Raw genomic sequence first — 57,671 nt, 5'->3', positions numbered from 1 at the left:
CTCACGGACATGAACGTGCGCATCTCGGTCGACGATTTCGGCACCGGCTATTCGTCGCTCGCGTACCTGAAGCGCTTTCCGCTGCACAACCTGAAGGTCGACCGCTCGTTCGTGTCGGGCGTGCCCGATCATCACGATTCGGTGGCGATCACGCAGGCCGTCGTCGCGATGGCGCATTCGCTCGGGATGAAGGTCACGGCCGAAGGGGTCGAGACGCAGGCGCAGTCGTGGTTCCTGCAGCAGATCGGCTGCGACATGCAGCAGGGCTACCTGTTCAGCCGCCCGCTGGACCCGAGCGACTACGCGCGCCGGCTCGGCGCCGCGTGAGCGAGGCGCCGAGCCGGCGTTCGGTGTTCAGTCGGTGCGTGGCGCACCGAAGCCGCCGGGGACGGGCGGTGTCGGCGTCGCGTCGATCTCGACGCGGTTCTTGCCCTCGTGCTTCGCGCGATAGAGCGCGCGGTCGGCCGCTTCGATCAGCACGGTCGTCGGCAGGCCCGGCGTCGGCACGATGGTCGCGCCGCCGATGCTGATCGTCACGGTGTCGCCCGTCGACGAATGCGCATGCTGGAGCCGCAGCGCCTCGACCGCGAGGCGGATCTTCTCGCCGAGCAGCCGCGCGGCACCCGGCGACGTGGCCGGCATCACGACCGCGAATTCCTCGCCGCCGAAACGCGCGGCGAGATCCCCCGACTGGCCGAGACAGCGCTCGATGGTCGACGCGATCTGCTTGAGCACGCTGTCGCCCGACACGTGGCCGTACGTGTCGTTGTACAGCTTGAAATTGTCGACGTCGATCATCAGCAGCGACAGCTCGCTGCGCTCGCGCGTGCCGCGCCGCCATTCGGCGGCGAGGTATTCGTCGAGATAGCGCCGGTTCGACAGCCCGGTGAGGCCGTCCGAATGCGTGAGGCGCCGCAGCTCGAGATTGGCTTCGAGCAACTGCTGCTGCGATTGCCGCAGCGCGCGATAGGCCTCGTCGCGCTGCAGCAGGTTCATGTACGAGCGCGAGTGGTAGCGCACGCGCGCGACGAGCTCGATGCGGTCGGGCAGCTTCACGAGGTAGTCGTTCGCGCCGGCCGCGAAGGCGGCGCTCTTGATCACGGGCTCTTCCTGCGTCGACAGCACGATGATCGGCACGTCGCGCGTCGCCGGATTCGTCCGGTACGCCTTCACGAGGCTCAGACCGTCGGTGCCGGGCATCACGAGATCCTGCAGGATCACGGTCGGCCGCGTCTCGATCGCGGTGGCCATCGCGTCGTCCGAACGCGGGCAATAGTGGAAATCGATGCCTTCCTCGTCGACGAGCGCGCGCCGTACAGCTTCCGCGACGATCGTCTGGTCGTCGACCAGCAGCACCATCGCCGGCACGTCGGCGGGCGGCACGTAGGGGCCGCCTGGCGGGTGAGTCGGGTCAATGGTCATGGTCGATGCGGGTTGTTGCGAAGGCAGGCATGGGTGTTGCGGTGTTCATCGGGCTCAGATCCGTGCGAGCGCCGCCAGCTCGCCCGCGATGCGTCCGAGCGGCAGGATCGCGCGCGCCGCGCCGAGCGTCGCGGCCGCCTTCGGCATGCCGTAGACGGCGCTCGTCGCCTCGTCCTGCGCGATCGTATGGTAGCCCTTCATCCGCAGCGCCTTCAGGCCGATCGCGCCGTCGCGGCCCATCCCCGTGAGCAGCACGCCGATCACGCGGCCGGGCCAGTGCTCGGTCAGGCTGTTGAAGAATACGTCGACCGACGGGCGATACGGCGTGGCGGCCGGCTCGCGCGTGTATTCGAGCGTGCCGGCGCGCGTGATGCGCAGGTGGTCGTCGGTTGCGGCGAGCAGCGCGACGCCCGGCTGCGGGCGGTCGCCTTCGCGCGCGACGCGCACGGCGAGCGACGTCTGGCCGTCGAGCCATTGCGCCATGCCTTCGGCGAACGCGCGGTCGACGTGCTGCACGATCACGATCGGTGCGTTGAAATCGGCCGGCAGGCCGCCGAGGACCGACGCGAGCGCGCCGGGGCCGCCGGCCGATGCGCCGATCGCGATCAGCGGTCCGCCGCCGGTGCGCGGGGGCGTGCCGGCGAGGCGCGAGCCGCCGGGCGCGTCGAGCAGGCGGCCGATCTGGTCGATCTTCGCGAGCAGCAGCCGGGTCGTGTCGCCGGCCGAGCCGTCGCCGAGCCGCGGCGTATCGACCGCGTCGAGCGCGCCGGCGCCCATCGCCTCGAACACGCGCCACGCATTCGCGCCGATGCAGCTCGTCACGATCAGGATCGCGCACGGTCGTTCGGATCGCATGATCCGCCGCGTCGCTTCGATCCCGTCGAATTTCGGCATGATCAGGTCCATCAGCACGACGTCGGGCGGCTGCGTGGCGCATAGTTCGACGGCTTGCGCGCCGTCGGTCGCGACCCACAGCACGCGGTGCTCGGGCCGTCGCGCGATCGCGCGGCGCATCGCCTCGACGGCAAGCGGGAGGTCGTTGACGATGCCGATGTTCACAAGCGGAATTCTCCGGTCGGTTCGTGATGCTGGAGGTGGGCCGGGTTCATGGAAGGAGGGGGCCTGTTCGGCGCCGCCGGACGGCATCGGCGGCCGGACGGCACGGCATTCTTTTCGGTTGGCGACGCCCCGAATGCTGTCATGCGGCGCGGGCGGCGGCAATCGAAAAATTTGCGCATTGCGCCGATTCAGTGCGTTTCCTCTATGACTGTGCGGTGTTTGCGGCGGGCGGCGGAGCCGGGCCGGCCCGCGCGTGCGTGCACGGCCGCGCGGTTTCGGCACGGCAGGCCGCGGAAGCCGGCATGTTACCGTGGCGGCTTCGAAGAAAAAGACGGGGAGAATTCAGGATGGCCGTGCCCGACACCGTACTCGTCAGCCGCGCCCCGTGGGCGCCGATCGTCACCGAGCATGACGGCCGGTTGCTGTACCGGATCTACATCGAGAGCGGACACGCGTCGTTCCACCGCGATTTCCCGGTCGATCCCGACGCGGTGCGCGTGCTGCGCGACGACGCCGAGCGCTACTACTTCCTGTTCGCGGCGCTTCACCATCCATACCAGCTGAGCGCGACGAACCTGTCCGACGCGGAACGCGAACGCTACTTCCGCACGATCCTGTTTGCCGGCCGCGACGAAGTCGAAGCCTTCATGACGGCGCTCGACCGCGCCAGCAACGGCGCGGCCGCGAACCTGCTGAGGATCTTCACGCAGGCCGACTACCGGCAACTGCGCGCGGGCCGGTGGTTCGACAGGGGCGCCGGCACGCCGGCCGCGTAGCGCCCGCGCAGGCTCGTTTTCCGCTTCGGCGGGCGCCGGAGGAAACCGGCCGCGCCGTCAATGGCTGCGCGCGTACCCCTGGATCAGCGCGCGCATCATGCCTTCGACCGTCGCGTCGAGCAGGTCGTCTTCCTGCTCGGCTTCCTCGACGAGCGCGGCATACGCGGTCGCGAGCGTCACGCGATCGACCTCATGGCGTTGCTCCATCAGCGTCACCATCCCGTCCTTCGCCAGATGAGCGGAGAACGCGCGGCTGCCGATGGTCTGGAATACGTCAATCATGGCGGCTCTCCCGTCCGTTGCCGATGCTTTCCAGTTTAGTCGGCGCACCGGTGCTCCGCCACGCGCGGCGGCCCGTCGCACGCCGCGCTCCGGGGCGGCAACGCGCGTGCCGCGACCGGTGCGTCCGCGCCGGCCGGCCAGCCACCGATTCCTCGGATGAAACGTCGCCGACACATGGTTCGGGCACGGTGTCCGCACACTTCAACGTTTACCCGAAGCAGCAAATTGTCGACTTTTTATCGATAAAGTCTCGTGCTAGATTGCGCCGTCAGAGCCCGGTCCAAACCGGGCAGGCGGCGCGTTGCCAAGGCGCCGCGCGTCCGATACAAGGAGGAGCAATGCTGGTGCTGATTGGGGTGCCGATCGTCGTGATCGGTTTTGCGCTGCGCTTCAATGCGCTGCTGGTGGTCACGATCGCGGGGCTCGCGACGGGGCTGGCGGGCGGGCTGAATCTCGTCGACATCGTCAGCGCGTTCGGCAAGGCGTTCACCGAAAACCGCTACATGGGGCTCATCTGGCTGACGCTGCCGGTGATCGCGCTGCTCGAGCGCAACGGGCTCAAGGAACAGGCGAAGCGGATGATCTCGCGTGTGCAGGCGGCCACCACCGGCCGCGTGCTGATGCTGTACTTCGTGCTGCGCCAGGCGACGGCCGCGCTCGGCCTCACGTCGCTCGGCGGCCATGCGCAGATGGTGCGTCCGCTGATCGCGCCGATGGCCGAGGCTGCCGCGGTCAACCGGCACGGCGAGCTGCCCGAAGCGGTGCGCCAGCAGATCCGCGCGCATGCGTCGGGCGTCGACAACGTCGCCGTGTTCTTCGGCGAGGACATCTTCATCGCGATCCAGTCGATCCTGCTGATCAAGGGCTTTCTCGAACAGAACGGGATTTCCATCGAACCGCTGCACCTGTCGGTGTGGGCGATCCCGACCGCGATCGCCGCGCTGCTGATCCACTGCACGCGCCTCGCGCTGCTCGACCGCCGGCTCACGCGCGGCTTCGGCCTGGTCGGGCGGGAGGGCGCGCGATGATCGGCCTCGAATCGCTGTACACGCTAGCGGGGCTGATGTTCGCCGCGTTCGCGTGCTTCAACCTGACGGACCGCACGAACCCGCGCCGCATCGTCAATTTCGCGTTCTGGGCGATCTATGCGGTCACGTTCCTGTTCGGCGCGCTGCTGCCGCATTTCGTGACGGGCTGCCTCGCGATCGCGCTCGCGGTGCTCGCCGGCTCGGGCAAGCTCGGGCGCGGCAAGTCCGACGAAGCCGGGGAAGCCGCGGCCGTGCGCCGCGAGACGCTCGCGCAGCGTTTCGGCAACCGGCTGTTCCTGCCCGCGCTGCTGATTCCGGTCGTCACGCTGATCGGGACGTTCGCGCTGAAGGGCGTGCCGTTCGTCGACCAGAAGAGCGTGACGCTGATCTCGCTCGTGCTCGGCACGCTCGTCGCGTTCGCCGTCGCGCTCGCGATGCTGCGCGATTCGCCGGTGCATGCGGTGAGGGAGGCACGCCATACGATGGATGCGGTCGGCTGGGCCGCGATCCTGCCGCAGATGCTCGCGGCGCTCGGCGCGCTGTTCGCGGTCGCGGGTGTCGGCGGCGTGGTGTCGGGGCTCGTGAAGGAGTGGGTGCCGATCGATTCGCCGTTCGCGGTGGTCGCGGCCTATACGGTCGGCATGGCGCTGTTCACGATGATCATGGGCAACGGCTTCGCCGCGTTCCCCGTGATGACGGCCGGCATCGGCCTGCCGCTGATCGTCCACCAGTTCCACGGCAACCCGGCGATCGTCGGCGCGATCGGGATGCTGAGCGGCTTCTGCGGTACGCTGATGACGCCGATGGCCGCGAACTTCAACATCGTGCCGGCGGCGCTGCTCGAACTGAAGGACAAGAACGGCGTGATCAAGGCGCAGTGGCCGACCGCCGTGCTGCTGCTCGCCGTGAACACGTTGCTGATGTATGCGTTCGTATTCCGCTTCTGACTCGATGGACGAGATCCTCATGACCGACCGACTCACCCCCGAACTCGCGTCGAAGTTCGCGTCGCTCGCGCTCGCGCACCTGACCCGCGAATATCCGAACAAGCTCACGCATTCGCTCGCCGGCCCGCAAGACGTGCAGGGGCCGCGCGCGCTGCACCCGATCTTCTACGGCAGCTACGACTGGCACTCGTGCGTGCACGGCTACTGGCTCGTGCTGCGCGTGCTCGAACGCTACCCGGCATTGCCGGAGGCCGAACGCATCGTCGCGATCGTCGATGCGCACTTCACCGATGCGAACGTCGCCGGCGAGCGGGCGTACCTCGCGCTGCCGCACAACAGCGGCTTCGAGCGGCCCTACGGCTGGGCGTGGCTGCTCGCGCTCGCCGCGCAGCTCGAGCGGCTCGCGCTGAGGGGCGCGCTGCCGCAGGCCGCGCGCTGGGCGAAGACGATGGCACCGCTCACCGACCTGTTCGTGTCGCGCTTCGAGACCTTCCTGCCGAAAGCGACCTATCCGCTGCGCGTCGGCACGCACTTCAACACCGCGTTCGCGCTGGCGCTCACGCTCGACTTCGCGCGCGACACGCAGCGCGACGGGCTCGCGGCGCTGATCGTCGATACCGCGAAGCGCTGGCACCTGAACGACGTCGCGTGCCAGGCGTGGGAGCCGTCGGGCGACGAATTCCTGTCGCCGGCGCTGATGGAGGCCGAACTGATGCGGCGCGTGCTGCCGGCCGCCGAATTCGACGGCTGGTTCGCGCGCTTCCTGCCCGATCTCGCGCGCGGCGAGCCGGCGACGCTGTTCGAGCCGGCGACGGTCAGCGATCGCAGCGACGGCAAGATCGCCCACCTCGACGGGCTGAACCTGAGCCGCGCGTGGTGCCAGCGCGCGCTCGCCGGCGCGCTGCCGGAAGGCGACGCGCGGCGCGCGAAGCTGCTCGATGCGGCCGGCCGGCACCTCGCGAGCGCGCTCGCGCACGTGGCCGGCGACTACATGGGCGAGCACTGGCTCGCGACGTTCGCGTTGCTCGCGCTGGAGGCGTAGCGCGCGAAACCCCACGGGCGGCAAGGTCATCGATGCGCGGCTATACTCGCCGCTCGGGCCGCCTCGTGCCATCCATGTTGCGCGAGGCGGCCATCCCTCCGTTCGCCGCCTCGCCATGGACAAGCTCATTTCCTACGTCGCCGCGATCCACGGGCTCGCGGGCCCGGTGTCGATCGTGTCGCATGTCACGTCGCACGACCGCTGGACCGACGACGACGTCGAGGTCACCCGCGACGAAACCGAATACCGCTTCGACAACGGCGCGATCGTGCGCCGCTCGGTCGAGCAGGATCGCGCGCCGTCGGACCTGCTGTGCGCCGAGTGCTGGATCGACTACGACGTGCTTCGCCATCCCGATGCGCAGCCGATCGGCCCGACGCGGATGACGTTCGACAACGCGTGCCGCGAAACCTTCTGGCTGCGTTATCACCTCGCTTGAACGCTTGAACGCTTGAACGCTTGAACGCTTGAACGCTTGAACGCTTGACCGCTTGACCGCTTGACCGCTTGACCGCTTGACCGCTTGACCGCGTGACCGAGTGACCGAGTGACCGAGTGACCGAGTGACCGAGTGACCGAGTGACCACGCACAGCCGCTTCAACCCGCCGGTGCGCCATCGGCCGCCTGCAGCAGCGGGGCGAGCCGCGTCGCCGCGTCGCGCATTTTCGGCACGTTCTCCAGCAGATCGTTGAGCGTCGCGCGCGCGGTCGGCGCATGCACGGCGAGCGCCGCGAGCACGCGGCCGCTCGCGGCATCCTTCACCGGCACCGCGACGGCCACCATCCCGCGCACGAATTCCTCGTTGTCGATGCCGACGCCGCGCGCGGCGAGCCGGTCGAGCTCGGCCGCGAGCAGTTGCGCATCGGTCAGCGTCCGGTAGGTCATCTTCTTCAGCGTGAGCCGCGCGAGCATCGCGTTGCGCTCCAGCGCATTCATCTGCGACAGGAACAGCTTGCCGCTCGCCGTGCAGTGCAGCGGCACGCGCATGCCGGGCCGCATCTCGAGCCGCAGCGGCTCGGTCGTCTCGACACGTTCGACGTACAGCACCGTGTCGCCGTCGAGCGCGGTGAGGTTGCAGGTTTCGCCGAGCACGTCGACGAGCGCGCGCAGCACCGAGCGGCAGCCGCGCGTGAAGGTGTTGTTCGACAGCGCCGCGAGCGCGAACTGCGCGGCGCGCGGGCCGAGCGCGATGCCGCGGTCGTGGCCGCGCGAGTCGGGCATGTGGATCACGTAGCCGCGCGCCTCCAGCGACTCGATCAGCCGCAGCAGCGTCGCCTTCGGGATATGCAGCCGCGCGGCGAGCTGCGACAGCGTGTACGGCTGGCCGGCCGACGCGAGCGCTTCGAGCACGGCGAGGGCGCGCAGCACGCGCGCGTCGTCGGCGGGCGCGCCATCGGGCAGCGCGGGGGCAGGTTCGCGCATGTGTCTCCTCCGTCGGGATCGGCGTGCGTCCCGGGATGGTGTGTGTGCGATGGAAATGAAACGAATTGAACGGTTTTTGTACCACATTCGCCGCGTGGACAATAAATCGGCTTGTACGTGCGCCGTGCGCTCAATAAATTTGGACGAAACATACCGGATTTTTTCAAAACCCCGGAACGGAGACACGGAATGACACGCAGCTTCGACTATGTCGTGGTCGGCGCGGGATCGGCCGGTTGCGTCCTCGCCAACCGGCTGTCCGACGGCGGCCGCCATACGGTGTGCCTGCTGGAAGCCGGCCCCGCCGACAGCTATATGTGGATCCACGTGCCGATCGGCTACGGCAAGACGATGTTCCACCCCGTGTACAACTGGGGCTTCCACACCGATCCCGATCCGAACATGCACAACCGCCGCCTGTACTGGCCGCGCGGCCGCACGCTCGGCGGCTGCAGCTCGATCAACGGGCTGATCTACGTGCGCGGGCAGCAGCAGGACTACGATCACTGGGCCGCGCTCGGCAATCGCGGCTGGAGCTGGCGCGAATGCCTGCCGTATTTCCGCAAGCTCGAACACAACACGCTCGGCGAAGGGCCGACGCGCGGCACCGGCGGCCCGCTGTGGGCTTCCGCGATCCGGCAGCGGCACGAACTCGTCGATGCGTTCGTCGCCGCGTCGAACCGGCTCGGCGTGCGCACCGTCGACGATTTCAACACGGGCGACCAGGAGGGCGTGGGCTACTACCAGCTCACCACGCGCAACGGGCTGCGCTGCTCGACGGCGGTGGCCTACCTGAAGCCCGCGCGCGGGCGGCCGAACCTGCATGTCGAAACCGATGCGCAGGCGCTGAAGGTGCTGTTCGACGGCACGCAGGCGTCCGGCGTGCGGTATGTGCAGCACGGCAAGGTTCACGACGTGCGTGCGCTGCGCGAGGTGATCCTCGCGGCCGGCGCGCTGCAGTCGCCGCAACTGCTGCAGGTGTCGGGCGTCGGGCCGGCCGCGCTGCTGGGGCGGCACGGGATTCCGGTCGTCGCCGATCGGGCGGGCGTCGGCGAGAACCTGCAGGATCATCTGCAGATTCGTCTGATCTATGAAGTGACGAAGCCGATCACGACCAACGACGAACTGCATTCGTGGGTCGGCCGCGCGAAGATGGGGCTGCAATGGGCGCTGTTCCGCGGCGGCCCGCTCGCGATCGGCATCAACCAGGGCGGGATGTTCTGCCGTGCGCTGCCGGACGAATCGGCGACGCCCGACATCCAGTTCCATTTCTCGACGCTGTCGGCGGATTCGGCGGGCGGCAGCGTGCATCCGTTTCCCGGCTGCACGTATTCGATCTGCCAGCTGCGGCCCGAATCGCGCGGCACCGTGCGAATCCGCACCGACGATGCGCGCGACGCGCCGTCGATCCAGCCGAACTATCTCGACACCGAGCGCGATCGCCGCACGACGGTGGCCGGCGTGCGCTTCGCGCGACGCGTCGCGGCCACCGAGCCGATGGCGCAGCTGATGAAGCGCGAGGTGCGACCGGGCGCGGACGCGCAGACGGACGACGAACTGCTCGAGTTCTGCCGGGAATACGGGCAGACGATCTTTCATCCGTCCGGTACGGCGAAAATGGGCGTCGCGAGCGATCCGCTCGCGGTCGTCGACGAGCGGCTGCGCGTGTACGGCACGCGCGGGCTGCGCGTGGTCGACTGCTCGATCATGCCGACCCTCGTATCGGGCAATACCAACGTGCCGATCGTGATGGTCGCCGAGAAGGCGTCCGACATGATCCTCGAGGACGCGCGCGCCGCCGATCGCGGCCGCAGCGTCGCGCCGGCCGCCGAGGCCGTCGCGTAGGGCCTCGCCACGCATCTCCCCGCGTGGCCCGTGCGCCTGCGCCCGGACGGCCGCCGCGCGTTCATCGATGCCCCCGCCGGTACGGCGTCGGGGCAGGTTGCGGCGCATCCTTACCTGGAGAAGCTCGCATGGCAATCGAATCCCGGGTCGTCCGACGCGTGGCCGCGGCCAGCGTGATCGGCGCGACCGTCGAGTGGTACGACTTTTTCCTGTACGGCGTGGTCGCCGGCATCGTGTTCGACAAGCAGTACTTTCCGGCCGGCGACCCGTTCGTGTCGACGATGCTCGCGTATGCGACGTTCGCGGTCGGCTTCGTCACGCGGCCGCTCGGCGGCTTGCTGTTCGGCCATCTCGGCGACCGCGTCGGGCGCAAGTCCGCGCTGATCCTGACGATGCTGATCATGGGCGTGTCGACGGCCGGCGTCGCGTTCCTGCCGACCTACGCGCAGATCGGCATGTGGGCGCCGGTGCTGCTGCTGACGCTGCGCGTGCTGCAGGGCATCGGCCTCGGCGGCGAGTGGGGCGGCGCGGTGCTGATGGCGTACGAATATGCGCCGCCGCACCGGCGCGGGCTGTACGCGAGCCTGCCGCAGATCGGGCTCGCGATCGGGCTGTGCCTCGCGGCCGGCGTGGTCGCGGCGCTGTCGCGCGTGCTGCCGGACGCCGCGTTCCTCGCATGGGGCTGGCGCGTGGCGTTCGCGGCGTCGCTGCTGCTCGTCGCGGTCGGCTTCTACATCCGCACGCGGGTGGCCGATACGCCCGAATTCGTCGCGCTCAAGCGCCAGCGGCGCGATACGAAGCTGCCGGTGGTCGAACTGCTCGCCAACTACCGGCAGGCGATCCTGCTCGGGATGGGCGCGCGCTATATCGACGGCGTGTTCTTCAACGTGTTCGCGGTGTTCTCGATCGGCTACATGACGCGCAACCTGTCGATCTCGCGCGGCGACGCGCTGCTCGGCGTGATGAGCGCGGCGGTCGTGATGTGCGGGTTCATCCCCGTGTTCGGCAGCCTGTCCGACCGGCTCGGCCGCGCGCGGGTGTACCGGTGGGGCGCGACGCTGTGCGGGCTGTCGGTGCTGCCCGCGTTCTGGCTGCTGCAGACGCAATCGTCGAACCTGCTCGCCGTATGGCTCGCGCTGGTGATCCCGTTCGGGATCTTCTACGCGATGGCGTACGGGCCCGAGGCCGCGCTGTTCGCGGAGCTGTTCGACGCGAACGTGCGGTACACGGGCATTTCGTTCGTCTACCAGGTGTCGGGCATCTTCGCGAGCGGCCTGACGCCGATCGTCGCGACCGCGTTGCTGCGCGTGAACGGCGGTGCGCCGTGGCTCGTCGGGGTGTACGTGATGTTGTCTGCACTCCTGTCGATCGTGTCCGCGCGGGCGATCGAGAAGCGCGGCAGCGTGGCCGAGGTCGCGGTGCGCGCGATGTGACGGCTGGCGGGGCGGAGGGAGCGGGCGGGGCGCGGGGCCGTTTCGACGGGGCGGTCGTCGGTCGTCGATCATCAGTCGGCGGCGCCCGCGCCGCTGATCGTTGTCGCCAACCGCTCGTCCGCTGCTGCCCGCCGTTCGGGCTCCCGATTGTCCGGGGGCGAGCCCGCGCCGCGACTGCCGCCGCCCGCCCGCGGTCGCCCGCCACTCCCCGCCGTTCGGCACCCTCGCACGCTGGTCCAAGCGAATCCGGCCCACTGGCCCTACCTGCCAAAAAACGGCCTGCCTACACTTTCCTCGACAGATCGCCGCATTGAAGCATCTGCACACGATCGACCCGAAGAGAACGATCAGGAGACAGGCATGACCAACAGGCAGTCGGCAGCATTCGCCCGCCCGGCGAGCGTACGCCCCGCATCAGTCAGTCGAATCGCCTCGCGCGCCCGTTGCGGCGCTGCAGGCAAGCCCGCATCGGAGGTCTGACCATGTCGACCCCTTCCATCGAACGCACCGCGAGCGGTTTTGCCGGCGGCCGGTCGAACGATACGCGTTACGACCCGACCTACGATCCGCTCGTGTCGCCGGGGCCAGGTTGCGGCAAGCAGTACGCGCCGACCTACTGGGTCGCGACGGCCGGCAACCCGCCGCCCGACGACGGCCCCGTCACGCGCGACCTCGACGTCGACGTCGCGATCATCGGCGCCGGCTACACGGGCCTCGCGACCGCGCTGTGCCTCGCGCGGGACCATGGCATCAAGGCCGTCGTGCTCGAGGCCAACCGCACCAGCTGGGGCTGCAGCAGCCGCAACGGCGGCCAGGGGCAGAACGCGTCGGGCCGGCTGTCGCGCTCGCAGTGGATCGAGCGCTGGGGCAAGGACGTCGCGCTGAAGATGCACGACGAGATCCTCGAAGGCTTCGAACACTTCAAGTCGCTGGTGTCGGAAATCGACTGCGATCCGCAGCCGGGCGGCCATTTCCTGATCGCGCACCGTCCGCGCATCATGGCGAAGCTCGCGGCCGAGGCGAAGGTGTGGAAGGACGTATTCGGCTACCCGTCCGAACTGCTGAGCGCGGAAACCTTCCGCCGTGAATTCATCAACGACCACGAGGCGGCCGGCGCGCTGCACGAGCCGGAAGGCATCGGCATCCATGCGCTGAAGCTCGCGTTCGGCTACCTGCGCCTCGCGCGCGCAGCCGGCGCGAAGGTGCATACGAGCAGCCCGGTGCTCGGCTTCGAGACGATCGACGGCGTGCACCATCTGCGCACGCCCGGCGGCGTCGTGCGTGCCCGGGCGGTCGGCATCGCGACCGGTGCGTACACGGCGCAGACGCTGCATCCGTCGCTGCGCAGCAAGGTGATGCCGATCCTGTCGAATTCGATGGTCACGCGCCCGCTCACCGACGCGGAAATCGACGCGTGCAATTTCCGCACGACGCAGGTGCTGACCGATACGCGTACGCTGCGCTTCTACTACCGTTTCCTGCCCGATCGCCGTCTGCAGATCGGCAGCCGCAGCGCGATCACCGGCGACGATGCGCCGAACCCGCGCCATGTCGAATTGCTGAAGGAAGGGATGGCGCGCAAGTTTCCCGCGCTGCGCGGCGTGCAGATCGATTATTCGTGGTGGGGCTGGGTCGACGTGAGCCACGACATGATGCCGCGCGTGTGCCAGCCCGACCCGCGCCAGTCGGTGTACTACGCGCTCGGCTACGGCGGCAACGGCGTGTCGTATTCGCAGCAGGCCGGCCGCCGGCTCGCCGAACAGATCGCGGGGAAGGGCGCACGCCAGACGCTGCCGATCTTCACGTCACCGCTGCCCGGCCACCCGTTCGCGCCGTTCCGGCGCATCGGGCAGCGGATGCTCTACCTGTCGTACTTCAGGAACGACGAAAAGCCCTGAAAAAGCCCTGAACGCAGTGCACATCGCCCGGCGTGATGCAACGCGCGCCGGGCCGTCCAACACAAGAAAAGCAGCGGAAATCCGTGCGGCCGGGGCTGCAGGCGCCCCTGCACGCGCCGTCGCCGGCGGCGCCCGCGTTCACCCGACGGTGGCGCGGGTGGCGTCCGGACAACTGGATATGGAGAAGACATGCAACCCTCGATGAACCAGAGTGACCTGAAGTGTGGGCTCAAGCAGCGCCACATGACGATGATCGCGCTTGGCGGCGTGATCGGTGCCGGGCTGTTCGTCGGCAGCGGCGTGGTGATTCAGCAGACCGGGCCGGCCGCGATTCTGTCGTTCCTGATCACGGGCGGGCTGGTCGTGCTCGTGATGCGGATGCTCGGCGAGATGGCCTGCGCGATGCCGGCCGTCGGCTCGTTCTACGAATACGCGCGCCTCGCGTTCGGCAACTGGCGCGGGCCCGGCAAGATGGCGGGCTTCCTCACCGGCTGGATGTACTGGTATTTCTGGGTGATCGTCGTCGCGCTCGAAGCGGTCGCCGGCGCCAAGCTGATCCAGTTCTGGCTGCCCGACACGCCGGCGTGGATCATCAGCCTCGCGCTGCTGGTCGTGCTGACGCTCACGAACCTGATCTCGGTCGGCAGCTACGGCGAGTTCGAGTTCTGGTTCTCGTCGATCAAGGTCGGCGCGATCATCGTGTTCCTGTTCCTCGGCGGCCTCTACGTGCTCGGCCTGTGGCCCGCATCGATGCACACGACTTCCGTGCTGCCGACGCTGCTCGGCCACGGCGGCTTCATGCCGCTCGGCATCGGGCCGGTGATGAGCGGGGCGGTCGCGGCCACCGGCTTCTACTTCGGCGCCGAGATCGTCACGATCGCGGCGGCCGAGGCCAAGGAGCCCGCGAAAGCCGTCGCGAAGGCCACCAATTCGGTGATCACCCGCGTGCTGGTGTTCTACGTCGGCTCGGTCGCGCTCGTCGTCGCGCTGGTGCCGTGGAATTCGCATCAGATGGCCACGCCGTACGTCAGCGCACTCGAAGTGATGGGCCTGCCGGCCGCCGCCAACGTGATGAACGCGATCGTGCTGACGGCCGTGCTGTCCGCGCTCAACTCGGGCCTCTATGCGGCGTCGCGGATGCTGTTTGCACTGACCCGCCACGGCGATGCGCCGGCCGCACTCGCGAAGGTCAACAAGCGCGGCGTGCCGGTGCGCGCGATCCTGCTCGGCACGGTGTTCGGCTACGTGTCGGTCGTGATGTCGTACGTGTCGCCCGATACCGTGTTCGCGTTCCTCGTCAATTCGTACGGCACCGTCGCGCTGTTCGTGTACGTGCTGATCGCGTTCTCGCAACTGCGCCTGCGCAAGCGTCTCGACCCGGTGGCCGCGAGCAAGCTGCGCGTCAGGATGTGGGCGTATCCGTACCTCACCTGGGTCGCGATCGTCGGCATGGTCGGCATCCTCGTCGCGATGGCGTTCATCCCGGACCAGCGCAAGCCGCTGTGGCTCGGCGTCGCAAGCCTCGCCGTGCTGGTCGTCGCTTACGGGCTCACGCGCCGCAGCCGCCGCGAGCATCTCGACGACAGCGAACTGCTCGCGTATCCGCCGCGGTAATGCCCGGTAACGCATGACGTCGAAGGCCCGGCACGCAAGCCGGGTCTTTGCGCATGCGGCGCCGGCGGCGGCCCGATGGATCGCGCGGCCAACTATCGGGCCGCGCGATAGAACCGATCGGAGGATGCGACTTTATGTCGGCGGCCGGCGCGACTAGCATGGACGAATCGATTCACGGGCGTGCCCCGCGGGGGGCGCCCTCATCCGCGAACGAGGACAGACGATGGAACATCGGGCACGCGAGCGCGACGAGCAGGCCGATATCAAGACGACGACGTGCTACATGTGCGCGTGCCGCTGCGGCATCCGCGTGCACCTGCGCGACGGCGAGGTGCGTTACATCGACGGCAATCCGGAGCATCCGCTGAACCAGGGCGTCATCTGCGCGAAAGGTTCGTCGGGGATCATGAAGCAGTATTCGCCCGCGCGGCTCACGCAGCCGCTGATGCGCAAGCCGGGCGCCGAGCGCGGCGACGCGCAGTTCGAGCCGGTGTCGTGGGACGTCGCGTTCGACGTGCTCGAAAAGCGCCTTACACACCTGCGCGCGACCGACCCGAAGCGGTTCGCGCTGTTCACCGGCCGCGACCAGATGCAGGCGCTCACCGGCCTGTTCGCGAAACAGTTCGGTACGCCGAACTATGCGGCGCACGGCGGCTTCTGTTCGGCGAACATGGCGGCCGGGATGATCTACACGATCGGCGGCTCGTTCTGGGAATTCGGCGGACCCGATCTCGACCACGCGAAGCTGTTCTTCATGATCGGCACCGCGGAAGACCACCATTCGAATCCGCTGAAGATCGCGCTCGGCAAGTTCAAGCGCGCGGGCGGCCGCTTCATCGCGATCAATCCGGTGCGCACCGGCTACGCGGCGATCGCCGACGAATGGATTCCGATTCGCCCCGGCACCGACGGCGCGCTGTTCATGGCGCTGATGCACGAGCTGATCGCGCGCGACGCGTTCGACCTCGAATTCGTGTCGCGCTTCACGAACGCGGCCGAGCTGGTCGACCAGCGCGAAGGCGCCGACACGTTCGGGCTGTTCGTGCGTGACGCCGGCGCGCCGGAAGTCAACGCGCTGTATCCGCAGAACCGGATGTGGTGGGACACGAAGACGAACCGCGCGGTGCTGCATCACACGGAAGGCGCCGAACCGGCGCTCGACGGCCGCTACACGCTCGGCGACGGCACGCCCGTCGCGCCGTCGTTCACGCTGCTGCGCGAACAGGTGGCCGGTTGCACGCCCGAGTGGGCGGCCGACATCACCGGCATCGCGGCCGACACGATCCGCCGCCACGCACGCGAGATGGAGACGGTCGCGCGCGAGCATGCGATCGAGCTGCCGGTGCGCTGGACCGACTCGTGGGGCAAGGAACATGCGACGGTGAAGGGCGTGCCGATCGCGTTCCATGCGATGCGCGGGCTCGCCGCCCATTCGAACGGCTTCCAGACGATCCGCGCGCTCGCGGTGCTGATGTCGCTGCTCGGCACGATCGACCGGCCGGGCGGCTTCCGGCACAAGGCGCCGTATCCGCGCGCGGTGCCGCCGTCGGCGAAGCCGCCGAACGATCCCGGCCAGATCAGGCCGAACACGCCGCTTGCGACCGGCCCGCTCGGCTGGCCCGCCGGCCCCGAGGACCTGTTCGTGCATCCGGACGGCACGCCCGCGCGGCTGGACAAGGCGTTCTCCTGGGAATACCCGCTCGCGGTGCACGGGCTCATGCATTCGGTGATCACCAATGCGTGGCGCGGCGATCCCTATCCGATCGATACGTTGCTGATCTTCATGGCCAACATGGCGTGGAATTCGTCGATGAACACGACGGAAGTGCGCAAGATGCTGGTCGACAAGCGCGACGACGGCGAATACCGGATCCCGTTCCTCGTCGTGTGCGATGCGTTCGCGTCGGAGATGACGGCGTTCGCCGACCTGATCCTGCCCGACACCACCTACCTCGAACGGCATGACGTGATGTCGGTGCTCGACCGGCCGATCTCCGAATTCGACGGCCCGGTCGACTCGGTGCGCGTGCCCGTCGTGCCGCCGACCGGCGAGTGCAAGCCGTTCCAGGAAGTGCTGATCGAGCTCGCGAGCCGGCTGAAGTTTCCGGCCTTCACGACGGCGGACGGGCAGCGCAAGTACCGCGACTATCCGGATTTCGTCATCAACTTCCAGACCGCGCCCGATTCGGGCACCGGCTTCCTGATCGGCTGGCGCGGCAAGGACGGCGACAAGGCTGTCGTCGGCGAGCCGAACCCCGACCAGTGGAAGCGTTACGCCGAGAACAACTGCGTGTACCACCACCGGTTGCCGGAGCCGCTGCAGTACATGCGCAACTGCAACGGGCCTTACATGCAGTGGGCGGTCGACAACGGGATGCGCAAGTTCGGCGTGCCGATCGTGATCCAGCTCTACTCGGACGTGATGCAGAAATTCCGGCTCGCCGCGCAGGGGCGCACGTCGGGCCGCCAGCCGCCCGACCATCTGCGCGAACGCATCGCGCGTTATTTCGATCCGCTGCCGTTCTGGCACCGGTCGCTCGAAAGCGGGTTGACCGACGCGGGCCGCTATCCGCTCGCGGCGATCACGCAGCGGCCGATGGCGATGTACCACTCGTGGGATTCGCAGAACGCATGGCTGCGGCAGATCCACGGCGAGAACCATCTGTTCGTGAACCCCGTGACGGCCGCCGCGCAGCAGATCGACGACGGCGCGTGGATCTACGTCGAATCGCCGTGGGGCAAGGTGCGTTGCCGCGCACGCTACAGCGAGGCCGTGGAGCCCGGCACCGTGTGGACGTGGAACGCGATCGGCAAGGCGGCCGGCGCGTGGAACCTCGGGCCGCAGGCGGGCGAGTCGCAGCGCGGTTTCCTGCTGAACCACGTCATTACCGACGAACTGCCGGATGCGGCGCGTGACGGCGCGCGGATGTCGAACTCCGATCCGATCACCGGGCAGGCCGGCTGGTACGACGTGCAGGTGCGGATCTATCCGGCCGAAGCGGATGCCGCGACCACGCTGCCGCAGTTCGCGCCGATGCCGGCGCTGCCCGGCACGCCGCGCGTGCTGCAGCGCGTGCAGGCATATTTCGCGGGAACCGGCGCATTCGCCGCGCGGCTGCGGCGCGCGACTTCCGCCGGCCCGAAACCTGACGACCGTTGATCGAAGGAGCACGACCATGACCCAGATGGCCCTCGTCATCGACCTGAACGTGTGCGTCGGCTGCCATGCCTGCGTGACGAGCTGCAAGGAATGGAACACATCGGGCGAAGCCGGCAGTCTCGCCGATCTGCGCCCGTACGACGACGATCCGTCCGGCACGTTCTTCAATCGCGTGCAGACGTACGAAGCGGGCGTGTTCCCGATGACCGACACGATCCACTTTCCGAAGTCGTGCCTGCATTGCGAGGATCCGCCGTGCGTGCCCGTCTGTCCGACCGGCGCGAGCTACAAGCGCAAGTCGGACGGGATCGTGCTGGTCGACTACGACAAGTGCATCGGCTGCAAGTACTGCGCGTGGGCGTGCCCGTACGGCGCGCGCGAACTCGACGAAGGCCGCAAGGAGATGACGAAGTGCACGCTGTGCGCGGACCGCATCGACAACGACGCACTGCCCGAACGCGACCGGAAACCCGCGTGCGTGCTCGCATGCCCGACGTCGGCGCGGCTGTTCGGCGACGTGCACGATCCGGAGTCGGACGTGTCGCGCGCGATCCGCGAACGCGGCGGTTATGCGTTGATGCCCGAATGGGGCACGCGGCCGTCGAACCATTACCTGCCGCGCGTGAAGACCGAAGCATCGTGCGCATGCGGCAGCGGCGGCACATGCGGCAGCGGGTCGACCGGCCGCGACGAGAGCGACTCGTTCGAAGCGCGCGCGGCGCGTGGCGACATCGATCTCGTGTCGCTCGCGACGCAGCGCTGAGCCCCGCGCTTTTTATCCAGAACCAGACGGAGTTGCCATGCGTCCAGCCTTTTCGGTCGTTTTCCTCACCACGCTGTGCGGCGCCGCACAGGGTTTGCTGTTGACGCTCGTGAGCGTCGAGGCGCTCGCGCGCGTGGCCGGCGTCGACGTGGCCGCCGCGTTCTACGTGACGGGCGCCGCGCTGTCGGTCGCGCTCGGCGTGCTCGGCCTGTTCGCGTCGTTCTTCCATCTCGGCCACCCCGAACGCGCGTGGCGCGCGATCGCGATGTGGCGCACGTCGTGGCTGTCGCGCGAATGCATCGCGCTGCCGGTGTTTCTCGCGTGCGCGTTCGCGTATGGCGTGGCCTACCTGTTCGGCTGGCCCGGCACGTTGCTGATCGGCGCGGCCGGCGCGCTCGCGAGTGTCGCGCTGTTCGTGTGTACCGCGATGATCTACGCGTGCCTGCGATTCCTGCAGGAATGGGCGAGCCCGTTGACGCTCGTGAACTTCGTGCTGCTCGGCTGCGCGTCGGGCTGCACGCTGGCGACGGCTTGCGCCGCCTGGCTCGCGCCGGCGCTGGTCGGCCGGCTCGCGGCGGCCGCGTGCGTGCTGACGCTCGCGGGCTGCGTCGCACGGCTCGCATCGCTCGCGCGCAATGCCCGGCTGCGACCGAAGTCGACCGTGCAGAGCGCGACCGGTATTCGCCACGAGAAGGTCGAACAGAAGTCGCGCGGTTTCACGGCCAGCGCGTTCAATACGCGGGAGTTCTTTCACGGGCAGGGCAACGGCACGTTGCGTGCGGTGAAGGCCGGCTTCCTGACCGGCGCATTCGCGGTGCCGTTCGTGCTGACCGGCGCGGGCGCGCTCGCGCCGACGTCGGTCGCGGCGGCCGTCGTGCTCGGCGCGGCGTTCGTGATCCAGTATGCGGGGCTGGTCGCGGAACGCTGGTTCTTCTTTGCGGATGCGCGGCATCCGCAGAACATCTACTACCAGCGCGCGTCATGACGTTGCGCGCGTGCCGCCGCGCGGCGCTAGAAGGTGGCCGCGAGCGCGCCGGCCGCTTCCTGCAGGCGCGGCACGCAGTCGAGCAGCCGCGACAGCGGCGCGCGCGACACGGGCGCATGCACGGCGACCGCGGCGATGCACGCGCCGTCGTCGCCGACGACCGGTGCCGCGATGCACGCGATGCCCGCGACGAATTCCTCGTTGTCGATCGCGACGCCCTTGTGCGCGGTGCGGTCGAGTTCGGCTTCGAGCAGTTCGGGATCGGAGATCGTATTCGGCGTGTAGCGCGGCAGCGCCAGCGCGCGCACCAGCGCGGCGCGCTCGTCGCGCGGCAGCAGCGCGAGCAGCAGCTTGCCGCTGGCGCTGCAATGCGCGGGCACGCGCGAGCCGGGCTTCAGGTCGAGGCGCAGCGGCCAGTCGGCTTCGACGCGATCGAGATAGACGACTTCCGTGTCGTGCAGCGCGGTGAGGTTGCAGGTTTCGCCGAGATCGGCGACGAGCCGTTCGAGGATCGCATGGCGAAGCCGGCGCGCGCCCGCATGCAGCATCACGCCGGTGCCGAGCCGGGCGAGGCGCGGGCCGATCGCGTACGCGTTCTTGCGGCCCGGCTCGCGGATCACGAGGCCGCCGGCTTCGAGCGACGCGAGCATCCGGTGCAGCGACGCCTTCGGGATATCGACCTCGCGCACGAGATCGGCGAGCGACACGGCATCGCCGGCCTGGACGAGATGTTCGAGCAGCGCGAAGGCGCGCAGCGTGGGCGTATCCGCGGGCAGCATGGCAGGCGTTCCGGAAACTGGACTGCGGCCATTGTACCGAACGGCCCGACGGGCCGGCCGCGCGGGGCGGCGGGTGCGGCAAGCCGGCACGGATTGCCGGCGGTGGAACGAATCGTTCCGTAAACAAGGATCGACGCCCGCGCATCGGGTAGCGACACGCAAACACCGACAAACACCGACAAAGACAGGCAACGACAGGAGCGCAACGCAATGGAAGGGGTGACGAACAAGCCGGACTGCATGGTGTCGGTCCGCGAACGGTTCGGGTTCGATTCGGACCTGATGGTGCCCGCGTTCAGCGCGCGCGACGATCACGTGCCCGATATCGACGACGCATACCGTTTCAACCCGGACGTCACGCTCGCGATCCTCGCCGGCTTCGCGTGCAACCGCCGCGTGCTCGTGCAGGGGATGCACGGCACCGGCAAGTCGACGCATATCGAACAGGTCGCGGCCCGGCTGAACTGGCCGTGCGTGCGCGTGAACCTCGACGGCCACATCAGCCGGCTCGACCTCGTCGGCAAGGATGCGATCGTCGTGCGCGACGACGTGCAGGTGACCGAGTTCCAGGAAGGCATCGTGCCGTGGGCGCTGCAGCGGCCCGTCGCGCTGATCTTCGACGAATACGATGCGGGGCGGCCCGACGTGATGTTCGTGATCCAGCGGATTCTCGAACGCGACGGCAAGTTCACGCTGCTCGACCAGAACCGCGTGATCCATCCGCATCCGTCGTTCCGGCTGTTCGCGACGGCGAACACGGTCGGGCTCGGCAACCTGAACGGGCTGTATCACGGCACGCAGATGCTCAACCATGCGCAGATGGATCGCTGGAACGTGGTCGCCACGCTCGACTATCTGCCGCGCGACGAGGAGATCGGCATCGTGCGTGCGCGCGTGCCCGAACTCGCCGACGAAGCCGGCCGCCCGCTGCTCGAATCGATGGTGAGCCTCGCGGAGCTGACGCGCAACGGCTTCGCGACCGGCGATTTGTCCACGCTGATGTCGCCGCGCACGGTGATCAACTGGGCCGAGAACTGCCGGATTTTCCGCGATCCGGCGCTTGCGTTCCGGCTCACGTTCCTGAACAAGTGCGACGACGCCGAGCGGCCCGTCGTCGCCGAGTATTACCAGCGCTGCTTCGGCGAGGAACTGGCGGTTGCGTCGCGCGCCGGCGGCGGCGCGCCGGGAGCCGGGCGGTGAGCGCCGATCGCGACGCCGCACGTCGCGCGTCGGCGCGCGAAGCGTTGGGCGCGTCGACCGTGCGTGCGCTGACTCGCGATGCGGCGCTGCATTACCGTGCGGGCCGCGTATGCCGTGACCTGCGGCCGCTGCCGATCCATGCGCCGCACCTGCGCGCGCAGGCCGCCGACGACGATCTCGCGTCGTGGCGCGGCGCGGCCGACGGCGCCGCGCTGCGCATCCTGCATTCGGATGCCGGCCTGCATCGCGCGTTGTCCGGCGACGATCCGGTCGAACGCGTGCTGTTCGAAATGCTCGAGCAACTGCGCTGCGAATCGCTCGCGCCACCCGCGATGCGCGGCGTCGTGCAGAACCTGCGCCATCGTTTCGAAACCTGGTCGCGCGCGTTTCACCGGTCGGGGCAGGCCGATACGCATGTCGGGATCCTCGTGTACACGGTCGCGCAGATCGCGTGGTCGCGGCTGACCGGCTGGCCGGTGCTCGAAGAAACGGAAGACCTGATCGAAGCGTCGCGCGCGGCGATCGTGCCGGAGATCGGCGTGCCGCTCGCGGGGCTCAGGCGCTGCCGGCACGATCAGCGCGCATTCGCGGAACATGCGCTGACGCTCGCGCGCCGCATTGCGGCGATGATCCGCGACGCGCGCGCGGCCGTCGTCGAAACGGCATCGGAAGACGCACGCGAGCAGGACGATGCGCTGACGAATTTCTCGCTATGGGTCGATTTCGACGACACGGGCATCGACCTGCCGGCACTCGTCGAAACGGGCGACAGCGTCGTGCTGCATGGCGGCGATGCGGTCTACCGCGCGTACACGACGCGTTACGACCGCGAACTCCGGCCGGCCGCGCAGATCCGCGCGGCACTGCTGCGCGAGTATCGCGACCGGCTCGACGGTCAGGTCGCCGCGCAGCGGATCAACGTCACGCGGCTCGCACGGGTGCTGCGCGCGGCGGTCGTCGTGCCGCGGGCCGACGGCTGGTCGTTCGGCGAGGAGCACGGCCGCCTCGACGGCCGCCGGCTCGCGCAGCTCGTCAGCTCGCCGGCCGAACGGCGGTTGTTCCGGCTCGAACGCATGCGGCCGCACGCGGACTGCGCGCTGGCGTTCCTGATCGACTGCTCGGGATCGATGAAGACGTGGATCGACGGCGTCGCGCTGATGGTCGACACGCTGGCCCGCGCCGGCGATGCCGCCGGCCTCGCCACCGAAGTGCTCGGCTTCACGACGCTCGCGTGGAACGGCGGCCGCGCGCGGCAGGACTGGCTCGCGCGCGGCAAGCCGCGCCATCCGGGCCGGCTCAACGAAACCGGCCATCTGGTGTTCAAGGACGCGGACACGCGCTGGCGGCATGCGCGCACGGGCATCGCCGCGCTGTTCAAGGCCGACCTGTTCCGCGAGGGCGTCGACGGCGAAGCGGTCGAATGGGCGTGTGCACGGCTCGCTGCGCGGCCGGAAGCGCGCAAGATCCTCGTCGTGATCTCGGACGGCAGCCCGATGGACGGCGCGACGGCGCTCGCGAACGATCCGTTCTACCTCGACAATCACCTGAAGCAGGTGGTCGCGCGCCAGGAAGCGGCCGGCCGCGTCGACGTCGTCGGGCTCGGCGTCGGGCTCGATCTCGGCCCGTACTACCGGCACCGGCTCGCGATCGATCTTGCGTCGGTGCCGGACATGAAGCGGCTCGTCGAAATCGCGCACTGGATCGGTGCGCGGCGGTGAAGCGGGCACTGTGCGTGCGTATCGCGGCGCGAATGCCGCGCGTCGGAGGGTTCGATGCGGCATGCGCCGCGCGGCACTACACGCCGCGCAGCAGCGGCGGCAGCGACGTCGCGATCAGCCCGATGCCGATCGCCATCAGCACGCCGAACGCGAGCCGGCGCAGCGCGACCGGCGACAGCGGCGGCGGATAGTGGCGCGCGGCGACCGTCGTCAGCATCACGACCGGTGTCGCGATCGCGGCCAGCAGCCAGATGTCGCGATCGATCTGGCCTTCGCATGCGCTGTACAGCACACGCGTGGCCGAGGTCGTCGTGAACAGCACGATCAGCGCGCAGCGGATCTGCACGAGCGTCAACGGCTGGCGGTAGAACTGGAAGATCAGCGGCGGCCCCGACACGCCGAACATGCCGCTCAGCAGCCCGCCGAACAGGCCGCTGACGAAGAAGCTGCGGTTGTCCGAGCGCGCCGTGAGCGGCGTCGGGCGCAGCGCCGCGCTCAGGCCGCCGTACAGCACGACCGCGCCGAGGATCAGTTGCAGCAGGTCGGCCGCCGAGCGGCTCAGGCATTCGAGCAGCAGCACGCCCGCGACCACCGACGGCAGGATGCCGAGCGTCGCCGCGCCGACCGCGCGCCAGTCGATGTGATGCAGCCGGCCGGGCAGCGCGGCCGCGCCGTTCGCGAGCGACACGACGCTCATCAGCGTGGCGACGGTGGCGAGCGGCGCCAGCCCGAAGCCGCTCGTCGCGCCCATCACGATCATCCCGAGCCCGAAGCCGGTGACGGTCTGGAAATAGCTGCCGGCGCCGATCACCGCGATCAGGATCGCCAGTTTGTCGGCCGTCATGCGGGCGCGGCCTCGCCGGTCGCGGCGCGTTGCGCGGCCGCCTGCGCCTGCACGGTGGTTGCCGCGATCACGCGATACACGTCGTCGGCGCTGCAGCCGCGCGACAGGTCGTTCGCGGGCCGGCGCAGCCCCTGCAGCAGCGGGCCGACGGCCTTCGCGCGGCCGATCCGTTCGGCGAGCTTGTAGCCGATGTTGCCGGCCTCGAGGCTCGGGAACACGAGCACGTTCGCATGGCCGCCCACCTGCGAATGCGCGATCTTGCGCTCGGCGATCTCCGCGACGATCGCCGCGTCGAGCTGCACGTCGCCGTCGATCGCGAGGGTGGGGCGCAGTTCGCGCACCTGCGCGGTCGCGGCCGTCACCTTGTCGACGGCCGCGTGATGCGCGCTGCCGCTCGTCGAGAACGACAGCATCGCGACGCGCGGTTCCTCGCCGAGCAGCGCTTGTGCGCTGTCGGCGGCGGCCATCGCGATTTCGGCGAGCTGGCCGGCATCCGGATCGACGACGAGCGCGCAGTCGGAGAAGATCAGCCCGCCCTTGATCGTGTGGAACGGTTCGCACAGCATCATCAGGAAGAAGCTCGACACGATCCGGAACGCCGGGTCCACGCCGATCAGCTGGATCGCCGCGCGCACGACGTCGGCCGTCGCATGCACGGCGCCCGCGACCGAGCCGTCCGCGTCGCCGAGCCGCACCATCAGGTTGGCGTACGTCAACGGATCGCGCACCGCGTCGCGTGCTGCGTCGGCGGTCATGCCTTTTTTGGCGCGCAGCGCATGCAGCGCGTCGGCATACGCATCGCGTTGCGGGGCGTCGGCCGGATCGACGAGCGTCATGCCGTCGAGATCGATCGCGTCGCGCGCGGCTGCCGCGTGAACGGCCGCGCGGTTGCCGACGAGCACGATGCGCGCGATGCCGTCGCGCGTCGCGCGTGCGGCGGCGTGCAGCACGCGCGGATCGTCCGCTTCGCACAGCGCGATGCGCATCGGCGCGCGGCGCGCGGATTCGAGGATGCGGTCGAGGGCTTTCATCGTTCGCTCGCTGAGGAATGGAACACGGGAAGGAAAAACGGCCGGATGCGGCGGCCCGCACGGGGCACGGCGTCCGGCCGGGTTCAGGCCGCGCGGCGATGCGCGCGGCCTGACGCGGGTGCGTCAGCGACGCGGGCTCACACGTAGTCCTTGTACTTGTCGAGCATGCGTACCGGCTTCGACAGCGCATCGCGGCGGAACGGATCGCCGAGTTCACGCGTGCACATGATCTCGATGATCGTGGTCTTGCCTTCGTTCATCTGCATGTCGATCGCGCGCTTGAGCGCGGGGCCGACGTCCTCGAGGCGGTCGACCGTGATCCCTTCGGCGCCCATCGCGCGCGCGATCGCCGCGAAGCTCTGGTTGTCGAGTTCGCCCGCGACGAAGCGGCGGTTGTAGAAGTCGACCTGGTTCTTCTTCTCCGCGCCCCACTGGCGGTTGTGGAACACGACGGCGGTGACAGGGATGTTGTGGCGCACGCAGGTCATCGTTTCCATCAGGCTCATGCCCCACGCGCCGTCGCCCGCATACGACACGGCCGGACGATGCGGTGCGGCGACCTTCGCGCCGATGATCGTCGGGAACGCATAACCGCAGTTGCCCCAGCTCATCGCCGCGAAGAAGCTGCGCGGCTTGTTGAAGCGCAGGTAGCTGTTCGCAACCGAGTTGATGTTGCCGATGTCGGTCGACACCATCACGTCCTCGGGCATCGCCTTCTCGAGCTCGCGCAGCACCTGGCGCGGATGCAGGTACTGGCCGCCGCTGAACGGCTTCTCGTGCTTCTGCTCCTCGATCATGTCGAGGCTGTACGCGTCGCGCTCGTGCGTCCAGTCGTCGAGTTCCTTTTCCCACGCGGCCTTTTCGGTCGCGATCTGGTCGGCGCGATCGCCGCGCGAGCCGTCGCACGCGAGCGTGCGGCCTTCGAGGCGTTGCGTGAGCGCGATGGCCGCCGCCTTCGCATCGCCGCAGATGCCCACCGAGATCTTCTTCACGAGGCCGAGCATCTTGTGGTCCGCGTCGATCTGGATGATCTTCGCGTCCTTCGGCCAGTAGTCCATCCCGTGCTGCGGCAGCGTGCCGAACGGCCCGAGACGCGAGCCGAGCGCGATCACGACGTCCGCGCGCGACAGCAGTTTCATCGCGGCCTTCGAGCCCTGGTAACCGAGCGGGCCGCACCACAGCGGATGGTTCGCCGGGAACGAGTCGTTGTGCAGGTAGCTGTTGACGACCGGTGCGCCGAGCCGTTCGGCGAGCGCCTTGCATTCCTCGATCGCATCGGCCATCACGACGCCGCCGCCCGAGATGATCACCGGGAACTTCGCCTGCGCGATCAGCGCGGCCGCATCGTCGAGGCTCTGTTCGCCGCCGGCACCGCGATCGAGCCGGCGCGGTTGCGGAATCTCGACCTTGACCTTGCCGTAGAAGTAGTCGCGCGGGATGTTCAGCTGGGTCGGGCCCATCTCGGCCTGCGCGCGGTCGAAGCAGCGCGCGGTGAATTCGGCCATCCGCGCCGGGTGCGTGACGTGGCCCTGGTACTTCGTGAATTCCTGGAACATCGGCAGCTGGTTCGCTTCCTGGAAACCGCCGAGGCCGATGCCCATCGTGCCGGCTTCCGGCGTGACGATCACGACCGGGCTGTGTGCCCAGTACGCGGCCGCGATCGCCGTCACGCAATTGCTGATGCCGGGGCCGTTCTGGCCGATCACGACGCCGTGGCGGCCCGACACGCGCGCATAACCGTCGGCCATGTGGCCCGCGCCCTGTTCGTGCACGACCGGGATCAGGCGGATGCCGGCGGGCGCGAAGATGTCCATCGCGTCCATGAACGCGGAGCCCATGATGCCGAACATGTCGGTCACGCCGTTGGCCGCGAGGGTCTCGACGAAGGCTTCGGACGGCGTCATGTCCTGCGGACCGCTGGCCGATGCACGCAGGGAAGTGGATTGTTCGCTCATGGGTTGTCTCCGATTGTTCAATTAACGGAACGTCTTGTTCCAGATGCTATTTACCGGGAAAAGCCGGTCAAGTCATTCCATCTGCTGCGGGGAAATGTGGAATGAAATGAATTGATTCGTTTCAAAATGCGCGCGGGTGCGGTGGCCCCGAGTGGTGCGCTCAGGCCGGCTGCTTCGGCCGTTCCTTGCGGAACGCACGCTTGACGGCGATCAGCCCGTCGCGGAATTCGAACAGGTCGCAGCCTTCGGCCTCGATGCGCCAGCCTTCGGCGTGCGTGCCGGTGAACACCCACTCGGACACGCCGCGCTCGCCGGTCACGTAGTGGCGGCCATGGCCCCAGTGCGCGTCGGGGAAGGTCTTGAACACGGCTTCGAACGCGGCGCGCACGGCATCGCGGCCGACGAAGCGCGTGCCGTGGATGTCGGGGCCGCCGGCTGCGTCGAATACGCAGTCCTCGGTCATGAAGCCCATCAGCGCATGCGCGTCATGCCGGTTGAATGCGTCGGAAAACGCCGCGAGCGTGGCGGCCGTGACGGGGGCGGTGAGCGTATCGGACATAACGTGTCTCCTGTCGAATGGTGGGCGGTGCGCAGGGCGCTGGCGCGCATGCGGCACGCGGTATCGACACGTTAGTGAGCGCTCGTTTCTGGCGGTAGCGCCAGTTCGGGGGATTCGGTTGGGCCAGCGGCGGATGCCGGGCACGTTCGAGCGTTCACGGGCCTCCCGACGTGGCGGGACGCACGGCTTGAACCGGTGTCGTGCCGTCTCGCATGACGCGACGGCGAACCAGGTCGGCGAACGTGGCGTGCACGGAAAATGGCGGACGAGGGATTCGGCCGCCGTTGGAGCGGGACCCGCGACGCGGGCAAGCGGGAGGAGGCGGGGGGCACATCGTCGCGCGCGATGTGCCGCCCCCGCCGGTCATGCGGGCATCACGATGCCGTCATGCCGATACCGAACACGTGCATCTTGCCGGCGCTGACCTGCCGCGGCAGCACGATACTCGTCACCACCTTGCCGGGCGGCACCGGAATCTTCTGCGCGAAGATGTAGGTCTTGACGTTGTCCTGCTGGCCGTTGCCGGCATTGCGATAGGCCATCGTGACGGCCACCGTCGAGCGTGGGCTCGCGCTGCCGCCGTTCAGGGTCCAGTCGTCGAAGGCCAGCGTGACGGCCTGACTCGACCCGTCCGCGAAGTTCAGCTGCGCGATCCCGCTGCTCGGGCCGTTGTTGGACGAACCGAGCACCACGACGCCGGTGCCGGCCGATCCCGGCGGCAGCATCACGGTCTGTCCGACGGTCACGGTGTTGTCGAGCGAGAGCGGCCCGCCCGCCACCGTCACGGTGGCGCCGGCCACCGCGAACGGCTTGCCGGGCTGCACGCCCGCCGCGCCGAGCGCATTGACCGAGTAGCTGAACAGGCTGCCGTCGAAGTCCGCGCCCTGGCCGTCGGTATTGGTCGCACCGTCCATGCTGAAGCCACGGTTGTTGTAGCTGTCGGCCGCGTTGAGCGCCACCGGTACGCCGAACGACGGCGGCTGCGCCTGTGCGCCCCATCGGGACGGTGCGCTGCCCATCGCGAAGTGCAGCGTCGCACCATCGGCGATGTCGTCATAGGCGACCCATGCGGCAGGGTGGGCACGACCGTTGATCGACAGTGACTGCACGTAGCTCGAGGCCGGTGCGCCTGCGGCACGGATCCGCCACGTGTGGCCGTTGCCGAGCCGCACGTCGATCTGCGGGAACTGCGGGCTGCCGATCGCCAGGCCCGCGACGCCGGGGATCTGCGGGTACAGGCCCAGCGCGCCCCACACATACCAGCCCGACACGGCGCCGAGGTCGTCGTTGCCCGGCAAGCCGTCGGGGCCGGTGCCGAACGCGCTGGCCATGATCTGCTGTACCACGCGCTGCGTGCCCGACGGTTGCGCGGCCCAGTTGTAAAGCCACGGCACCTCGAAGGTCGGCTCGTTGCCCATGTAGAAATTCGGCAGGCTCAGGCCGGCATTGAGCACCGTGAAGAACTGGTCGAGGCGCGACGTCACGGCCGTGTTGCCGCCGAGCTGCGCGAACAGGCCGGCCGCGTCGTACGGCACCATCCACGTGTACTGTTCGGCATTGCCTTCCACGTAGTTGTCGCCGCTGCCCGGCGTTTCGGGTATCCACGCACCGTTCGATTGCCGCGCCGCGATCAGCGGCGGCGTCAGCGCGGTGTTGAGCAGGTTCTGCCAGTAGGCCGAGCGGCTCAGCAGCATGCGCTGCGTGGCGGTATCGCCGAGTGCGCCGGCAAAGCGCGAGATCGCGAAGTCGCTGCTCGTGTATTCGAGCGTCGACGAAGCCTGCCCCCACTCGCCGCCGGTGATGTAGCCGCCCTGCAGGTAGCTCGCGCGGCCGCCGTTGGTGGTCACGTTGTTGCAGGCGGTGCCGGGGATGTTCGCCATCTTCACCATGTGCTGCAGCGCGGAGCGCGTATCGAAGCGCCGCGCGCCGAATGCGTAGGCGCTCGAAACGATCAGCGAACCGGCATCGCCCGGCATCACGCCGTCCTCGACGTTGTCGTTGACCCAGTGCGGAATCGCGCCGCACTGATCGGCGTCGTTGACCAGCGACTGGATCATGTCGCTGGTTTCGGACGGCGCGAGGATCGACTTGAGCTGGATCAGCGAACGGTAGATGTCCCAGCCCGAGAACGACGAATACTGCGCGTTCTGGCCTTTGGCGAGCTGGTGCACGGTATTGTCGAAGCCGATGTACTGGCCGTTCGCGTCGCTGAAGATGCTGGGCGCCCACAGCGCGTGATAGAGCGCCGTGTAGAACTTCTTCTTCGCGTCCAGCGTCCCGCCCGCCACGCGGATCGCGTTGAGGCGCTCGTTCCAGATTCTGTCTGCCTGCGTGCGCACGCCCTCGAAGTCCCAGCCGCGATTTTCCGCGTCGAGGTTGGCCTTTGCATTGGCGGCGCTGACGTACGAAATGCCGATCTTCATCCTGACCGCCTGGCCGGGACGGAAGCCGAGCTGCGCCACGCCGTGCGAGATCGACGCCGACGTGAACGCCTGGTCGAACGCGGCATAGAAGTAGACGGGTACCGGCACCGAGTTGCCGCAGAAGCCGCCGCCGATCGTGCTGCCCGAGATGGCGCTGTCGGAAACCTGCGTAATCGCGCCGGTGGTCGAGGTCTTCGTATTGGTGCGCGTCGCGTCGAGTACCAGCAGCGCGGGTTTGCCGGCCGGGTAGGTGAACCTGCCGAAGCCGGTGCGCAGGGTGGCGGTCAGTTCCACCTTGATCTGCGAATCGAGCACGACCGAGTAGTAGCCGGGCCGGGCCGTTTCATTCGCATGACTGAATGTTGGAACGAGCTGGGCCGCGTCGGTGGTCGGCATGACCGGGAATTCGCCGTTGTTGCCGCTGCAGCCGGCGCCCGGCATGTGCGTGACGCTGAAACCCTGGATCGAATGGAGGTCGTAGTAATAGCCGGCCGGCGAGTTCGGTTCCTTGCTGTCGTTCGGCGCCGGCGTGGTGTTGGTGTCGGGCGCCCATTGCACCATGCCCGACGGCAGCCCGGCGGCCGGCACGACGCTGCCGGCCTGTCCCGCCGGCACCGGGTTCGGCGAATTGCTCGCGAGCGTGCCGATCAGCGGGTCGACATACTGCGTCAACGACAGGCTGCGGTTGTCGTCGAGGTTGGTCGTGTCGGCCGCACCGGCCGACGATTCCGCCGGGTGTGCTGCCAGTATCGACGCCGCTGTTCCGTCGCTGCCGTCACCGCCTCCGCACCCGCTCAATGCGCACGCCGCGGCCAGCAACGCCGCGAGCGTCGTGAATCGACTCATGATCGTCCCCTCCAGTCGGAGATGCCTTTTTGCCTTGACGATCCCGACGATCGAATCCCGGGATCGCTGTGGGTTGTTGCTGTCGTGTTGCGTCGTAACACTAGGATTCGTATGAATTCGCTGTCAATCCGAATAACGGATTTGTAATGTTTTTATTAGATTTACTAAACGAGTGGAAACGATGCGCAGGCGGTGGCGCGGTATCGGCGGGTGCAACGGATTCAGTGAGTACGTGGCGAATGCAGGGTTCTACGACAAGGCGAGATACAACGTGCCGATCGGGGGCCGCGCACGTTGCGTGCGCACGTGAACGCGACCTCTACCCGAAAGGCAGCCTGCTGCCGGCAGCGCAACCCGATCGATCGTTACGATCGGCACCTGCGCGCGTCGCACGGGAGCGACGCGCGCGAAACCGGCGACATGCTTGCCGCGCAACGAAAGTCGGGATCGTTTCCGGATGCGTGATTGTGCACGATGGGCGAGGGCGGTCACGCAATCGGTGGCGCGACGCCCTTCCGCATCCGGTCAGGCGCCCGGCTTCTGCGCCCGCACGCACTGCGCCAGCGCCCGCACGCCCGGCTCGATCCGCTCGAGCGGAATCGCGGAGAACCCCATCCGGAAGCAGCGTCGCGCGTCGCCCGTATCGTCCATGAAGAACACGTTCCCCGGCTCGATGAGGATGCCGGCCGCCTGCGCGTCGGTCGCGAGGCGCGTGGCATCGAGCCACGGCGGCCCCTCGACCCAGCACGACGCACCGCCCGTCACACGCACATGACGCGCTTCCGGCAGATGCGCGTCGAGCGCGGCCATCAGTGCCTGCGAGCGCTCGCTGTACGCATGCGCGAGCCGGCGCAGCAGCGCGTCGTGATGACCGAGCGCGAGAAAGGTTGCGAACGCACGCTGGATATACGCGACCGGATGGCGCACCATCAGCCGCCGCAGCGCGCGCAACTCGCGGATCAGCTCGCGCGGCCCGACCACGTAGCCGAGCCGCAGCCCCGGCGCGAACGTCTTCGACAGGCTGCCGACGTAGATCACGCGGTCGGCCGTGTCGAGGCTCTTCAGTGCCGGATGCGGCGTGCCGGAGAACGTGTTCTCGCTCTCGTAGTCGTCCTCGATGATCACGAAATCGTGCTGCCGCGCGCAGTCGAGCAGCGCGCGGCGGCGTTCGACCGGCATCGTCGCGGTGGTCGGGCACTGGTGGCTCGGCGTCACGTACACGTAGTCGCAGCGCGCCAGCGTATCGGCGAGCGCATCGGGCGCGATCCCGTGGCCGTCGACGGGCAGCGGCAGCAGCCGCGCGTTGCGGTTCTCGAAGATGTTGCGCGCGTCGGGATAGCCGGGATTCTCGAAGCCGACCGTCGTGTGCTTGCCGCACAGCAGGTCCGCGATCAGGTACAGCGCCTGCTGGCAGCCGTTCGTGACGACGATCTCGTCGGGCATCGCGAACACGCCGCGCCGCGGCAGCACGCGCGTGCGGATCTGCTGGATCAGCGATTCGTCGTCGCGCTCGATCAGGTCGGGCGCCCAGTTGCGGATCTCCATCACCGACAGCGCCTTCAGGCAGCATTCGCGCCAGTCGTTGGTCGGAAACAGCGACTGGTCGAATTGCCCGTAGATGAACGGAAATTCGTAGTGCTGCCAGTTCGCGGGCTTCACGATGTTGCGCTGCCTCGACGGCGGATGCGCGATGCGCTTTTCCCACGCAGGGCGGCCCGGCGTGTCGTCGTCGCCGTCCGGTTTCTCGCCGGGCTTGGCCGCCGCGAAGCCGGGCACGCCCTCGAGCATCTTCGGGTTCACGAAGTGCCCGCTGCGTTCGCGCGAGATCAGGTAGCCCTCCTCGACGAGCATCTGGTACGCGAGCACGACGGTGTTGCGCGCGACGCCGAGCTGGTCGGCGAGCTCGCGGCTCGACGGCAGCGCGGCATCGGGGGCGAGCTGGCCGTCGAGGATCGCGGCCACGAGCATCCGCCGGATCTGGTCCTGCAGGCTCGACGCCGACGACCGCCGGAACTGCTGGGCCCATAGGGCGGTCGGGGTACGACTCGGCATGCTTCCTCCTGTGATCGGTACGGGAAACGCGAGGCGGTGCGCGCCGGGGTGCGCGCGGCCCGCGAGAGGCGCGGTTTCGCGAGAATACGCGCGTCGCGCCGCGGATGTGGACTCAATGAAAGGTGTCGTCTGGCACTACTGCGCGCCGACGTGGCAAGACGATACTCAACTCGTCGCCCCTGGACGATCCGGATAACTCCCCGGTACGCGGGCGCGGGAGGGCGTGCGCGCATCGCGTTCGCCCGCATCGTGATGCGAAGGGAGGAGGCCATGCACGTCGTCGTGTTCAGGGATCGCTGCGAGCGCGTGATCCGCATCGTGTTCGACGACACACGCGCGACGGCGGTCGCGTATCGCGACGACGAGGCGATCGGCGAACTCGGCATCGACGACGGCGGCGGCGGTGCCGCGCGATCGCCGTCGCTTGCGCGGCTGTACGTGGAACCCGCCTATCGACGCAGCGGCATCGCGCACACGCTGCTGGCGTGTGCATCGCGCGAATTCGGACGGCCGATCCGCATCGACACCGGCGCGCGCGAGTGGCCCGATTCGCCGGCATGGGCGACGTTGTGCCGCTGCCTCGAATACGAAGGGCTGGTCGTGGTGCAGTAGGGCGCGCCGCGACACCCGGTAGCGTGGCCACGATCACGCATCACGACAACGGAGACGACATGAGCACGGTCCTGAAGCCGATTCCCGCATCCGACGTGCGGCACGAAGCGTTGCGCATCGACGGGCAGCGCGTGTGGCGCGACGCGGTGATCGAAGTGCGCAACCCGTACGACGGCGCACTGGTCGGCACCGTGCCGAAGGCGACGCTCGACGACGTGCGGCGCGCGTTCGCGGCCGCGCGTGCATACCGGCCGGCGCTCACGCGCCACGATCGCGCGGCGATCCTGCGCCGCGCGGCCGACATCGTGCGTGCGCGCACGGCGGAGATCGCGGCGCTGATCACGGCCGAGGCCGGGTTGTGCATCAAGGATTCGACATACGAGGCGGGCCGCGTGGCCGACGTGCTGACGTTCGGTGCCGGCGAAGTGCTGAAGGACGACGGGCAGATCTTCTCGTGCGACCTGACCCCGCACGGCAAGAAGCGCCGCGTGTACACGCAGCGCGATCCGCTGCTCGGCGTGATTTCGGCGATCACGCCGTTCAACCACCCGATGAACCAGGTCGCGCACAAGATCGTGCCGTCGATCGCGACCAACAACCGGATCGTCGTGAAGCCGTCCGAGAAGGTGCCGCTGTCGTGCTACCTGTTCGCGGACATCCTGTACGAAGCGGGCCTGCCGCCGCAGATGCTGCAGGTGCTCACCGGCGACCCGAAGGAGATCGCCGACGAGCTGATCACGAACCCGGCGATCGACCTCATCACGTTCACGGGCGGCGTATCGATCGGCAAATCGATCGCGGCGCGGATGGGCTACCGGCGCGCGGTGCTCGAACTCGGCGGCAACGATCCGATCATCGTGATGGAAGACGCCGATCTCGACGAAGCGAGCACGCTCGCGGTGTCGGGTTCGTACAGGAACTCGGGGCAGCGCTGCACCGCGATCAAGCGGATGCTCGTGCACGAGTCGGTGGCCGATCGCTTCACCGGGCTGGTCGTCGAAAAAACGCGCGCGTGGTCGTACGGCAATCCGGCCGATCCGTCGGTGGACATGGGCACGGTGATCGACGAAGCGGCCGCGAAGTTCTGCGAGCGGCAGGTGAACGACGCGATCGCGCGCGGGGCGCGGCTGCTGGTCGGCAACGTGCGCGACGGCGCGCTGTATTCGCCGACGGTGATCGATCGCGTGACGCCCGACATGCCGCTCGTGAAATACGAAACCTTCGGGCCCGTGTCGCCGATCATGCGTTTCCGCGACATCGACGAAGCGATCCGGATGTCGAACAGCACCGACTATGCGCTGTCGTCGTCGGTGTGCACGAACCGCTTCGATCACATCACGCGCTTCATCACCGAGCTGGAAGTCGGCAGCGTGAACGTGCGCGAAGTGCCGGGCTACCGGCTCGAGCTGACGCCGTTCGGCGGCGTGAAGGATTCGGGGCTGGGATACAAGGAAGGCGTGCAGGAAGCGATGAAGAGCTTCACGAACGTGAAGACGTATTCGCTGCCGTGGTGAGCGCGGCGAGGAGCGGCGTACCACGCCCTCCCGCCGCCGACCGCGTTACTGATAGAAGTTGAGCGTGACCATCGCCGAACGGCCCGGCGCCCAGGTCGCGTAGATCGGGTACGCGCTCGCGTAATACTTCTTGTCGAACAGGTTCTGCACGTTCAGCTGGACGTCCATCGTCTTGTTCACGCGCCAGGTGGCGGCCGCGTCGAAGCGCGCGTAGCCGGGCGTCCATTTCTTCGTCGTCGCGGACACCGACGCATAGGTCTGGCTCATCACCGTCGCACCGGCGCCGAGCGTGAGCTTCGGCATCACGTCGTAGCTCGTCCACAGCGTGAAGTTGTGCTTCGGCACCATCACCATCGGCAGGCCCGATGCGCCCGGGCTGCCGGGACCCGCGTCGGTCGTGATCGCGTTCAGGTACGAGTAGCCGCCGAACACGTGCCACTTCGGCGTCATGTTGCCCGCGAAGCCGAATTCGAAACCGCGCACGCGCTGCCTGCCCGCGTTGACCGTGTGACCGAGGCCGTCGCTCACGCGCGCGTTGGTCTTCTCGGTCTGGAACAGCGCCGACGTCAGCGACAGTTGATCCCGCAGCACGTCCCATTTCGCGCCGATCTCGATGTTGCGCGAGCGCTCCGGCGCGAGGTCCTGGTTCGTCGCGGTGATCTGGTCGGTGCCGCCGCCGAGGCCGCCGTTCGACCCCGGCGGGTTCGACGACGTGCCGTACGACGCATACAGGCTCACGTTGTTCACCGGCTTGAACACGAGGCCGAACTGGTAGCTGAACAGGTTCGACGTGTTCGACAGGTCGACGACGCCGGCCTGCTTGCCGGTCGTGTCGTAGCGGTCGAAGCGCAGCCCCGTGTTGAACTGCCAGCGCTCGGACAGCTTCACGGTATCGAAGATGTACGCCGACACGGTGTCGGTGCGCGTGTTCGTCGTCGCGCCGGGGAAGCCCTTGTCGCCGTTCAGCACGATGCTGCCGGTCCACGGCATGTTCGGGTTCCAGCCGCCCGCGAGCGGCGTGCAGTTGCCGGCCACCGAGCACGGGCCGCCCGAGCGGATGTTGTGGCCGGCCGAATCCGACACGAGGTAGCCCTCGTAGCGCGCCTGTTCGTGGCTGAACTCGACGCCGGCCGTCATCGTGTGCTTCATGCCGAACAGGCTCGCGCTGCCGGTCACCTCGGTCTGGTTCGAGAAGCCGTTGAGCGCGTACTTGCCGCTCTTCGCCTGCAGGCTCAGCATGTTCGGGTTCGACGCGAGGATCTGCGGGTTCGTCGCGACGTAATCGAGCGTCGAGCGGCCGAACATCGTCGTGTTCTTCAGCTTCCAGTCGTCGTTGAGCTTGTGCTCGACGCGCACTTCGGCGGTGTCGGTCTGCCCGTAGCGGTAGTCGCGCGTGTTCAACCCGAAGAACTGTCCGCGATCGGTCGGCACCGGCGTGCCGCCCGACGCGCGGAACGGCACGCTGAAGTCCGGCATGTCGTACGAGTTCATGTGGTAGTAGCTGACCGTGACCGTGGTCGGCGTATTCAGCCCGAACACGATCGACGGCGCGACACCCCAGCGCTTGTTGTACACGTCGTTGCGGCCGGCCTGGTTCGCGTCGTGACCCATCACGTTCAGGCGCACGGCCGTCGTGTCGTTGATCTTGCGGTTCGCGTCGACCGTCGCGCGCTTGTAGCCGTCGGTGCCGAAGCCGATGCTGCTGTTGATGAAATCGTCGTTCTTCGGCGTCTTCGTGACGATGTCGATGCTGCCGCCCACCGAGCCGCGGCCCGCATAGACCGAATCGGGGCCCTTGATCACGCTGATCTGCTCGACCGCGAACGTTTCGCGGTTCTGCAGCCCCGAGTCGCGCATCCCGTCGACGAAGATCGAGTTGCGCGATTCGAAGCCGCGGATCACCGGGCGGTCGGCCGACGGGTTCGCGGCCGCATCGCCGCCGAGGAACGTGATGCCCGGTACCGAGCGCAGCGCGTCCGCGAACGACGTGACGTTCTTTTCCTTGATCAGTTGCTCGGGGATCACCGTGACCGAGCGCGGCGTATCGAGCAGCGGCGCGGTGAACTTGTACGACGGCGATTGCTTCACCTGCATGTCCGACGGCGCGGACGACTGGATCGTGATCGTCGGCAGCGTCGCCTGCACGTCGGCGGACGGGGCCGGCCGGTCGGCGGCGGGGGGCGGTGCCGTTTCGGCGGAGGCGAGCAGCGGGGTCAGGAAAACGGAGCAGGTCAGCGCCGACACGAGGGCGCGAGGCCTCGTCTTGAACTGGGCGGGCATATCGAGAGGCAGCAGAAGATTCGGTGAGCAGGCGCGTCTTCTCGATGCAGGCCGGGCAGGGCGGAACATCGGAAAACGTCAATGTAAATGCGTATGATTCGCGTTTGCGGTCGCAATTCTACGGATTGGTACTAATTCTGTAAACGATTGAATGGTTTTTGTACTAATTCGGTCGGGTCTTCGTGGGGGCGCGATCGCCTTTGCGTCATATGCAACACCGCTTTCCATGGCCGGGCCGGCGCGTGGCGCGGCGACTCGCTACACTGCCGTACCGGTTGGAAGGGCCCCGGCAAGCAGGCCCCGAGCATGGAGACAACATAAGATGGACACCCAACGCGCAGCAGTCGTCACGTACCGCGGCAAGGCGATCGAGAACACGCACGTCGCCGATGTGGCGGTGGTCGATGCACGCGGCAGGCTGCTGGCCCGGTTCGGCAATCCGTTCCGGATGACGCTCGCGCGATCGGCGGCGAAGCCGGCCCAGGCGCTGTCGGTGATCGAGACGGGCGCGCCCGAGCGCTTCGGCTTCGACGATGCGGACATCGCGCTGATGTGCGCGTCGCACAGCAGCGAGGACCGGCATATCGAACGCACGCGCGCGATGCTCGCAAAAGTCGCCGCGCACGAATCGGACCTGCGTTGCGGCGGTCATCCGCCGTTGTCCGACGCGGTGTACCGCGCGTGGATCAAGCGCGACTACACGCCGACCGGCGTATGCAGCAACTGTTCGGGCAAGCATGTCGGGATGCTGGCCGGCGCGCAGGCGATCGGCGCCGCGATCGCCGATTACCATCTGCCCGAGCATCCGATGCAGGTGCGCGTGAAACAGGTGATGGCCGATGCGTGCGGGCTGCGCGAGGACGAAGTGGGCTGGGCGATCGACGGGTGCAACCTGCCGACGCCGGCGTTTCCGCTGGACCGGCTGGCGCGCCTGTACGCATCGCTGGCCGACGGGGCGGATACGGTGGAGGCGGGCGGTGACGCAATCAGCGATCGCGTGCGCGCGCTGGCGCGCATTCATCGTGCGATGACCGCGTATCCGGAACTGGTGGCCGGCGACGGGCGCTATTGCACGGTGCTGATGAAAGCGTTCGACGGGCAGGTGGTCGGCAAGCTCGGCGCCGATGCGTGCTACGGGATCGGCGTGCGTGCGTCGGCGCGCACGCGGCAGCTGGGCGCCGATGGCGCGCTCGGCATCTCGGTGAAGATCGAGGACGGCAATCTCGACGTGCTCTACATGGTCGTCAGCGAACTCCTCGAGCGGCTGCAGATCGGCACGGCCGGGCAGCGCGCGCAACTGGCCGCTTTCCATCGGCCGCCGATGCGCAACACGCAGGGCGTCGAGATCGGGCACGCCACGTTCCCGTTCGAATTGCAGCCGGCCTGACCGGCGCGGATGCGCCGCTGCCGACGCCCGCGCTGCGGGCCGAGCGCGGCGGCGGGCACATGCCTGCCGGCCGGCGCGGGCGTGAACGCAGGCGCGGGCGCTACGTGCGTGCGCCGCGAATCTTCCCCAGCTCCAGCGCCGACAGCTCGCCGATGTGCGCGAGGTGTTCCGCGAGAAAGTCCTTCAGGACGCGCAGCTTCGCCGAGCTGCGCCGGTTCGCCAGATACGCGATGTAGATGTATTCGCCCGTCAGCCGGTTCAGCAGCCGGTAGCGCGGCAGCACGGCTTCGAGCCGCCCGCTCGCGAGCAGGTCGCGCACCAGCCAGATCTCGAACTCTGCGATGCCGAGCCCCGCGCAGGTCGCTTCGAGCAGCAGCTCCGAATGGTCGGTGACGAGGTTGCCGGCCGGCAGCAGGCTGTGATGCGCGTCGCCGTTCACGAGCTCCCAGCGCGGATCGCCTTCGGGGTGCACGTAGCGCAGGCAGTTGTGTTGCTTGAGGTCGTCCGGCGTGGACGGGCGCCCGCAGCGGTCGAGATAGCCGGGCGTTGCGCACAGGATGCTGTCGTTGCGCGACAGGCGGTGGACGACGAGGTTGTCCAGGTAGTTCTCGCCTTCGTGAATGTCGAGGTCGAAGCCGCCGGCCACGAGGTCGTTGTGGTTGTCGGTGAGCCGCACGTCGAGCTGGATCGTCGGGTAGCGCGCGAGAAACGGCGCGACCAGCGGGGCGAGATGGCGGCGGCCGAACGCAACCGGCGCGGTGAGCTTCAGCGGGCCGCTCGGCTGCGCATTCAGCTCGGCGACGACACGCAGCGTGTCGTCGAGATCGGCGATCAGCGTGACGGCGCGTTCCAGGTAGATGTGGCCGGCCTCGGTCAGCGTGACGCTGTGCGTTGAGCGGTGCAGCAGCGCGACGCCGAGTGCCTCCTCGATCGCCGTGACCTTGCGTGCGACCGTCGACGTCGACACGTGCATCTCCTTCGCGACCGCCGAAAAACTCCCTGTTTCGACCACTCTCACGAACGCGCGCATCGCGCCCATGTGATCGATGCCGGTTTCTCTCGCGCCTTTTTTCATTCGATTCTCGCTGTTGCGTCCCACGCAATACCGCTTTCGATAATACATAAGCGAGCTTGTTTTTGCAAAGGCATAGAATGCGAACCCGTCGCGTCGGGAAGCGGCGAACGGCGAGCGGTACGAGACATCCAGGAGGGCACGATGACAGAAAACGGCTTCCGCGTCGAAGCGGATCTTTTAGGCAAACGAAGTATTCCGGACGACGCGTATTACGGCGTCCATACGCTGCGCGCGAAAGAGAACTTCGACATTTCGGGCCGCACCATCGCGTCGCTGCCGTACCTCGTGATGGCGCTCGCCGCCGTGAAGGAGGCCGCGGCCGACGCGAACTGCGAGCTCGGGCTGCTGCCGCGACCGTACCGCGATGCGATCGCCGCCGCGTGCGTCGAGATTCGCGAAGGGCGCCTGCACGACCAGTTCGTCGTCGACGTGATCCAGGGCGGGGCCGGCACGTCGACCAACATGAACGCGAACGAGGTGATCTGCAACCGCGCGCTCGAACTCATGGGGCACGCGCGCGGGCAGTACGAATACCTGCATCCGAACGAACACGTCAATCTCGCGCAGAGCACCAACGACGTCTATCCGACCGCGATCCGCGTCGCGACCTGCTTCGCGCTCGAGCACCTGCTCGAAGCGATGGCGCGCCTGCGCGATGCGTTCGCGGAGCGGGCCGACGCGTTCGCCGGCCTGCTGAAGCTCGGCCGCACGCAATTGCAGGACGCGGTGCCGATGACGCTCGGCCAGGAATTCTCGACCTACGCGGTGATGCTGACGGAAGACATTGCACGCCTGCAGGAAGCCGGTTGGCTGATTCGCGAGATCAACCTCGGCGCGACCGCGATCGGCACGGGCATCACCGCGCATCCGCAATACGCGGAGAAGGCGCTGGCGGCGCTGCGGCGCATTACCGGGCTCGACCTGAGCACCGCGCCGAACCTGATCGAGGCGACCCAGGATTGCGGCGCGTTCGTGCAGGTCTCGGGCGTGCTCAAGCGGATCGCCGTGAAGCTGTCGAAGATCTGCAACGACCTGCGGCTGCTGTCGAGCGGCCCGCGCGCGGGGTTCGGCGAGATCAACCTGCCGCCGGTACAGGCCGGCTCGTCGATCATGCCCGGCAAGGTGAATCCGGTGATCCCGGAAGTCGTCAACCAGGTCGCGTTCGAGGTGTTCGGCAACGACTTGACCGTGACCTTCGCCGCCGAGGCCGGGCAGCTTCAGCTCAACGCGTTCGAGCCGGTGATCGCCAGCGCGCTGTTCCGCAGCTTCAGCCACCTGACGGCCGCCTGCACGACGCTGGCGCAGCGTTGCGTGAGCGGGATCACCGCGAACCCCGAGCGGCTGCGCGAAACGATGGAGCGCTCGGTCGCGCTCGCGACCGCGCTGAATCCGTACATCGGCTACAAGCGTGCGACCGCCGTGGCGGCCGAAGCGCACGCGACCGGCAAGTCGATTCGCGAGGTCGTTCTCGAACGCCAGTGGATGACCGATGCGCAGGTCGACGAAGCGCTTCAGCCCGAAGCGCTGATCCGGCCGCGCGTGCTTTGACGCCGGCTGAAGGCCGCCGGCGCGCGCGTTGAGCGCCCGGCGGGCCGTCATTTCATCAGCGCCCCCGCGCGGGGCGCGACACATCAAGAAACTACGGAGACTCACGATGAACCACAGCAGCGAGCGCCCGGCCGGTCCGGCCGGCGGCGCGGATTCCCGTCATGCCGACCCCGACGCGATGTTTGCATCGCACGAAGCGGGTTACGCGAAGCAGTTGAAGCCGCGGCACGTGCAGATGATCGCGATGGGCGGTGCGATCGGCACCGGCCTCTTTCTCGGTGCGGGTGGACGCCTGCAGAGCGCGGGGCCCGCGCTCGCGCTCGTGTATCTCGTCTGCGGCGTGTTCGCCTTCCTGATCATGCGCGCGCTCGGCGAGCTGGTGATGCACCGGCCGACCAGCGGCAGCTTCGTGTCGTACGCGCGGGAGTTCATGGGCGAGCGCGCATCGTTCGTCGCGGGCTGGATGTACTACCTGAACTGGGCGACGACCGGCATCGTCGACATCACGGCGGTCGCGATCTACATGAAGTACTGGGCCGTGTTCACGGACGTGCCGCAGTGGGTGTTCGCGCTCGGTGCGCTCGGGATCGTGTCGGTGATGAACATGATCGGCGTGAAGGTGTTCGGCGAGATGGAGTTCTGGTTCTCGCTCGTCAAGGTGGGGACGCTCGCGGTGTTCCTCGCGGTCGGCGCGGTGTTTCTCGCGAGCGGCCATCCGGTCGCCGGGCAGATGCCGGGGCTTCACCTGGTCGCGGATCACGGCGGGATCTTTCCGCACGGCCTCCTGCCGGCCGTGCTGATCGTGCAGGGCGTGGTGTTCGCGTACGCGAGCATCGAGCTCGTCGGCGTCGCGGCGGGCGAGACGGCCGATGCGCGCAAGGTCCTGCCGAAAGCCATCAACAGCGTGATGTGGCGTATTGCGCTGTTCTATGTCGGCTCCGTCGTGCTGTTGACGATGCTGCTGCCGTGGACGGCATACAGCTCGCACGAAAGCCCGTTCGTGACGTTCTTCAGCAAGCTCGGCGTGCCGTACGTCGGCACCGTGATGAACGTCGTGGTGCTGACCGCCGCGCTGTCGAGCCTGAATTCCGGCCTCTATTCGACCGGGCGCGTGCTGCGCTCGCTGGCGATGGGCGGATCGGCGCCGCGCTTCGTGTCGCGGATGAACGCGCGCGGCGTGCCGTACGGCGGGATCCTGATCACGGTCGCGATCAACGCGATCGGCGTGCCGTTGAACTACATCGTGCCGGCGCAGGCGTTCGAGGTCGTGCTGAACATGGCGTCGCTCGGGATCATCACGACGTGGGGCTTCATCGTCATGTGCCAGATCCTGTTCCGCCGCGCGGTCGATCGCGGCGAGCTGAAGGCGGTGTCGTTCCGGATGCCCGGCGCGCCGTTCACGTCGTGGCTCACGCTGGCCTTCCTCGTCGGCGTGCTGGTGCTGATGGCGTTCGACTATCCGGGCGGCACGTGGACCATCGCGATGATTCCGGTCGTCGTGCTCGCACTCGTGGTGGGCTGGAAGCTGGCGAAGCGCGGTGCCGCGCGAGAACAGGCGGCGAATGTGCGTACGTCCGTCGCCGCGGGTGCCGTCGCCGATCCGGCGCGGGGCGCCTGACGGTACACGCCGGGCGCGCCGGCGCGGTCGCGCCCGGCGCGCCGGTACGGTCAGTTCAAGCCGGCGCGTTCGCCGACCCATCGGCCGAAATCGCCGGCCATCTCCGCGGTCAGTTCGTGGCCGGCATCATACAGCCGCGTGTCGTGCGCGACACTGAGCGCCGTGAGTTTCGCGTCGGCGGTGTCGGCCCACGCGACGGGCAGCTTGTCGTCGAAGCGGCCGTGCACGATCAGCGCATGGAGCGGGCGAAGCGCATCGCGCGGCGCGATCAGCGGATCGATTTCGGGCAGGATGCGCCCGCACAGCACCGCGAAGGCGGCGACATCGTCCGGCGACGTGAGGCCGACGCCCGCGCTCATGATGCCGCCCTGGCTGAAGCCGGCGATCACGGTCGGCAATGCGGCGCCCGCGCCGTCGCGGGCGCGGAATGCACGCAGCAGCGTGATCAGTTGAATGCGGCTTTCGTCCGCGCGGGCCGCGTCGATTTCGGGGCCGTTCGGGCCGAAGCGCACCGGAAACCATGCATGCTGGCCGGGCCCGAACGTGAGCGGGCCGCGCAGGAACGCGATCTCGATCCGGGGATCGATGATGCCGGCCAGGTTCAGCAGGTTGGTTTCGTTGCCGCCGACGCCATGCAGCAGCAACAGGCGGGCAACGGGGCGGCCGGCGGCCGGGCGCAGCCGGTATGGGAGGCCCGACTCGGGATCGGTGGTCAGCGGCAGGACGTCGGTCATTGCGTGAATCCGGAAAGGGAACGATGCGACAGTCTAGAGCGTACGGGCGGGCGGGTGAATCGTCGGCGAGCGATTGATTGTTTCCTGGGAGGAATGAATTCGACGCATCGAGCCTGCCGCTCATGCGCAGGCGATGCCGCCGCCACGCCCGAACCCGCTAGGGAAAACCATAGTGCCCGGAATGCCGCGCGCGCAAGAGCGAGTAAGCGCGCAGTCAGCTTCGCTATTCAGAATCGCCGAACTCATTCAAAAAGCAAACCAGGAGACAGGCGATGCATGATGGGTTGGTGAAAAAAATCGAAGCGCATCCGAAGTACGCGCTGCTCAAGCGACGGCGCAATACGCTCGGTGTCTTTCTGACCGCGCTGATGTTGATCGTCTACTACGGCTACATCGCGCTGATCGCATTCGACAAGTCGTTTCTCGCGAAGCCCGTGAGCACCGGCGTGACGAGTGTCGGCGTGCCGATCGGCATGGCGGTGATCGTGTTCACCGTCGTCATCACCGGCATCTACGTGCGCCGCGCGAACAACGAATACGACCAACTGACGCAGGACATCCTGCAGGACGTCGCCCGATGAAGAAGACACTTTCGACGATGCTGGTCGCGCTGCTGGCCGCGAGCGCGTGCGGCGTGGCCGTCGCGGGCGGCGGCGATGTCGGGCAGACCGCCAAGCAGGCGACCAACACCACGGCCATCGTCCTGTTCGCGCTGTTCGTGGCCGGGACGCTGTGGATCACCAAGTGGGCGGCTTCCCGCACGCGTTCCGCGGCGGATTTCTATACGGCCGGCGGCGGCATTACCGGGTTTCAGAACGGGCTGGCGATCTCGGGCGACTACATGTCGGCCGCCTCCTTCCTCGGCATTTCCGCCGCGGTGATGACCTCGGGTTACGACGGCCTGATCTATTCGATCGGCTTTCTGGTCGGCTGGCCGGTCATCACGTTCCTGATGGCCGAGCGGCTGCGCAACCTCGGCAAGTTCACCTTCGCCGACGTCGCGGGCTACCGCTTCGAGCAGGGGCCGATCCGCAGTTTCGCTGCAATCGGCACGCTGGTGGTGGTGGCGTTCTACCTGATCGCGCAGATGGTGGGCGCGGGGCAGCTCATCAAGCTGCTGTTCGGTCTCGACTACTGGGTGGCTGTCGTGATCGTGGGCGCGCTGATGATGGTCTACGTGCTGTTCGGCGGCATGACCGCGACCACCTGGGTGCAGATCATCAAGGCGTGCCTGCTGCTCGCGGGCGTGACGTTCATGGCGATCATGGTGCTCGCGCAGTACGGCTTCAGCCCGGAGGCGTTGTTCGCCCACGCCGTGGAGGTCAAGACCGCGATTGCCGCGAATGCCGGCAAATCGACGGACGACGCGACCCGTATCGGGCTGTCCGTCATGTCGCCGGGCGGGTTCATCAAGGATCCGGTCTCGGCCATCTCGTTCGGCATGGCGCTGATGTTCGGCACCGCCGGCCTGCCGCACATCCTGATGCGCTTCTTCACGGTGCCGGATGCGAAGGAAGCGCGCAAGTCGGTGTTCTGGGCCACCACCTGGATCGGCTATTTCTATGTGCTGATCTTCATCATCGGCTTCGGCGCGATCACGCTGGTGCTGACCAATCCGGAACTGTCCGACGTGGCCAAGGGCGTGATCAAGGGCGGCGCGGGCACGGCCAACATGGCCGCGGTGCTGGTGGCCAAGACGGTGGGCGGCGACGTGTTCTACGGCTTCATCTCGGCCGTGGCCTTCGCGACGATCCTGGCGGTGGTCGCCGGGCTCACGCTGTCCGGCGCCTCCGCGGTGTCGCATGATCTTTATGCGACCGTCTTCAAGAACGGCAAGGCCGACAGTGCCGACGAGCTGAAGGTGTCGCGCATCACGACGCTGGTGCTCGGCGTGATCGCCGTGCTGCTGGGCATCGCGTTCGAGAAGCAGAACGTCGCGTTCATGGTGTCGCTGGCCTTTGCCGTGGCGGCGTCGGCCAACTTCCCGGTGCTGTTCCTGTCGATGATGTGGAAGGGATGCACCACGCGCGGCGCGGTCATCGGCGGGTTCCTGGGGCTGGTCTCGTCGGTGGGGCTGACCATCGTGTCGCCGTCGGTGTGGGAGGCAACGCTCGGTTATCCGAAGGGTTCGGCCTGGTTCCCGTACACGTCGCCCGCGCTGTTCTCGATGACCATCGGCTTCGTGGGCGTGTGGCTGTTCTCGGTGCTTGACTCGAGCGCGCGCGCACGGTTGGAGAAGGGCGCGTTCGCCGCGCAGCAGGTGCGCTCGGAAACGGGCCTGGGGGCGACCCGCGCCAGCAGCCACTGACCGGCCGCCGGTCACGCCCGCTCCGGGGCCGACGATGCCGTTCATCGCATCGTCGGCCCCGGGGCGGGCGGTATCGTTTTCAGCCGTCCGTCCAATGATTCACCGGCAATAAAAAATCGCGAATTCAACCGGATTCGCCGATAATTCGCAAACGTTTTGCGAAAGTCATATAACGGTTAATTCGCGGATCGAATAAATAAAAATATATCCGTATCCCGGATTTCCGGTCACGCACAGGCACCGACAGAAGCCCAGAGGCAGAGGGTTAACGGCAGATCCCGGCAATACTTTAGGGTTCTTTCGCCACAATTATTCATTGCATTTTTATCAATGAACGATTGATTTCCGGTCATCGGAGCGTCATACACCATCCCCGATAATTCGGCGCTCACATTCTTTCAATAGACCAAACGGCGATCGAAGCCGGATCGCTGCGGGGAGCTGTACTCATGACCATCCGTCATCGCATTACGCTGCTAGTCGTCCTGACGTTCTTCGCGCTGTCCGCGATCGGCATCTATGCCGTGTACCAGACGCGCAAGAGCGCGTCGGAGGTGCGTCAGGTCACCCAGGGCATCGTGCCGAGCGCGCTCGCGTCGGCCGATCTCGTCGCCGATGTGAAGAACATCCAGATCGCGACGATGACGCTCGTCTACGCGCCCGACGCGAATACCGCCGCCCAGGCGCGCGACGAGCTGAAGGCGAAGCAGGCCGCGCTGCGCGCCGCGCTCGACGTGCAGGCGAAGTCGGCGGTCGGCCAGGCGCAGGTCGGGCTCGTGTCGCAGGCGAAGGACAGCGCCGCGAACTATTTCGCGGCGATCGACGACACCGTGAAGATGAAGGCCGACGGCAAGCCCGAGATGGCGCAGGCGTACCTGTTCGCGAACGTCGCGCAGTATCGCGACGAACTCGAAAGCATCGTCGACACGCTGCGCGTCGAGAAGAACCGCCAGAAGGACGTCGCGATCAGCGCGCTGAACGGGATGCTCTCGACGACGGCGACCGCGATCGCGGGCGTCGCCGGCACGGTGATCGTGCTGCTGACCGCGCTCGGCTTGCTGCTGTATCGCCAGATCACGCGCCCGCTGATCGGGATGCAGACGGCGATGAGCGAGATCGCGGCGAGCCAGGATTTCACGCGCCGCGTACCGGTGGGCCGGATGGACGAAATCGGCCATTCGATCGTCGCGTTCAACGGGATGATCGAGAAGATCCAGGAGAACGCCGCGCAGCTCAAGCAGAAGACGGCGGACATCCAGGCGATGCTGCAGAACATGCAGCAGGGGATCCTGACCGTCGTCGAAGGCGGCGTCGTGCATGCCGAGTATTCGGCGTACCTCGAGACCATCTTCGAGACGAGCGACATCGCCGGCCGCGACCTGATGGCGCTCGTGTTCGACGATTCGGCGATCGGCGCCGACGCGCGTTCGCAGGTCGACGCGGCCGTGCATGCGTGCCTCGGCGAAGACAGCATGAACTTCGAGTTCAACGAGCACCTGCTGGTGAATGAAGTCGCGAAGCGGATGCCGGACGGCCGCGAGAAGTGGCTCGACCTGAGCTGGTCGGCGATCACCGACGAGACCGACACGGTGGTGCGCTTGATGCTGTGCGTGCGCGACGTGACCGAGATCCGCGAGCTGACCGCGCAGGCCGGCGAGCAGCAGCGCCGCCTCGAGATGATCGGCGAGATCCTGTCGATCAGCCAGGACAAGTTCCACGACTTCGTGCACAGCGCGAAGGGTTTCCTCAGCGAGAACGAGCGGATGATCCGCCAGCACGAGCGCGCCGATCACTCGATCGTCGCGGCGCTGTTCCGCAACATGCACACGATCAAGGGCAATGCACGCACGTACAGCCTCCAGCACCTGACGAACATCGTCCACGAAGCGGAGCAGGCGTACGACTCGCTGCGCCGCGCGGACGGCGGCCCCGAGTGGAACCGCGACGCGCTGATGGACGACCTGGCGCGCGTGCGCGAGGCCGTCGAGCACTACGCGACGATCAATGCGGTCACGTTGGGCCGCAGCGGTGACGCGGTGCAGGGCGGCGCCGACTTCCTGATGGTCGAGCGCGCGCACATCAGCGAGAGCCTGCGCGTGCTCGACGGCGCCGATCCGGCGAACGCGGCCGACTGGCACGCGGCACGCGATGCCGTACGCCGCATGCTGAGCCAGCTCGGCACGCAGGGGATCGGCGATGCGCTCGGCGGCGTGATCGAGTCGCTGCCGTCGCTCGCGGCCGAACTCGGCAAGCCGGCGCCCGTCGTGCATATCGACAGCCATGGCCAGCGCGTGCGCAGCGAAATCGTCGCGACGCTGAAGAACGTGTTCATGCACCTGCTGCGCAACGCGATCGACCACGGGATCGAATCGTCCGACGAACGGCGCGCGGCCGGCAAGGCGGCATCCGGCACGATCGACATCGCGGTCGGCGTGGGCGGCGGCGAGCTGTGGTTCGTGCTGAGCGACGACGGCCGCGGCCTCGCGCTCGACCGGATTCGCGGCATCGCGCGCGAGCGTGGCTGGATCGATGCCGACCACGACGCGGCGCTGTCCGACGACGCGGTGGCCGAGCTGATCTTCCGCCCCGGCTTCTCGACCGCGAGTGCCGTGACCGAAGTGTCGGGGCGCGGCGTCGGCATGGACGCGGTGCGCAACTTCCTGAAGCGCGACGGTGGCGATATCGCGCTGCGCTTCACCGACGATCGTGTCGGCGCGCCGTACCGTGCATTCGAAACGATCGTGTCGTTGCCGGCCCGCTTCGCGGCGGACGGTGCCGCGCACGAGCGCGCGCGCAGCGCGGACGTCGGCGTTGTGGAGTGACGAAGTGATCGTGCAGGCGTGGATGATCCAGATGGCCGCCGCGCTGGCGGGCGGCGCAGTCGTCGCAATCGTGGCGGCGATCGCATTTCGCGTGATGCGCAAGCGGCTCGTCGCGGCGCTGGAGCGCGATGCGCATGCGTTGCGCGGTGCGCTCGACGCGGCCGGCGAGCGTGCCGAACAGGCGGCGTCCGCGCACGCGGAGGCGGCCGACGCATGGGCGCACCGCGAGGCGCAGCTCGAGGATGCGCTGGCACGCGAGACTTCCGCGGCCGGCACGCAGCGCGACGCGCTGCAGGCCATGTCGGCCGATCGCACCGCGCTGGCGCAGCACGCGCAGAAGATCGCCGACGAAGCCGCGCGCCTGCGCGGGCTCGCCGGCACCTTCGAGCGCTGGCACGAGCAGATGATCTCGCTGACCACGCAGAACCAGGACATGCGCACGAAGAACCAGGAGCTGTCGGCGATCGTCGCGCACGTGTCGATCGTGTCGCTGAACGCGTCGATCGAGGCGGCGCGCGCCGGCACGGCCGGGCGCGGCTTCTCGATCGTCGCGAGCGAGGTGCGCGGGCTGGCCGCGCGCTCGCAGCAACTGTCGAACAGCTATCGCGACAGCCTGAACCGTAACGATCTCGTGACGGCCGCGACGTTCCAGGACATCCAGGCCGGCGGCAAGATGATCACGGCCGCGCTGGCGACCGTCGAGGCGCTGGCCGGGCAACTGCACGCGCGGATCGACGGAGGCGCGGCGTGATCAGCGCGCAGGCAAAAGCCGGTTTCGAGCGGATTTTCTTCGATGCGGCGCGCACGCGGCTCGCATCCGGCGGTGCGTGCGACATCCGGCCGTCCGCCGGCGCGGCGCATGACGGGCACGATCGCGCGCACGCGAAGTCGCGCGCGAAGCCGACGGTGCCCGAGCACGTCGCGGCGCTGACGATCTCGGCGCTGCATTTCCGCCTGCTGCTCGCGCTGCGCTTCAGCGACGACGACGCGACGCGCCGCCGTTTCGCCGGCGCGACAGCGGGCACCGGCAGCCAGCGGCCGCTGCCCGAAGCGTTCATGGAAGTCGCGAACCTGTGCTGCGGCGCGATCAACCAGGCGCTGACCGCACCGTTTCCCGACCTGGGGATGTCGACGCCTTATCTGCTGAGCGGATCGAGCATCGATTACCTGGGCGCGCTATCGCCCGATCACGTGGCCGCTTACGACCTGACGCTCGACGGCGGCGTGCGGGTCGGCGCGACGCTGTGCGTATGCGCGAACGCGCCGGTCGATTTCCATGTGCCTGACACGGCCGTGATGGAAAGCGGCGGCGAGCTCGAACTGTTCTGACCGACCCCGACCGACCATTAGGAAACCTTGAGATGACCGTAGACCAACCCGTCAGCAAGGTGCTCGTGCTGGACGACAGTCGCGCGCACGCCGACGCGATCAAGCGTTTCTGCGACGAGCACAACCTGGTCGGCCTGACCGTGCGGCGCAACCGGCTGCTGAAGGTGCTGCGCTCGAACATCGACCTCGGCGCGATCCTGCTGGCCGAGGATTACGGCGGCTCGCCGGCCGAGAGCGCGATCATCGCGACGCAGATCGATGCGCTGCGCCCCGAGCTGCCGATCATCCTGCGCCGCGACGCGCACGCGTCGCGCGACGGGTTGCCGGAGGCGCTCGCGCGCGTTGCGTGCGCGGCCTACGTCGCAGACGACATGACGCCGCTCAAGCGCGCGATCGACGAATACCTGTTCGGCCGCGATTACCCGAACGCGCTCGTGCGCGGCATCTCGGAGATCACCGAGGCGCGCCTCGACGGCCTGTTCCCGGGCATGACGATCGAGCACGAAACGCCGTGCATCGTGCGCGACCAGATCATCTTCGGCGAAGTGTTCAGCCTGATCGCACTCGAAAGTGCGTGGTGCCGCGGCTACATGCTGCTGCAGACGAGCGAGCAGCCGCTGCTCGACATGCTCGGCGGCACGCGCGACGCCGGCCGCGCGCCGGATTTCCGCGACGTGAACAGCATGCTCGGCGAGCTCACCAATCTCGTGTGGGGCGCGTTCAAGAACCGCTATCTCGGCGACGCCGAGGCGCTGGCGCGCCATCCGGTGCAGGTGCCGCTCGTCGTCAATCACAAGCAGAAGTTCATCTCGTTCGGCGGCGACTGCCCGCAGCTCTGCTTCAAGTACCGGATGACCGATCCGGCATCGGGGCGCGCCGTCTGCATCGACCAGCGCTTCGTGTTCAGCCTGAGCTGGTCGCCGGAGGATTTCCGCGAATCGGTGCAGGACGTCGGACCGATGGTCGAATCGGGTGAACTCGAACTGTTTTGAATGTTGAAGTCGCAACAAGGAAAGGGGAATACAGCATGGCAAAGATTCTGGTGGTCGACGATTCGGGCACGGTGCGCGACGAGGTCGCGGGCTTCCTGCGCAATCACGGGCTCGACGTCGCGACGGCCGTCGACGGCAAGGACGGGCTCGCGAAGCTCAAGGCGACGCCCGGCGTGCGCCTCGTGATCAGCGACGTGAACATGCCGAACATGGACGGTCTGACAATGGTCGAGAAGATCCGCGGCGAACTGGCGAATTCGACGGTCAACGTCGTGATGCTGACGACCGAAAGCAGCCCGGCGATGAAGGAGCGCGGCAAGGCCGCCGGCGTGAAGGGATGGATCGTGAAGCCGTTCAAGGGCGACGCGGTGCTCGAGGCGTTGAAGAAGCTCGCGGGCTGACGCGCGTCGGCGACGTCAGCTTGCAGGACGGTGCGACGGTCGAGGTCCGCTCCGCACCGCAGACGCCCGCGATGACTGCGCGGATGAATACGTTCGGCGCGATCCGGGGCGGTGTGCTGGCCATTGGTGCCATGGGTGCCGTCTTTTCCTCGGTGGCGTCGGGCATCTGTGGCCGGGCGGGCGCGGGTGGCGCAGCGGGCGGCTCCCGGTCGCGCGCTGAAGCGGTCCCCCGTTCGTTACCGGGCGTCCGGCGCGGCGCTCGCGAATTCGTCGACGACGGCTTCGATCACCGCCTGCACGCGTGCGGTCTTGTAGAGATCGGCATGCGCGACGAGCCACACGTCGAAATGATTGCATCGTCGGGGCATGAGGCGCACCAGTTCCGGCTCGGCTTCGGCGCGGAAGCACGGCAGCTCCGCAATGCCGAGCCCCGCAAGCGCGGCCTCGACCAGCATCATCGTCGACGATGTCTGGAACATCACGCGGCCGCGCGACGTCGGTTCGCCGCACAGGGCGTCCCACATCGTCGGCACCACCGGCTGCTGGTACATCACCAGGTCGTGTCCTTCGAACGCACTGCCTGCGACCGGTTCGCCACGCTCGGCCAGGTAGCGGCGCGATGCGTAGATGCCCGTTTCGAGATGCCCGAGCCGCCTGACGATCAGGTCCGGTGATTCCGGCCGCAACGTGCGAATTGCGAGATCCGCTTCGCGGCGCGTGAGATTGGCGATTTCGGCCGACGTCACGCACACGACGTCGATGCCGGCATGCCTGCGCCGCAAGCTGGCGATGGCGGGAATCACGAAACGCTTGCCGAGCGAGTCGGTCGTGGCGATGCGCACCGACCCGGCAAGCTGCTCGTCGAGCCCCATCACGCGTCGCTCGATGGTGAGCGATGCCCGTTCCATCGTTTCGGCGGGTTCGAGCAGCGCTTCGCCCGCGGTCGTCAGCACATAGAGGGTCGGGGTTCGGAGAAACAGGCGGGCCGAGAGTTCGTCTTCGAGCGCGGCGATCCGACGCCCCACCGTCGCCTGATCGACGTTCAGTTGCGCCGCGGCGCCGCGAAGCGTGCCGGTGCGCGCAAGGGCCAGGAAGAAGCGGGCGTTGTCCCAGTTCATACGGGTCGGCAGTGTCATCGGGCAGGGCGGCGGCGGGGAGTGGAGATGCATATCTGCATCAGGCAAATGCGAAATTATCACTTTTCTGCATCGTGCGCCGTTTCTAGACTCCCGGGATCTGCCTGGAGGTTTCATGCCCGATTGCCATCCCGTTTCCCTTCCCGTATCCATCACGACAGCGTGCCGCCCGACGGCCCGCGAACGCCGCTTCACGCTTGCGCTCGTCGCGATCGGCATGTTCATGGCGGTACTCGATACGACGATCGTCAACGTTGCGCTGCCCGCGATGCGCGCGAATCTCGGTGCGACGGTCGCGGCGCTCGCGTGGATCGTCGACGCGTATACGCTCAGTTTCGCCGCGCTGATTCTCGCGGGCGGCGCGCTGTCCGACCGGTTCGGTGCCAAGCACGTCTATCTCGCGGGGCTGGCGCTGTTCGTCGCGGCATCGGCCGGATGCGGCTTCGCGCCGTCCGTGGCCGTCCTCGTGGCCGCGCGATTCGTGCAGGGCATGGGCGCCGCGCTCTTTTTACCCGCGTCGCTCGCGGTCGTGCGCAGCACCTTCGACGTGCCTGCCGAGCGGGCGCGGGCGATTGCGGTATGGGCGGGCATCGCGTCGGTCGCGGTGGCTGTGGGCCCGGTGCTGGGCGGCGTCCTCGTGGACGATTTCGGCTGGCGCAGCGCATTCCTGATCAATGTGCCGACCGGCGCGGTCGCTCTTGCCGGGGCGGCCGTGCTCGTTCGGGCGTCGGTCGCGCGGCATGCGCGCCAATTCGATTGGGCCGGCCAGTGTGTCGGTGCGATCGCGCTCGGTGCGCTGTGTTTTGCCGTGATCGAGCTGCCGACGCGCGGCCCGGGTGCGGCGGAAGTCCGGGGCGCGCTGCTGGTCGCCGGTCTTGCCGCCGGCGCGCTGGTCATCATCGAACGGCGTGCTCGCGATCCGATGGTTCCGCTGGCGTGGTTTCGCAATCGCACCTTCGTCGCGATGAACCTGATGGGCAGCCTCGTTTATGTCGGGTACTTCGGCCTGCTGTTCGTCCTGAGCCTGTACCTGCACGGGCGCTTCGGCATGAGCGCGCGGCAGACGGGGCTGACGCTGTTGCCGTTCGCGCTGAGCCTGTCGCTCGGCAATCTGCTGTCTGGAAAATTGCAAGGCCGTGTCCATCCGGTCCGGCTGATGGCGAACGGTCTCGGGATGGCGGCGCTGGCCATGCCGGCACTCGCGGCCGCGTTGACGCTGCGTGCGCCGTGGCCGGTGGCCTGGGCGGCGATGGCCGCGTTCGGCACCGGGACCGCGCTGTCCGTGGCGCCGATGATCGCGACCGTACTCGAACAGGTGCCCGCGGACGCGGCGGGCGTGGCGTCGGGATTCCTCAATGCGGCGAGACAGGCAGGCAGCCTGTTCGGTGTGGCCATCGCCAGCGCCGCGACGATACTGCTGCCGAATCCGACCGCCGCCCTATGGGCGATCGCGGCGGTCGGTTGTATCGCCTATGCGACGGCCGCTCTTGCCGCGCGGACGGCAGGCACGGCGAGGGCCGCGCAACGGCGCGGTTGATGCGCGAGTCGCCTGGTTGTTGCACGACGGCACGCCGGCTACTGCGCATGCATGCGCGTCCGCGCGACTGGACGCCGCACGGAATGTGGAGGACGATTTCAACACCGTGCCGTGAACGGGCGTGCATCACCGCCGCCCGTTCGCGCCGCGCCGAATCCTGCCGAACCCCGTCGAGCGAATCATCATGGAATCCCATCAAGAGACTGCCGAGCCGATCCTGTTGCACGACGCGCACGACGGCGTCGTCACGCTGCGACTGAATCGCCCGCAGCAATTCAACGCGTTATCCGAGGCGATGCTCGCGAGCCTGCACGATGCGTTCGATACGCTGGCGGCCGATCCGCACGTGCGCTGCGTTGTGCTGGCCGCCGAAGGCCGGGCGTTCTGCGCGGGCCACGACCTGCGGCAGATGCGCGGCACACCCGAGCTCGATTACTACCGCACGCTGTTCGCGCAGTGCAGCCGCGTGATGCTCGCGATGCGCGCGTTGCCGGTGCCGGTGATCGCACGCGTGCACGGCATCGCGACGGCGGCCGGTTGCCAGCTCGTCGCCGCGTGCGATCTGGCCGTCGCGGCCGATACCGCGCGCTTCGCGGTATCGGGCATCAACGTCGGGCTGTTCTGTTCGACGCCGGCCGTTGCGTTGAGCCGCAACGTCACGGCGAAGCGCGCGTTCGACATGCTCGTGACCGGGCGTTTCGTCGATGCGGCGACGGCCGCCGCGTGGGGGCTCGTCAACGAGGCCGTGCCCGAGGACGCGCTCGACGCGGCCGTCACACGCAAGGTCGCCGAGATCGTCGCGAAGAGCCCGGCCGCGGTGCGGTACGGCAAGCAGATGTTCTATCGCCAGCGCGAGTTGCCGCTCGACGAAGCCTATGCGTATGCGGGCGACGTGATGGCGCGCAACATGATGGAAGAGGATGCGGGCGAAGGGATCGACGCGTTCCTCGAGAAGCGCAAGCCGACGTGGCGTTCGTAGTGCGACGTCGAAGGCCGGCGAACGGCGCGGAAGGGCCGTAACCCGGGCCTGTCCCGTACACCGGAAAACGAACGGGCTGCCCGAGGCAGCCCGCAACCGAAGCGGCACTTGCAGCGCGCCGCCGCAGCGACTCGGGTCAGCGCCCGTAGCTTCCGGTCCGCAGCGCCGGCTGTTCGCCCGACGCACCGGGCGGCACGATCACGACCGGCACGCGGCGCGCGAGCGCACACATCAGCTCGTAGCCGATCGTGCCGCTGGCTTCCGCCACGTCGTCCACCTTCACCTGGTCGCCCCACAGCTCGACGCTCGACCCGATGCCCGCGTCCGGGCACGGCGTCAGGTCGACGGTCAGCATGTCCATCGACACGCGGCCGACGACGCGCGTCATCACGCCGTCCACCGCGATCGGCGTGCCGGTCGGCGCGTGGCGCGGATAGCCGTCCGCATAACCGCATGCGACGACGCCGATCCGCATCGGCCGGTCGGCCGTGAAGCGGCGGCCGTAGCCGACGGTTTCTTCCGGCGCGAGCGTCTGCACGCCGATGATCTTGCTCGTCAGCGTCATCGCGGGCATCAGCGGCGTGTCGGCGATATCCCGCGACGCACCCGTCGGCGATGCACCGTACAGGATCGTGCCGGGCCGCACCCAGTCGCGGTGCGCGTGCGGATGCCACAGCACGGCCGCCGAGTTCGACGTCGAGCGCTCGCCGGGAATCCCCGCCGTGGCCGCATCGAACTGTTCGAGCTGCCAGTCGGCCTGGCCTTCGTCGGCGTTCGCGAAATGCATCATCAGCGTGATCTTGCCGATCGACGGCGCGCCGGCCGCGCGCTCCCACGCCGCGCGGAAAACGTCGGGCCGGTAGCCGAGGCGGTTCATCCCGGAGTTCATCTTGAGCTGGATGTCGATCGGCTGCCGCGGCTTTGCCGCGATTAGAAGGTCGAGCTGTTCGTCGCAGTGCACCGACACCGTCAGCCGATGACGGTCGGCCAGCTCGACGTCGGCCGGCTCGAAGATCCCTTCGAGCAGCAGCACGGGCTTGTCCCAGCCGAGCTCGCGCACGCGCACGGCTTCGTCGAGGTCGAGCAGCGCGATGCCGTCGGCGGCGGCGAGGCCCGGATAGATCCGCTCGATGCCGTGGCCGTATGCGTCGGCCTTGACGACGGCCCACACGCGCGATTGCGCGGCGGTGCGGCGGATGAAGTCGAGGTTGTGGCGGATGGCGTCAGGGCGGATATGGGCGACGATGGGACGGGGCATGGCGATGTCTCGGATCGGATGTCGTTGGGCGCGCGCGGCGGCGTGGGTTCGGCAGTCCGGCGCGAAAACACGCCGGGCCAGTGTTGAACGCTATCTTATTGGTGTTCGACCAGTTTTAATTAACGTATTTGTCGACGATTTGGTGGAAATTTTTGTGTTCGTCCCGGCTGGGCGCGGCTGTCGACAGGCCGCGCAGCCGAGTCTCCCGTCTAGAAAACCGGTGCGCGAACGGCATGACGCAATGCTAAGCTCTCGGCGATCTTGTCATTGATCAATGTAACGATAAAGGAGGAGACTTTTGATGACGACGTCCCAGCTGTGCCTGTTCATCGTCGCGCTGCTGCCGTTCACGATGACGTTTCTCGCGAAGGCCCGCAAGGGTTACGACAACCGCGCGCCGCGCGACTACCTGGCGAAGCTCGAAGGCTGGCGCGCGCGGGCGCAGGCCGCGCACCAGAACGCATGGGAGGCGCTCGCGCTGTTCACGGCCGCGCTGGTGGTGGCATGGCACAACGGCGCGAACGTGCATCGCGTCGACCAGCTCGCGATGGCGTTCGTCGCGATCCGGATCGTCTACTTGCTGATGTACCTGCTGAACTGGGCGTCGCTGCGTTCGCTCGTGTGGTTCGGCGGGATGGCGTGCGTGGTCGCGTTGTTCTTCGCTGCGCCGTAGGCGCCGGCAGGCAAGGCGAGGCCGGCTTCGTGCGCCGGCCCGTCAGGCGCCGCCCGCGCCGCGCGCGTGGCTGTCGTTGGATGCGGGCGCAACGATCTTCGCGCGCGTGGCGGGTGGCGCGGCTTCGGCTTCGGCTTCGCGACGCAGGAACGCGATCAACGGATCGAGCAGCCGGTGCCGCGCGGACGGGTTGCGACGCAGCACGAAGCGCCATGACGCATCGCGTGCGAGGCCCGGCACCAGCGGCACCAGGCGCCCGCTGCGCAGTTCGGGCTCGATCAGCGGCACGCGGCCGAGCGCGATGCCCGCGCCGCCGACCGCCGCGCCGATCACCTGGCTGAAACTGCTGTAACGGACGATCTTCGTCTCGAAGTCGTCCGGCAA

47 protein-coding genes (2 of these 47 cut by a window edge) are annotated in these 57,671 nt (G+C 68.1%); 30 read left to right on the top strand and 17 right to left on the bottom strand.

What is annotated here, in order from left to right:
• Positions 1 to 327 carry the end of a putative bifunctional diguanylate cyclase/phosphodiesterase gene (locus APZ15_RS18930; protein WP_027791237.1) on the top strand. The gene continues 1,923 nt to the left of window position 1, outside the view, so only the last 327 of its 2,250 coding nucleotides appear in the window; its start codon lies off the left edge, out of view; the stop codon is at positions 325 to 327.
• A 27-nt stretch (positions 328 to 354) separates the two neighbouring features.
• Here APZ15_RS18930 and APZ15_RS18925 read toward each other — a convergent pair whose 3' ends face one another.
• Positions 355 to 1,422: a response regulator gene (locus tag APZ15_RS18925; protein ID WP_027791238.1), complete on the bottom strand. Its 1,068-nt coding sequence runs from the start codon at positions 1,420 to 1,422 to the stop codon at positions 355 to 357.
• A gap of 54 nt (positions 1,423 to 1,476) precedes the next feature.
• A complete protein-coding gene (cheB, locus tag APZ15_RS18920) occupies positions 1,477 to 2,481 on the bottom strand; it encodes a chemotaxis response regulator protein-glutamate methylesterase (RefSeq protein ID WP_027791239.1) in 1,005 nt (334 codons plus the stop codon).
• Between the two features lie 347 nt (positions 2,482 to 2,828).
• Here cheB and APZ15_RS18915 point away from each other — a divergent pair, with 347 nt between their 5' ends.
• The gene (locus tag APZ15_RS18915; protein WP_027791240.1) at positions 2,829 to 3,257 is read left to right on the top strand and encodes a hypothetical protein; all 429 of its coding nucleotides are present in this window, start codon (positions 2,829 to 2,831) and stop codon (positions 3,255 to 3,257) included.
• A 57-nt stretch (positions 3,258 to 3,314) separates the two neighbouring features.
• Here the strand turns inward: APZ15_RS18915 and APZ15_RS18910 are convergent, their stop codons facing one another.
• Positions 3,315 to 3,539 carry a hypothetical protein gene (locus tag APZ15_RS18910; RefSeq protein ID WP_027791241.1) on the bottom strand — a complete coding sequence of 75 codons (225 nt, stop codon included), beginning with the start codon at positions 3,537 to 3,539 and terminating at the stop codon, positions 3,315 to 3,317.
• Positions 3,540 to 3,877: 338 nt separating this feature from the next.
• Between APZ15_RS18910 and APZ15_RS18905 the strand changes: the two genes are divergently transcribed.
• The 4 genes from APZ15_RS18905 (at position 3,878) to APZ15_RS18890 (ending at position 6,995) form a co-directional block, all read left to right on the top strand.
• Positions 3,878 to 4,567, top strand: a complete 690-nt coding sequence (locus tag APZ15_RS18905; protein ID WP_027791242.1) for a DUF969 domain-containing protein — start codon at positions 3,878 to 3,880, stop codon at positions 4,565 to 4,567.
• Entirely contained in the window at positions 4,564 to 5,514 is a 951-nt protein-coding gene (locus tag APZ15_RS18900; protein WP_027791243.1) for a DUF979 domain-containing protein, read from the top strand. The genes APZ15_RS18905 and APZ15_RS18900 overlap by 4 nt, the downstream gene beginning before the upstream one ends.
• A 19-nt stretch (positions 5,515 to 5,533) precedes the next feature.
• Positions 5,534 to 6,556: a DUF2891 domain-containing protein gene (locus tag APZ15_RS18895; protein ID WP_027791244.1), complete on the top strand. Its 1,023-nt coding sequence runs from the start codon at positions 5,534 to 5,536 to the stop codon at positions 6,554 to 6,556.
• 115 nt (positions 6,557 to 6,671) lie between these two features.
• Positions 6,672 to 6,995, top strand: a complete 324-nt coding sequence (locus APZ15_RS18890; protein WP_027791245.1) for a hypothetical protein — start codon at positions 6,672 to 6,674, stop codon at positions 6,993 to 6,995.
• A 159-nt stretch (positions 6,996 to 7,154) separates the two neighbouring features.
• Here the strand turns inward: APZ15_RS18890 and APZ15_RS18885 are convergent, their stop codons facing one another.
• Positions 7,155 to 7,979, bottom strand: coding sequence for an IclR family transcriptional regulator (locus APZ15_RS18885; protein ID WP_027791246.1), 825 nt, complete (start codon positions 7,977 to 7,979; stop codon positions 7,155 to 7,157).
• A 189-nt stretch (positions 7,980 to 8,168) separates the two neighbouring features.
• On the opposite strand from APZ15_RS18885, the gene APZ15_RS18880 reads away from it, so the two are divergent.
• The 7 genes from APZ15_RS18880 (at position 8,169) to APZ15_RS18850 (ending at position 19,677) form a co-directional block, all read left to right on the top strand.
• Positions 8,169 to 9,824 (top strand): GMC family oxidoreductase, encoded by a 1,656-nt coding sequence (locus APZ15_RS18880; protein ID WP_027791247.1) that lies wholly within the window; start codon positions 8,169 to 8,171, stop codon positions 9,822 to 9,824.
• A 128-nt stretch (positions 9,825 to 9,952) separates the two neighbouring features.
• Positions 9,953 to 11,257 carry an MFS transporter gene (locus APZ15_RS18875; protein ID WP_027791248.1) on the top strand — a complete coding sequence of 435 codons (1,305 nt, stop codon included), beginning with the start codon at positions 9,953 to 9,955 and terminating at the stop codon, positions 11,255 to 11,257.
• 482 nt (positions 11,258 to 11,739) lie between these two features.
• Positions 11,740 to 13,155 (top strand): NAD(P)/FAD-dependent oxidoreductase, encoded by a 1,416-nt coding sequence (locus APZ15_RS18870; RefSeq protein ID WP_021157628.1) that lies wholly within the window; start codon positions 11,740 to 11,742, stop codon positions 13,153 to 13,155.
• Positions 13,156 to 13,344: 189 nt separating this feature from the next.
• Complete coding sequence (locus APZ15_RS18865) at positions 13,345 to 14,769, top strand: amino acid permease (protein WP_027791249.1); 1,425 nt, start codon at positions 13,345 to 13,347, stop codon at positions 14,767 to 14,769.
• 223 nt (positions 14,770 to 14,992) lie between these two features.
• Positions 14,993 to 17,929 (top strand): molybdopterin oxidoreductase family protein, encoded by a 2,937-nt coding sequence (locus APZ15_RS18860; RefSeq protein ID WP_027791250.1) that lies wholly within the window; start codon positions 14,993 to 14,995, stop codon positions 17,927 to 17,929.
• A gap of 16 nt (positions 17,930 to 17,945) precedes the next feature.
• Positions 17,946 to 18,692, top strand: a complete 747-nt coding sequence (locus APZ15_RS18855; RefSeq protein WP_027791251.1) for a 4Fe-4S dicluster domain-containing protein — start codon at positions 17,946 to 17,948, stop codon at positions 18,690 to 18,692.
• A gap of 37 nt (positions 18,693 to 18,729) precedes the next feature.
• Entirely contained in the window at positions 18,730 to 19,677 is a 948-nt protein-coding gene (locus APZ15_RS18850) for a dimethyl sulfoxide reductase anchor subunit family protein (RefSeq protein ID WP_027791252.1), read from the top strand.
• A gap of 26 nt (positions 19,678 to 19,703) precedes the next feature.
• Here the strand turns inward: APZ15_RS18850 and APZ15_RS18845 are convergent, their stop codons facing one another.
• A complete protein-coding gene (locus APZ15_RS18845; RefSeq protein WP_021157633.1) occupies positions 19,704 to 20,456 on the bottom strand; it encodes an IclR family transcriptional regulator in 753 nt (250 codons plus the stop codon).
• A 210-nt stretch (positions 20,457 to 20,666) separates the two neighbouring features.
• Here APZ15_RS18845 and APZ15_RS18840 point away from each other — a divergent pair, with 210 nt between their 5' ends.
• Positions 20,667 to 21,656, top strand: coding sequence for an AAA family ATPase (locus APZ15_RS18840; RefSeq protein WP_027791253.1), 990 nt, complete (start codon positions 20,667 to 20,669; stop codon positions 21,654 to 21,656).
• The gene (locus tag APZ15_RS18835) at positions 21,653 to 23,374 is read left to right on the top strand and encodes a cobaltochelatase CobT-related protein (protein WP_027791254.1); all 1,722 of its coding nucleotides are present in this window, start codon (positions 21,653 to 21,655) and stop codon (positions 23,372 to 23,374) included. Before APZ15_RS18840 ends, APZ15_RS18835 begins: the two co-directional genes overlap by 4 nt.
• Before the next feature lie 76 nt (positions 23,375 to 23,450).
• Here APZ15_RS18835 and APZ15_RS18830 read toward each other — a convergent pair whose 3' ends face one another.
• From APZ15_RS18830 to pdxR, 6 genes are all read right to left on the bottom strand, one after another.
• Entirely contained in the window at positions 23,451 to 24,218 is a 768-nt protein-coding gene (locus tag APZ15_RS18830) for a sulfite exporter TauE/SafE family protein (RefSeq protein WP_027791255.1), read from the bottom strand.
• Entirely contained in the window at positions 24,215 to 25,249 is a 1,035-nt protein-coding gene (pta, locus tag APZ15_RS18825) for a phosphate acetyltransferase (RefSeq protein WP_027791256.1), read from the bottom strand. Before pta ends, APZ15_RS18830 begins: the two co-directional genes overlap by 4 nt.
• Positions 25,250 to 25,386: 137 nt before the next feature.
• The gene (gene xsc, locus APZ15_RS18820) at positions 25,387 to 27,204 is read right to left on the bottom strand and encodes a sulfoacetaldehyde acetyltransferase (RefSeq protein WP_021157638.1); all 1,818 of its coding nucleotides are present in this window, start codon (positions 27,202 to 27,204) and stop codon (positions 25,387 to 25,389) included.
• Positions 27,205 to 27,364: 160 nt separating this feature from the next.
• Positions 27,365 to 27,763, bottom strand: coding sequence for a nuclear transport factor 2 family protein (locus APZ15_RS18815; RefSeq protein ID WP_027791257.1), 399 nt, complete (start codon positions 27,761 to 27,763; stop codon positions 27,365 to 27,367).
• 374 nt (positions 27,764 to 28,137) lie between these two features.
• Positions 28,138 to 31,032, bottom strand: coding sequence for a GH92 family glycosyl hydrolase (locus tag APZ15_RS18810; RefSeq protein ID WP_088611386.1), 2,895 nt, complete (start codon positions 31,030 to 31,032; stop codon positions 28,138 to 28,140).
• A 525-nt stretch (positions 31,033 to 31,557) separates the two neighbouring features.
• The gene (pdxR, locus tag APZ15_RS18805) at positions 31,558 to 33,084 is read right to left on the bottom strand and encodes a MocR-like pyridoxine biosynthesis transcription factor PdxR (RefSeq protein ID WP_027791259.1); all 1,527 of its coding nucleotides are present in this window, start codon (positions 33,082 to 33,084) and stop codon (positions 31,558 to 31,560) included.
• Positions 33,085 to 33,354: 270 nt separating this feature from the next.
• On the opposite strand from pdxR, the gene APZ15_RS18800 reads away from it, so the two are divergent.
• Positions 33,355 to 33,696 (top strand): GNAT family N-acetyltransferase, encoded by a 342-nt coding sequence (locus APZ15_RS18800; RefSeq protein ID WP_027791260.1) that lies wholly within the window; start codon positions 33,355 to 33,357, stop codon positions 33,694 to 33,696.
• 59 nt (positions 33,697 to 33,755) lie between these two features.
• Entirely contained in the window at positions 33,756 to 35,210 is a 1,455-nt protein-coding gene (gene phnY / locus APZ15_RS18795; protein WP_057056469.1) for a phosphonoacetaldehyde dehydrogenase, read from the top strand.
• A gap of 45 nt (positions 35,211 to 35,255) precedes the next feature.
• Here phnY and APZ15_RS18790 read toward each other — a convergent pair whose 3' ends face one another.
• Complete coding sequence (locus APZ15_RS18790; protein ID WP_027791262.1) at positions 35,256 to 37,490, bottom strand: TonB-dependent receptor; 2,235 nt, start codon at positions 37,488 to 37,490, stop codon at positions 35,256 to 35,258.
• Positions 37,491 to 37,812: 322 nt separating this feature from the next.
• On the opposite strand from APZ15_RS18790, the gene APZ15_RS18785 reads away from it, so the two are divergent.
• Complete coding sequence (locus tag APZ15_RS18785) at positions 37,813 to 38,877, top strand: asparaginase (RefSeq protein ID WP_027791263.1); 1,065 nt, start codon at positions 37,813 to 37,815, stop codon at positions 38,875 to 38,877.
• A 100-nt stretch (positions 38,878 to 38,977) separates the two neighbouring features.
• Here the strand turns inward: APZ15_RS18785 and APZ15_RS18780 are convergent, their stop codons facing one another.
• On the bottom strand, positions 38,978 to 39,952 hold the full coding sequence (locus tag APZ15_RS18780; RefSeq protein WP_027791264.1) for a LysR family transcriptional regulator: 975 nt from the start codon (positions 39,950 to 39,952) through the stop codon (positions 38,978 to 38,980).
• A gap of 141 nt (positions 39,953 to 40,093) precedes the next feature.
• Between APZ15_RS18780 and APZ15_RS18775 the strand changes: the two genes are divergently transcribed.
• Positions 40,094 to 41,500, top strand: coding sequence for an aspartate ammonia-lyase (locus APZ15_RS18775; RefSeq protein WP_027791265.1), 1,407 nt, complete (start codon positions 40,094 to 40,096; stop codon positions 41,498 to 41,500).
• Positions 41,501 to 41,606: 106 nt separating this feature from the next.
• Positions 41,607 to 43,118: an amino acid permease gene (locus APZ15_RS18770; RefSeq protein ID WP_027791266.1), complete on the top strand. Its 1,512-nt coding sequence runs from the start codon at positions 41,607 to 41,609 to the stop codon at positions 43,116 to 43,118.
• Between the two features lie 50 nt (positions 43,119 to 43,168).
• On the opposite strand, the gene APZ15_RS18765 is transcribed toward APZ15_RS18770, so the two are convergent.
• Positions 43,169 to 43,852: an alpha/beta hydrolase gene (locus tag APZ15_RS18765; protein WP_027791267.1), complete on the bottom strand. Its 684-nt coding sequence runs from the start codon at positions 43,850 to 43,852 to the stop codon at positions 43,169 to 43,171.
• A gap of 272 nt (positions 43,853 to 44,124) precedes the next feature.
• Between APZ15_RS18765 and APZ15_RS18760 the strand changes: the two genes are divergently transcribed.
• The 7 genes from APZ15_RS18760 to APZ15_RS18730 all read left to right on the top strand — a co-directional run bounded on the left by APZ15_RS18760 (position 44,125) and on the right by APZ15_RS18730 (position 51,704).
• A complete protein-coding gene (locus APZ15_RS18760) occupies positions 44,125 to 44,433 on the top strand; it encodes a DUF485 domain-containing protein (RefSeq protein ID WP_027791268.1) in 309 nt (102 codons plus the stop codon).
• A complete protein-coding gene (locus APZ15_RS18755; RefSeq protein WP_027791269.1) occupies positions 44,430 to 46,160 on the top strand; it encodes a cation acetate symporter in 1,731 nt (576 codons plus the stop codon). Before APZ15_RS18760 ends, APZ15_RS18755 begins: the two co-directional genes overlap by 4 nt.
• Positions 46,161 to 46,609: 449 nt before the next feature.
• Complete coding sequence (locus APZ15_RS18750) at positions 46,610 to 48,982, top strand: ATP-binding protein (RefSeq protein WP_027791270.1); 2,373 nt, start codon at positions 46,610 to 46,612, stop codon at positions 48,980 to 48,982.
• A gap of 10 nt (positions 48,983 to 48,992) precedes the next feature.
• Positions 48,993 to 49,733 carry a methyl-accepting chemotaxis protein gene (locus APZ15_RS18745; protein WP_370448774.1) on the top strand — a complete coding sequence of 247 codons (741 nt, stop codon included), beginning with the start codon at positions 48,993 to 48,995 and terminating at the stop codon, positions 49,731 to 49,733.
• On the top strand, positions 49,730 to 50,311 hold the full coding sequence (locus tag APZ15_RS18740) for a hypothetical protein (RefSeq protein WP_027791272.1): 582 nt from the start codon (positions 49,730 to 49,732) through the stop codon (positions 50,309 to 50,311). Before APZ15_RS18745 ends, APZ15_RS18740 begins: the two co-directional genes overlap by 4 nt.
• A gap of 32 nt (positions 50,312 to 50,343) precedes the next feature.
• Entirely contained in the window at positions 50,344 to 51,303 is a 960-nt protein-coding gene (locus tag APZ15_RS18735) for a chemotaxis protein CheX (protein WP_027791273.1), read from the top strand.
• A 35-nt stretch (positions 51,304 to 51,338) separates the two neighbouring features.
• Positions 51,339 to 51,704 carry a response regulator gene (locus APZ15_RS18730; protein WP_027791274.1) on the top strand — a complete coding sequence of 122 codons (366 nt, stop codon included), beginning with the start codon at positions 51,339 to 51,341 and terminating at the stop codon, positions 51,702 to 51,704.
• Positions 51,705 to 51,940: 236 nt separating this feature from the next.
• On the opposite strand, the gene APZ15_RS18725 is transcribed toward APZ15_RS18730, so the two are convergent.
• Positions 51,941 to 52,822 carry a LysR family transcriptional regulator gene (locus APZ15_RS18725; RefSeq protein WP_027791275.1) on the bottom strand — a complete coding sequence of 294 codons (882 nt, stop codon included), beginning with the start codon at positions 52,820 to 52,822 and terminating at the stop codon, positions 51,941 to 51,943.
• Between the two features lie 133 nt (positions 52,823 to 52,955).
• Here APZ15_RS18725 and APZ15_RS18720 point away from each other — a divergent pair, with 133 nt between their 5' ends.
• Both APZ15_RS18720 and APZ15_RS18715 read left to right on the top strand, forming a co-directional pair.
• Complete coding sequence (locus APZ15_RS18720; RefSeq protein WP_027791276.1) at positions 52,956 to 54,377, top strand: MFS transporter; 1,422 nt, start codon at positions 52,956 to 52,958, stop codon at positions 54,375 to 54,377.
• A gap of 184 nt (positions 54,378 to 54,561) precedes the next feature.
• The gene (locus tag APZ15_RS18715; protein ID WP_027791277.1) at positions 54,562 to 55,356 is read left to right on the top strand and encodes an enoyl-CoA hydratase; all 795 of its coding nucleotides are present in this window, start codon (positions 54,562 to 54,564) and stop codon (positions 55,354 to 55,356) included.
• Positions 55,357 to 55,492: 136 nt separating this feature from the next.
• Here APZ15_RS18715 and alr read toward each other — a convergent pair whose 3' ends face one another.
• Complete coding sequence (gene alr / locus APZ15_RS18710; RefSeq protein ID WP_027791278.1) at positions 55,493 to 56,614, bottom strand: alanine racemase; 1,122 nt, start codon at positions 56,612 to 56,614, stop codon at positions 55,493 to 55,495.
• Positions 56,615 to 56,915: 301 nt separating this feature from the next.
• Between alr and APZ15_RS18705 the strand changes: the two genes are divergently transcribed.
• Positions 56,916 to 57,287 (top strand): MAPEG family protein, encoded by a 372-nt coding sequence (locus APZ15_RS18705; protein WP_027791279.1) that lies wholly within the window; start codon positions 56,916 to 56,918, stop codon positions 57,285 to 57,287.
• 42 nt (positions 57,288 to 57,329) lie between these two features.
• On the opposite strand, the gene APZ15_RS18700 is transcribed toward APZ15_RS18705, so the two are convergent.
• A protein-coding gene (locus tag APZ15_RS18700; protein ID WP_027791280.1) for a LysR family transcriptional regulator crosses the window boundary here: on the bottom strand, positions 57,330 to 57,671 show its end. The gene runs 618 nt beyond the window's last position; the window shows 342 of its 960 coding nt (coding positions 619–960); its start codon lies beyond the right edge, outside the window; it ends in the stop codon at positions 57,330 to 57,332.

This window comes from Burkholderia cepacia ATCC 25416 (assembly GCF_001411495.1).
GTDB classification, from domain to species: Bacteria; Pseudomonadota; Gammaproteobacteria; order Burkholderiales; family Burkholderiaceae; genus Burkholderia; species Burkholderia cepacia.
The sequence above is the reverse complement of the archived record's forward strand: the minus strand, read 5'-3'. Positions and strand labels throughout refer to the sequence as shown.

Coding starts and splice junctions, on each gene's coding strand:
- APZ15_RS18895 (WP_027791244.1), top strand. CDS start 5,534: ATGACCGACCGACTCACCCCCGAACTCGCGTCGAAGTTCGCGTCGCTC.
- APZ15_RS18755 (WP_027791269.1), top strand. CDS start 44,430: ATGAAGAAGACACTTTCGACGATGCTGGTCGCGCTGCTGGCCGCGAGC.
- APZ15_RS18720 (WP_027791276.1), top strand. CDS start 52,956: ATGCCCGATTGCCATCCCGTTTCCCTTCCCGTATCCATCACGACAGCG.
- pdxR (WP_027791259.1), bottom strand. CDS start 33,084: ATGCCGAGTCGTACCCCGACCGCCCTATGGGCCCAGCAGTTCCGGCGG.
- xsc (WP_021157638.1), bottom strand. CDS start 27,204: ATGAGCGAACAATCCACTTCCCTGCGTGCATCGGCCAGCGGTCCGCAG.
- APZ15_RS18785 (WP_027791263.1), top strand. CDS start 37,813: ATGGACACCCAACGCGCAGCAGTCGTCACGTACCGCGGCAAGGCGATC.
- APZ15_RS18750 (WP_027791270.1), top strand. CDS start 46,610: ATGACCATCCGTCATCGCATTACGCTGCTAGTCGTCCTGACGTTCTTC.
- APZ15_RS18760 (WP_027791268.1), top strand. CDS start 44,125: ATGCATGATGGGTTGGTGAAAAAAATCGAAGCGCATCCGAAGTACGCG.
- APZ15_RS18925 (WP_027791238.1), bottom strand. CDS start 1,422: ATGACCATTGACCCGACTCACCCGCCAGGCGGCCCCTACGTGCCGCCC.
- APZ15_RS18875 (WP_027791248.1), top strand. CDS start 9,953: ATGGCAATCGAATCCCGGGTCGTCCGACGCGTGGCCGCGGCCAGCGTG.
- APZ15_RS18855 (WP_027791251.1), top strand. CDS start 17,946: ATGACCCAGATGGCCCTCGTCATCGACCTGAACGTGTGCGTCGGCTGC.
- APZ15_RS18890 (WP_027791245.1), top strand. CDS start 6,672: ATGGACAAGCTCATTTCCTACGTCGCCGCGATCCACGGGCTCGCGGGC.
- APZ15_RS18880 (WP_027791247.1), top strand. CDS start 8,169: ATGACACGCAGCTTCGACTATGTCGTGGTCGGCGCGGGATCGGCCGGT.
- alr (WP_027791278.1), bottom strand. CDS start 56,614: ATGCCCCGTCCCATCGTCGCCCATATCCGCCCTGACGCCATCCGCCAC.
- APZ15_RS18765 (WP_027791267.1), bottom strand. CDS start 43,852: ATGACCGACGTCCTGCCGCTGACCACCGATCCCGAGTCGGGCCTCCCA.
- APZ15_RS18840 (WP_027791253.1), top strand. CDS start 20,667: ATGGAAGGGGTGACGAACAAGCCGGACTGCATGGTGTCGGTCCGCGAA.
- APZ15_RS18800 (WP_027791260.1), top strand. CDS start 33,355: ATGCACGTCGTCGTGTTCAGGGATCGCTGCGAGCGCGTGATCCGCATC.
- APZ15_RS18860 (WP_027791250.1), top strand. CDS start 14,993: ATGGAACATCGGGCACGCGAGCGCGACGAGCAGGCCGATATCAAGACG.
- APZ15_RS18730 (WP_027791274.1), top strand. CDS start 51,339: ATGGCAAAGATTCTGGTGGTCGACGATTCGGGCACGGTGCGCGACGAG.
- APZ15_RS18885 (WP_027791246.1), bottom strand. CDS start 7,979: ATGCGCGAACCTGCCCCCGCGCTGCCCGATGGCGCGCCCGCCGACGAC.
- APZ15_RS18780 (WP_027791264.1), bottom strand. CDS start 39,952: ATGAAAAAAGGCGCGAGAGAAACCGGCATCGATCACATGGGCGCGATG.
- APZ15_RS18815 (WP_027791257.1), bottom strand. CDS start 27,763: ATGTCCGATACGCTCACCGCCCCCGTCACGGCCGCCACGCTCGCGGCG.
- APZ15_RS18810 (WP_088611386.1), bottom strand. CDS start 31,032: ATGAGTCGATTCACGACGCTCGCGGCGTTGCTGGCCGCGGCGTGCGCA.
- APZ15_RS18910 (WP_027791241.1), bottom strand. CDS start 3,539: ATGATTGACGTATTCCAGACCATCGGCAGCCGCGCGTTCTCCGCTCAT.
- APZ15_RS18735 (WP_027791273.1), top strand. CDS start 50,344: ATGACCGTAGACCAACCCGTCAGCAAGGTGCTCGTGCTGGACGACAGT.
- APZ15_RS18850 (WP_027791252.1), top strand. CDS start 18,730: ATGCGTCCAGCCTTTTCGGTCGTTTTCCTCACCACGCTGTGCGGCGCC.
- APZ15_RS18830 (WP_027791255.1), bottom strand. CDS start 24,218: ATGACGGCCGACAAACTGGCGATCCTGATCGCGGTGATCGGCGCCGGC.
- APZ15_RS18900 (WP_027791243.1), top strand. CDS start 4,564: ATGATCGGCCTCGAATCGCTGTACACGCTAGCGGGGCTGATGTTCGCC.
- APZ15_RS18845 (WP_021157633.1), bottom strand. CDS start 20,456: ATGCTGCCCGCGGATACGCCCACGCTGCGCGCCTTCGCGCTGCTCGAA.
- APZ15_RS18725 (WP_027791275.1), bottom strand. CDS start 52,822: ATGAACTGGGACAACGCCCGCTTCTTCCTGGCCCTTGCGCGCACCGGC.
- APZ15_RS18770 (WP_027791266.1), top strand. CDS start 41,607: ATGAACCACAGCAGCGAGCGCCCGGCCGGTCCGGCCGGCGGCGCGGAT.
- pta (WP_027791256.1), bottom strand. CDS start 25,249: ATGAAAGCCCTCGACCGCATCCTCGAATCCGCGCGCCGCGCGCCGATG.
- APZ15_RS18775 (WP_027791265.1), top strand. CDS start 40,094: ATGACAGAAAACGGCTTCCGCGTCGAAGCGGATCTTTTAGGCAAACGA.
- APZ15_RS18790 (WP_027791262.1), bottom strand. CDS start 37,490: ATGCCCGCCCAGTTCAAGACGAGGCCTCGCGCCCTCGTGTCGGCGCTG.
- APZ15_RS18715 (WP_027791277.1), top strand. CDS start 54,562: ATGGAATCCCATCAAGAGACTGCCGAGCCGATCCTGTTGCACGACGCG.
- phnY (WP_057056469.1), top strand. CDS start 33,756: ATGAGCACGGTCCTGAAGCCGATTCCCGCATCCGACGTGCGGCACGAA.
- APZ15_RS18870 (WP_021157628.1), top strand. CDS start 11,740: ATGTCGACCCCTTCCATCGAACGCACCGCGAGCGGTTTTGCCGGCGGC.
- APZ15_RS18865 (WP_027791249.1), top strand. CDS start 13,345: ATGCAACCCTCGATGAACCAGAGTGACCTGAAGTGTGGGCTCAAGCAG.
- APZ15_RS18705 (WP_027791279.1), top strand. CDS start 56,916: ATGACGACGTCCCAGCTGTGCCTGTTCATCGTCGCGCTGCTGCCGTTC.
- APZ15_RS18905 (WP_027791242.1), top strand. CDS start 3,878: ATGCTGGTGCTGATTGGGGTGCCGATCGTCGTGATCGGTTTTGCGCTG.
- APZ15_RS18915 (WP_027791240.1), top strand. CDS start 2,829: ATGGCCGTGCCCGACACCGTACTCGTCAGCCGCGCCCCGTGGGCGCCG.